Here is a 49,169-nt window from a genome sequence, read left to right as displayed (position 1 = left end):
TAAGCGTAGCGCAAGCCGGGGAAACAGCGACTTCTTAGCCCAGCACCGCGGTGCCCAGACGACAGGTGCAGCAGCGCCGCCCCTTCTCGTCATACACCACTATCTCCCAGCTCTGGCTCTGGCGGCCAAGATGCAGCGGTCGGCATTCGCCGCGCACTTTCCCGCTGGAGACCGGACGATGGTGGGTAGCGTTAAGCTCGGTGCCCACCACGCACTGCCCTTCTTCGGTCATCAGCCAACCGGCCATCGAGCCCAGCGTCTCCGCCAGCGCCGCGGAGGCGCCGCCGTGCAGCAGGCCAAACGGCTGATGGGTGCGCGCATCCACCGGCATCTCCGCCTCCAGCAGCCCCGCTTCCAGTCGGGTGTAGATGATGCCAAGATGCGCCACCATGGTGTTTTCGCTGCTGGCGTTCAGCGCCGCCAGCGTGAGCTCTCGCTTCCAGGCCATTTACGCCCCCAGCGTCGAGCCGCCATCAACCACAATATCCTGCAGCGTAATATGGCTGGCGTGAGAAGAGGCGAGGAACAAAATGGTATTGGCGATCTCCTGCGGGCGGGCGATTTTGCCCAGCGGGATGCCGAGCTTAAACTGCTCGCCGAAGCCGCGGATCCGCTGCTGCTCGGCATCGTCGCTGACCCACAGGGTGCGCTGCATATCGGTGTCGGTGGAGCCCGGCGACACGAGGTTGCAGCGCACGCCGCTGCCTGCCAGCTCAAGGCCAACGGTTAACGCCAGGCTTTTCAGCGCCGCTTTCGAGGCGCCATAGGCGCTCATGCCGATACGCGGCGTATGCGCGGCATCGGAGGCGACGGTGACGATCGCCCCGCCCCGCTGACGGCGGAACTGGGCCATCGTCTGCTGAAACAGATTAAACGCGCCGCCAACGTTGACCGCGAAGGTTTGCTGCCAGTCTTCCGCGCTCAGCTGGTCGGTGGCGCCCATGCGCAGGATCCCGGCGGCGTTCACCAGCACGTCCAGTCGTTCGATGTTGTTGAGCAGCCGCGCGCACACGTCGCGTACCTGACCGGCATCGGCGACGTCCAGCGTTTCGGTGGCAAACGGATAACCTTCGCCGTCAAAGGCAAGGTCGAAACCGGTGACGTTAGCCCCGGCCTCGACGAAAGCCAGCGCGGTGGCATAGCCAATCCCTTTACCTGCGCCGGTCACCCACACGGTCTGGCCGTGGAAATCCAGCGCCGCCATTATTTCACCTCACGGGAGAGCAGCGCCCACCAGGCGTCGATGGTCGGGTTCTTCGCCAGCATCACGAAGTCGATATCGCCGTGCACTTTGCGCCAGCGGGCGGCCAGGGCCATCATCCGCACCGAATCCAGACCGTAGTCGATCAGATTTTCATCATCCAGCGGTTCGTCGGATTCGTCGAGCAGCGGCAGGATCAGCGCGCGCAGCGCCACTTTGGAGGCCGGCAGCGGCAGCAGCTCTTCGGTCATCACCACGCGGCCGGAGCGGCCGGCGACGTATTTCAGCGCCATCAGGTGCTCTTCACGGCTGAAGTCCGCCAGGGCGTCGGCGACAAAGAACGGTTTGATATCGCGCATGAAAGCATCGGTGGCGGTGGTCATGCAGCCGATATGAGCATAAACGCCGGTGATGATCAGCTGGTCGCGGCCGGCCTCTTTCAACATCTCCTCCAGCGGCGAGCGATGAAATGCGCTGTAACGCCATTTCACCAGCACGGTATCGTCTTCATCCGGCGCCAGCGCGGCAATCACCTGCTGCTGCTCCGGCGAGCGGGTCAGGCCCGGCCCCCACATATCATTCAGCAACGCCCGATCTTCATCACTCTGCTCTTTCGGCTGGGCGGTGTAGTACACCGGAATGCCGTTCTGTTTGCAGAAGTCGCGCAGGGCGGCGATATTGGCCACCACTTTCTCCATCATCGCGCTGTTTTCGCCCCAGAAGTTGAGGAAATACTCCTGCATATCGTGGATCAGCAGCGCGGCGCGCGACGGCTCAAAGGCCCAGTTGACTTTGTTCGCCGGGATATCGCTGGCTTCCGGCAGCGCATATGCCTGTAATTTAGGGATTGCCATTCTCTGTTCTCCTTCAGCCCAGCTTGCCTTCGGCCAGCCACTGACGTAATTGTTTTTTATCGACTTTGCCCACCGGCGTCAGCGGCAGCGCGGCAACGCACTCCACGCGATCCGGCAGTTTAAATTCAGCCACCCCCTGCTCGCGCAGGAAGCGGCGCACCGCGACGGCGCGCAGCGGCGAGGTCACCACCAGATAAGCGCAGCTTTTCTCGCCCAGCAGGTTGTCTTCGATGCTGACCAGCGCGGCGTGGATCACCGCCTCATGGCGCAGCAGCAGGTTTTCGATCTCTTCAGCGGCGATCTTCTCGCCGCCGCGGTTGATCTGATCTTTTTCCCGGCCCTGGACGGTGATATACCCGTCTTCATCGATCGAAATCAGATCGCCGGAGCAGTAAAACCCGTCAGCGTCAAAGGCTTCTGCGTTATGCTGCGGGCTGTTGTAGTAGCCGCGGAAGGTGTACGGCCCGCGGGTCATCAGGCGGCCCACTTCGCCGCGCGGCAGCGGGTTGCCGTCGGCATCCGCTACCCACACTTCATCGTCCGGGCACATCGGGCAGCCCTGGGTATGGATGATCCGCTCCGGGCTGTCGTTAAGGCGGGTGTAATTCACCAGCCCCTCCGCCATGCCGAACACCTGCTGCAGCTGGCAGCCGATTTCCGCCGGAATGCGCGCGGCGAGGGTCGCCGACAGGCGCGCGCCGCCGACCTGCAGCAGCTCCAGCGATTGCAGTTGCGCATTGCTGCCCCATTCATGGATCGCCTGCAGCCACAGGCTGACCGCCGGCGGCACCAGCGAGGCAACGTTAATCTGATGTTGTTCAATCAGCGGGAAACAGAGGGTGGCGCTCGGGTCGGCAGCGAGGATCACCCGCCCGCCGGCGAGGAAGACGCCGAGCGAACCCGGGGAACTCATCGCATAGTTATGCGCCGCCGGCAGCGCGTTGAGGTAGCGCGTCTCAGCGTTGATCCCGCAGATCTCGTTGCTGCGGCGGATGCTGTAGTCGTAATCGTTATGGGTGCGCGGGATCAGCTTCGGCGTCCCGGTGCTGCCGCCGGAGAGCTGGAAAAAGGCCACTTCGTCGGCAGGGGTTGGATTGGCGACAAAGTTATCCGCCGGGCGGTTAATCTCCGTCGCCAGATCGCGCTCGCCGCCGTCGTTACGCAACAGTGCGACGCGCAGGGAAGGATGCTCAGCGATAAACGCATGGAGGAAGCTATCGTCAGCAAACAGCGCGTGCTCGCGATCGGCAATCAGCAGCGCCGGTTTAATCTGCGCGGCGTAGGCGTTAAGCTCGTTGCGCTGATGGCTGAACAGCGCGTTCACTGGCGCGACGCCGATGCGCAGCAGCGCAAAGAAGGTGATGTAAAACTCGGCGACGTTGCCCAACTGCACCAGCGCGGTTTCCCCGCGCTTCAGTCCCTGGCGCTGCAGCGAGCAGGCAAGGTTGTCCACCAGCTGATTAAACTGGCGGTAGCTAATCTGCCGTTCGCCATCGATAATCGCCACGGCGTCGTTTTCCGCGTGACGGGTGATCAGATTGGTTAACGGCAGATCCTGCCAGTAGCCTTTTTGACGATAGCGGGCCGCAAACTCTTCCGGCCAACGGGTAAATGCAATCATCCTTGCCTCTTAATTCAAGCCAAATACGTTAAGCATGGTGGTCAGTTTGACGCCGGTTTCGCGCCATTCGCCCAGCGGCGAGGAGGCCGGAACGATTCCCGCGCCGGCAAACAGGCGCAGCGTACGCTGCTGCAGACGCGCGCAGCGGATGGTCACCACCCATTCGCCGTTGCCTTCATCGTCACACCAGCCGACGATTCCGCCGAACAGCTGACGGTCGAAGGGTTCCAGTTCGGCAATCAGGCGCTTCGCCACCTGGTGTGGGAAGCCGCTCAGCGCCGGGGTCGGGTGCAGCAGACAGGCCAGCGACATGGCGTTTTCTTGCGCCAGCGCGGTGCCTTCGATTGGCGTTGCCAGGTGCCAGAGCGTTGGGGTGGTAATCAACTGCGGCGATGCCGGCAGCGACAGCTGGCTGCTGCGCGGGCCCAGCACGCTCTTCATCGCCTGGGTCACCAGCTCGTGCTCGTGGCGATCTTTGCCGGATGCCAGCAGCCTGTTGCCCGCTTCCCGATCCAGCACATCGTCCGGTTGACGACGGGCGGAGCCAGCCAGCGGCAATGAGCTGAAGCGCGGCCCGTCTTTACGCAGCAGCAGCTCCGGGCTGGCGCCCAGCAGCACGCCGCCGTCGGAGAGCGGCACATGGAAGTTAAAGCTCGCCGGGTTCTGGGCGATCAGTCGCTCCATCAACGCGCCGCTATCGACGCGGTCGCGGGTGGTAATATCGATAAGCCTTGAGAGCACCACCTTGTCCACTTCCGGGGTGGCGGTCAGCGCGGCAGCGCGTTCCACCATGGCTAAAAACGCGTCCTGCTCCGGGATCTCCCGGCGCTCCACCACTTCCATTGTCTCCAGCGGCGCGGCGTAGCGGGCGGAACGCTGTTTTTCCGGGCGGGAGAACGCTTCCCAGCGCTCGGGGATATAGAGCTCGGAAGGCTGACAGGTGTCGAACGGGATAGCCCCCACCATCACCGGCTTGCGGATCCCCGCCGCGCGGGCGTCGGCAAAAGCGGCGGCCAGCTGCTGCTGGAACTCGCCGTTCAGCGCATCGCCGCCGACAGCGGGCTGTGAGAAGCGGCGGAAGCAGCCGGAGGTGCTAAAACTGCGGTACGGCGACATAAAGAAGAAGCTGTCCGGAGACAGGGTCTGGGTGTGTTTCTGTACATCCTCAGCCAGTGACGTTTCCATATCATCCTCCAAAAACGATAAATATATTACGAATAATTATCATTTGTATTTTGGTTGGCTAACCTAAAAGGTATTGCCCGCCATGTCAACCGCGTTACGTCATTGCGCGCCACTTTGGCTTGCATCCTGCTGACGCAAAGTTGAAAATGAGACGCATTTATTACCTTTCGAATCAGGATGCGATGACGTGAACTTCTTTTCTTTCTGCCGCCGCGGTGCGCTGACCGGCATGCTGTTGCTTTTAGGAATTACCTCAGCCCAGGCGGCGGACTGGCCGCGCCAGGTCACCGACAGCTACGGGACACACACCCTGCCGAGCCAGCCGCTGCGCATTGTCTCCACCAGCGTGACCCTCACCGGCTCGCTGCTGGCGATTGACGCCCCGGTGGTCGCCAGCGGCGCGACCACGCCGAACAACCGCGTCGCCGATAGTCAGGGCTTTCTGCGTCAGTGGAGCGAGGTCGCCAAAGCCCGCAAGCTGGCACGGCTGTACATCGGCGAACCAAGCGCGGAAGCGGTGGCCGCCCAGATGCCGGATCTGATCCTGGTGAGCGCCACCGGCGGCGACTCTGCCCTGCCGCTGTACGATCAGCTCAAAACGATCGCCCCGACGCTGGTCATCAACTATGACGATAAAAGCTGGCAAACCTTGCTCACCCAACTGGGGCAGATCACCGGCCATGAGCAGCAGGCCAGCGCGCGCATTGCCGACTTCAATAAACAGCTCGTTTCGTTAAAAGAAAAAATGAAACTGCCGCCGCAGCCGGTGACCGCCCTGGTCTATACCGCCGCCGCGCACAGCGCCAATATCTGGACGCCGGCATCGGCCCAGGGGCAGATGCTCGAACAGCTGGGCTTTAGCCTGGCGACGCTGCCGGGCGGCCTGCCCGCCAGCCATAGCCAGGGTAAACGCCACGATATCGTGCAGCTGGGCGGGGAGAACCTCGCGGCCGGTCTGAACGGCCAGAGCCTGTTCCTGTTCGCCGGCGACCAGAAAGATGCGGATGCCATCTACGCCAACCCGCTGCTGGCGCATCTCCCGGCGGTCGCAGGCAAACGCGTCTACCCGCTGGGCACCGAGACCTTCCGTCTTGACTACTACAGCGCCCTGCTGGTGCTCCAGCGTCTCTCCAGACTGTTCGGCTAACGCGGGCCGTGCCATCAGGACGGGTACGTAACCTGAACTCTTTGCCGGGCGGCGCTCCGCTTGCCCGGCCTACAATACCCGAGACCGTAGGCCCGGTAAGGCGCAGCCGCCACCGGGCATCAGGACGGGAACGCGGCCTGAACTCTTTGCCGGGCGGCGCTCCGCTTGCCCGGCCTACAATACCCGAGACCGTAGGCCCGGTAAGGCGTAGCCGCCACCGGGCAAGTGCACCCTACTTAACTTTCGTTGACGATTTCCGGGCGCTGGAAACGGCGCAGCTCGCGTAGCAGCCCCACCAACAGCACGCCGACGAGCGCCAGCGCCCAGCCGCTGGCGCTGGCGGATGCCGCCGGGGTCATCACCGCCCCTAATCCGCCGAGCAGCGCCGCGCCGATGGCGTCGCCGGTGACGTTTTGCGCGGTCCACAGACCATTAATCCGCCCAAGCATATTTTCCGGCGTCTGGGTCTGGATCAGGGTGTACTGCAGCAGCGAGCTAATAGCGCTCAGCCAGCCAAACAGCGCCAGGCACAGCGCGCCCAACGCCCAGTGCGGCATCAGGCTGAACAGCGCAATGGCGACAAACGATCCCACCGTGGTCGCCAGCATCAGCGCACCCGGCCGCACCGTCTGGGCCAGTTGGCCGCTGGTCAACGCCCCCAGCGCCGCACCGAGCGGAATAGCGGCATACAGCAGGCCAATCTGTCCGGCCGACATCTGCCAGCTCCCGGCCAGCGCCGGATAGAGCACCCGCACCGCGCTGGCCATGGTCAGCAGACCGCCAAGCAGCGCAATCCCGCCGATAAGCGGGCTCTGACAGAGGAAGGTCAGCCCCGCCAGCAGAGATCGCAGCGGATGCTCGCGCGGCTGCGGAGGCGGCGGCAGCTGCGGCAGACGCAGCAGGGTTAAGGTGGTGATAAAGGTCCCCGCCGCCGCCAGGCCGAAGTTCCAGGCCACGCCGCCGGTGGCCAGCAGCAGGCCGCCGATCATCGGCGAAATCACCGAGCCAAGGCGCACCGTCAACATGGTGATGGCCCCGGCCTGCATCAGGTTTTCCCGCCCCACCAGCGCCGGGGTCGCCGCCAGCAGCGCGGTCACCCCCAACGAGGCGAAGAACCCGTCCCAGATCCCCAGCAGGTAGATCGCCGCCAGCGACGGCTCCGGCAGCAGGGCGTTCAGACACAGACCGACAAAGCCCACGCCGCAGGTGCCGCGCGCCAGCAGGATCAGGCGTTTACGTTCATAGCGGTCAGCCAGCACGCCCCCCACCATCAAGCCAACAAACATCGACGCACCGGTCAGCGTCACCGACAGCCCGACCTGCCAGGTCGAATGGGTCATCATCTGGATCTGGACCGGAATGGCCACGCCCAGCAGGCCAAGCGATAGAATAGAGATAAAGCGAGCGATAAAAACGGCGCGAAACGCCGGGTGAGTTTTCAGCAGGCTGAGATTGAGCAGCCAGGATTGTCGGTTCATTACAGCGCCTTGTCGTTATTTTTAATACCCTTTTTACTGTGGGTCATGCTACCATAGCTGAATAAAATCGATAACGATAATTACTATCATTATCATATCAGGGATGTCAGTTATGTCGTTTTCTACGACCGCGGTACGCTCTGTCGCCGTGCCCGGATTGTTGCTGTTACTCGCCTTAGCCGCCGCGCTTAGCCTGACCATCGGCGCCAAATCGTTGCCGATCGGCACGGTATTCACCGCCTTCAGCGGAACCTGTCAAAGCGCCGACTGCACCATCGTGCTGGACGCGCGCCTGCCGCGTACCCTGGCCGGTCTCCTGGCCGGCGTCGCCCTCGGTCTCGCCGGCGCGCTGATGCAAACGCTCACCCGCAACCCGCTGGCCGACCCCGGCCTGCTGGGGGTCAACTCCGGCGCCAGCTTCGCCATCGTCCTCGGCGCGGCGCTGTTCGGGATCACCTCCCCGCAGGAGCAACTGCTGCTGGCGTTTTGCGGCGCGCTCTGCGCCTCGCTGCTGGTGGCCTTTACCGGCAGTCAGGGCGGCGGCCAGCTGAGCCCGGTGCGCCTCACCCTCGCCGGGGTCGCCCTTGCGGCGGTGCTGGAGGGGCTGTCCAACGGCATCGCCCTGCTCAACCCGGACGTCTACGATCAGCTGCGCTTCTGGCAGGCCGGTTCGCTGGATATCCGCACCCTGCAGACGCTGAAAATTGTCCTGCTGCCGGTGGTGATAGCGGGGATCGCCGCCCTGCTGCTGAGCCGGGCGCTTAACAGCCTGAGCCTCGGCAACGATACCGCCACCGCCCTCGGCAGCCGCGTCGCCCGCACCCAGCTGATCGGCCTGATCGTCATCACCGTCCTGTGCGGCAGCGCCACCGCCGTCGTCGGCCCCATCGCCTTTATCGGCCTGATGATGCCGCATATGGCGCGCTGGCTGGTGGGGGCCGATCATCGCTGGTCGCTGCCGGTCACCCTGCTCGCCACCCCGGCCCTGCTGCTGTTTGCCGACGTGATTGGCCGCCTGCTGGTGCCCGGCGAACTGCGGGTATCGGTGGTGAGCGCCTTTCTCGGCGCGCCGGTGCTGATCTGGCTGGTGCGCCGCCAGCCGCGGGGAGGTGGCCTGTGATTGCCCCGTCCCGCCGCCTGATAGCCAGTTGCCTGGTGCTGATGGCCGCCAGCCTGCTGATTTCCCTGCTCGGGCTGGCGCAAGGCCCGGTGCCCCTGACGATTGACCAGGTGTTCTCGGCGCTGTTCGGCGATGCGCCGCGCAACGTCGCGATGGTGGTGAACGAATGGCGGCTGCCGCGGGTGTTAATGGCGCTGCTCATCGGCGCCGCGCTCGGCGTCAGCGGCGCCATTTTCCAGTCGCTGACCCGCAACCCGCTCGGCAGCCCGGACGTGATGGGCTTTAACACCGGCGCCTGGAGCGGCGTGCTGGTGGCGATGGTCCTCTTCGGCCAGAACCTGACGGCGATTGCCCTGGCGGCGATGGCCGGCGGGGTGTTGACCTCGCTGGTGGTCTGGCTGCTGGCCTGGCGCAACGGGATCGAGACCTTCCGCCTGATCATTATCGGCATCGGCGTGCGCGCCATGCTGGTGGCATTCAACACCTGGCTGCTGCTGCGCGCCTCGCTGGAGACCGCCCTTTCTGCGGGCCTGTGGAACGCCGGATCGCTTAACGGCCTGACCTGGGGTAAAACCTGGCCGTCGGCGCCGCTGATCCTGTTGATGCTGGTGGGCAGCGCCCTGCTGGTTCGCCGGATGCGACTGCTGGAGATGGGCGACGATACCGCCTGCGCGCTGGGTGTGCAGGTCGAGCGTTCGCGCCTGCTGCTGATGCTGGTGGCGGTGGTGCTCACCGCCGCCTCGACGGCGCTGGCCGGGCCGATCTCATTTATTGCGCTGGTGGCACCGCATATCGCCCGCCGCCTGAGCGGCACGGCCCGCTGGGGACTGACCCAATCGGCCCTGTGCGGCGCGCTGCTGCTGGCGCTGGCCGATTACGGCGCCCAGCGGCTGTTTATGCCGTGGCAGCTGCCGGTTGGCGTGTTAACCGTCAGCCTCGGCGGTATTTACCTTATTGCATTGTTGATTCAGGAGTCCCGCAAAAAATGAGTGCTGTCCCCTCCCGTTTGCGCGGCGAGCAGTTAACCCTGGCCTACGGTAACAAGACCATCGCCGAGTCGCTGAACGTGACCATCCCTGACGGCCACTTCACCGCCATTATCGGCCCCAACGGCTGCGGCAAGTCGACGCTGTTGCGCACCCTCAGTCGCCTGATGACGCCGGCCAGCGGCCACGTCTGGCTCGACGGCGCGCAGATCCAGCAGTACGCCAGTAAAGAGGTTGCCCGCCGCATCGGGCTGCTGGCGCAGAATGCCACCACTCCTGGCGATATCACGGTGCAGGAGCTGGTGGCCCGCGGGCGCTATCCGCACCAGCCGCTGTTTACCCGCTGGCGCAAAGAAGATGAAGAGGCGGTGAACAAGGCGATGCGGGCGACCGGGATCAGCGATCTGGCGCTGCAGAGCGTCGACACGCTTTCCGGCGGCCAGCGGCAGCGGGCGTGGATTGCGATGGTGCTGGCCCAGGAGACGGCGATTATGCTGCTGGATGAGCCAACCACCTGGCTGGACATCAGCCATCAGATCGACCTGCTGGAGCTATTGAGTGAGCTGAATCGCGAGAAGGGCTATACCCTGGCGGCGGTGCTGCACGATCTTAATCAGGCCTGCCGCTACGCCACCCACCTGATCGCCCTGCGCGACGGCAAGATCGTCGCCGAGGGGGCGCCGAAGGAGATCGTCACCGCCGATCTGATTGAACGGATTTACGGCCTGCGCTGCACGATCATTGAGGATCCGGTGGCGCATACGCCGCTGGTGGTCCCGCTGGGCCGCCGGTAATCTCCTCTTTCGCCGGCTTGCGCTACGCTGAGCCGGGCTACCTGCTGTAGCCCGAACTCAACCGTTACCCCAGAATCTCCCTGACCACCGGGCCGATGGCTTCAAAGGCCTGCGGGGAGATAATGTCGACGTGGGCGCAGTTCTGGCTGAACACCTCCAGTTCCGCCACCCACGGGCCCCATACGACCTGCGGATCCATCCCCGCCTGCCGCGTCTTCTCCGCCACGAAAAGCGTCGCCTTGCCGTCAAACTTCGCGCTGTGGGCGGTGGTTAACAGCCGCACCGCATCGGCATAGTTACCTTCGATAGCGCTGAACAGCTCGCCGGAGGCTTGCCCCTGCTGGGCAGCGAGGAACGCTTCGCGCTCGCGGTCGATCTCCGCCAGTACCTCGGGATCCAGCCCGTTGGCCTCTTTCTCCGCCCAGTTTTGCGTCTCCGGCGGCCAGGTATCCAGCAGGCCGAGGAAGGCCACCGCTTCGCCGCGCTGGCGCAAGCGGGCGGCAATCCCCTGGGCTAAGGTGCCGCCCAGCGAATACCCAAACAGGTAATAAGGGCCGTGCGGCTGCTGCGCCAGCAGCGTGCGCAGATGGTGCTCGCACACCTCGTCGAGGCTGGCGGCGCTGGCCATCGGCCCCTGCGGGCGCGGCGACTGAATACCGGTTATTGACCAGCGCGGGCTGAGATAGCGCGCCAGCACGCTGAACTGCCAGGCGAAGCCGGAGGCCGGATGGAAGCAGAACAGCGTCGGGCCGTCGCTCTCGCGCAGCGGCAGAAGCGTATCCAGCCCCAGGCGCCGGGCCTGCTCATCGCTGAGATCGGCAGCCAGCAGCGCGCTCAGTTTGCCCACCGTCGAGGCCACCATCACCTGCCCCGGGGTCACCTGCCGCGCCAGCTGGCGGCTGAGCTGTGCCGCCAGACGCATCGCCAGCAGAGAATGACCGCCGAGGGCGAAGAAATCGGCGTCGATATCGTTCACCTCGCAGCCCAGCAGCTGGCTGAAGGCCGTGGCGACAAGGGTTTCCATCCCGGGCTCCGGCGGCCGGCCGCTGCGCTCCCCGCCGAGGGTCGGCAGCGGCAGCGCTTTGCGGTCCAGTTTGCCGTTGGCGCTAAGCGGCAGCTCAGCGAGCTGCATCAGCACCACCGGCACCATATGCGGCGGCAGCTGTTCCGCCAGCCGCGCTTTCAGCGCCGCGGTATCCAGCGGCAGGCCGGAGTCAGAGACCAGATAGCCCACCAGCTGTCGGGCATCGCCGCCGGTCGCCGCCGCCTGGTTGAAGACGCAGGCGTGACTCACCGCCTGCGCCACGTCCGGCAGGCCCGACATCACCCGGTCAATCTCGCCAAGCTCGATGCGCTGCCCGCGGATCTTCAGCTGGTCGTCGCTGCGGCCAAGATACTCCACCGCGCCGTTCGTCAGCCAGCGCGCCACGTCGCCGGTGCGATACATCCGCTCACCGGGGGCAAACGGGTCGGCGATAAAGCGGCTGGCGGTGAGGTCCGGACGTCCCAGATAGCCCTGCGCCAGCTGGATGCCGGTGAGATAAAGATCCCCCGCCACCCCCGGCGGCACCGGGCGCATCGCGGCATCGAGAATGCGCAGCCCGGTGTTCCACACCGGCCAGCCAATCGGCACGCTGCTGCCGGTCACCGCCGCCAGCTCAGGCCCGCAGGCCGGATACCAGCTGACGTCCACCGCCGCCTCCGTCGGGCCGTACAGGTTATGCAGCGGCGCGCCGGTTAAGCGCTCCCACTCGCGGCACAATTCCGTCGGCAGCGCTTCGCCGCTGCAGAATACCCGCCGCAGCGTGCGGCAGGCAGCGACGCTGTCGGCATCCAGCGAGGCGACAAACGCCGCCAGCATCGACGGCACAAAGTGGGTGGTGGTCACGCCGTAGCGGGCGAAGAACTGCTGCATCGCCTGCGGGTCGCGGTGCGCCTCCGGCTCGGCCATCACCAGCTGCGCGCCGGCGATAAACGGCCACCAGAACTCCCACACCGACACGTCGAAACTGCACGGCGTTTTCTGCGCCACCACGTCCTGGGCAGATAACGGATAGCGATCCTGCATCCACAGCAGGCGGTTGACGATGGCGGTCTGGCCGACCATCACCCCTTTAGGCCGCCCGGTGGAGCCGGAGGTAAAGATGATGTAGGCGGTATGGTCCGGTTTTGACAGCGCCAGCGGCGCGTCATCCCCGGCGGCCAGCGGCTGCTGATAGCAGAGGCTTTCCAGCCCCGGAATATCGCTGAAGCGGGCCAGTTGATCCTCCGAGGTGATCAGCAGCGACGGCCGGGCGTCTTCCAGCATCATCCGCAGGCGGTCGTCCGGGTAGCCGGTGTCCAGCGGCAGCCAGGCGGCCCCCGCTTCGACAATGCCATGCAGCGCCAGGGTCAGGAACACCGAGCGCGGCAGGGCCACCGCCACGCTGTCGCCCGGCTTCACGCCGCGCTGACGCAGCAGTTGCGCGAGCGCCACCACCTGCTGACGCATCTCGCGATAGCTGAACTGCCAGCGGGCGTCCGCCAGCGCCGGGGCATCCGGGGTCTTCCGCGCCTGGTCGGCCACCAGCGCGCTGAGGGTGGTGGCAGGCAGCGGCACAACGGTATCGTTGACCGCCGCCAGCCGGGCCAGCTCGTTGGCGGAGAGCATCTCTGCTTCGCCGCAGCGCAGCGCCGGATCGGCGGCGAACTGCGCCAGCAGCGCGGTCAGTCTCGCCACATGGCGACGGAGCTCGGCTTCGTCGTACCGGGCCTTGTTGGCGAGGATCTCCAGCGACAGCCCGCCGGTCTCATCCGGGAACAGCGCCAGCTCGAGATCGTTGACCGGGCCGGTGGCGAGGGTGTGGGTCACTGCCTGCACACCATCGATATCCAGCTGGTAATCAAAGACTTTGACGTTCAGCACCGGGCCGAACAGCGGTTCGTCCCCTGCCGCTTTACCGCTGTCGCGAACGATCTGTTCGGCGTCATAGCGCTGATGGCGGCGCATCTTTTTCAACTGAGCGGCGAGGCGCATCGCCAGGTCTGCCAGCGTCTCCTGGGCGTCAATATGCACCGCCAGAGGCAGGACATTGAGCACCGGCCCCGTCGAGGTCAGCGCGGCTGAACCCATCCGGCGCATAAAGATAAAGCCCGCCGCGTAGTCCATCCGGTTGCACAGGCGGCCCAGCCACAGCGTGGTGAGCGCCAGCGCCAGGTCAGCGGGCTGACACTGCGGCGCATGGCCAGCCAGACGGCGGAAGGCGTCGGCGTTCATCTCCAGCTTCATCCGCCAGATATCGCTCCCGGCGGCGCGTCCGCCCAGCGGCGCGGCAGAGAGTGAGGCAGGCGACGGTAACGCCTGGCGCTGAGCCTGCCAGAAGGCTTTATCCCGCTGCCAGGCCTCGCTGCCGGCGTAGCGCTGGTACTCGTCCACCACCTCGGCGAAGGGGGTGAAAGGCGACTCAGGAGTGGCTTCCCCCCGCTGCCAGGCGCGGTAAATGGCGGCGATCTGCCGGGTTATCGCCGGGAAGCTGAAGCCATCCACCAGCAAGTGGTGATAACGCTGATACCAGTACCAGCGGTCGTCGCCGACGCGCAGCAGCTGATGGCACACCAGCGGGTTGCCGCCGTCGACACGCAGATCCTGCGCCAGGTCCGCCTGCATCCGCTCCGTGGCGGCGCGATGCGGATCCGGCGCCGTACGCAGGTCAATGATCGACGGTTCGCCAAAGGTGCGGTCGGCCGCCACCCACTGCCAGACTTCCCCCTCCTCTTCCTCAAAGCGCAGGCTGAGGGTGTCCGCCTGCTGCAGACCGGCGACAATCGCTTTTCCCAGCAGCGTCGGGTCGAGCGCGCCGCGCAGTTCAACATAGTGGGCCACGCTCCAGGCGCCTGGCAGAGTGGAGAGGCGCTCGGCCATCCAGATCCCCGGCTGCGCGGCAACCAGCGGTAAACGAGTGGTCATTGTCAGCTCCTTATGACGCATGATGGGCGGGGGTCAGGGTTGACCAGTTGGCCGCCAGCCAGGCGTTGCAGGCCTCGGCCGACTGCGGGGGGCACACCACCGCCCAGCCGGCAGGCAGGTCGCAGTGCGCCGGCCACAGGCTGTACTGCTGCTGATCATTGCGCAGAATGTAAAACTGCCCTTGCGGATTGTCGAAGGGGTTACTGAATTGCATATCAAACTCCTGTCGTAAAGCGCGGTGCTAAGGGTGCGACAGCAGAGGCTGCCAGAGCTGGATAAGCCCTGCCGTCAGCCCGCCGCGCCAGCAAAGCGCATCATGCCCGCCGTCAACCTGACGCCAGAAAATCGTCTGCTGTGTCGTAGTGAGTTGCGCCAACAGCGCCTGGTTGGCGCGAAAAATAATCGGTTCACGCTGGCCCGCTTCCAGCCAGATGCGCAGCCCGGCCGCGGACACCTCACCCTGGCGAAGCTGTTCGCCGATAAAGCCCGTCCCGCAGCCATCGCGATGCGGCCACCAGTAGGAGCCTGACTGGCTGAGTACGCAGCCAAAGCGCTGCGGCCAGTTGAGGGCGGCGAACATCGCCGCCAGGCCGCCGAAGCTTTGCCCGGCCACCACTGTCCGCTCCGGGCGGTCGCTGAACGGGGCATGGCCGCGGATCAGCGGCAGGAGCTCCTCCTGCACCGCCAGCCAGAAATCGCGGTGACAGGGCAGCTCAACCCCGCGGCGCTGGTTGTCGATCGCATCGATCAGCAGGTAGACCGCCGGCGGCAGACTCCCCTCGTTGGTCAGCGCGGCCAGCGGCGACCACACCGGCATGCTCTCGGCCCAGAACTGGCCGTCGAGCAGGATCGCAAGGGGCCGCGTTTGCGGGTCGACGGCCTCGCCGGTGGTGTAGATCCAGACCCGGCGATGGTTGCCCAGACGCGCGCTGCGCCACTCAAGGCATCGGGCGGGAGGATGCGCCTCATTAAACTGGTCCCAGCCGGGCTGCGCGGGCGCCTGCGGCATCTCCAGGGCCGACACGCCATGGCCGCGTCCGCCCTGCCAGCTGTGCGGGTTCAGCGGATCGGCTATCGCCCGCGGCAGCAGTTTGCGCCAGCCTTCGCGCAGCAGCGCGCGGTCGGGCGCGTCAGCGCTGAACACCTCAGGGGAAAAATCATCGTCACGGTCGGAGGGAATAAAACAGTAGCTACCGCGCCAGGTCGGCGACAGGGTGGTTCGCCAGGACCAGGCGTCGGTCCCGGGCAGACGCGTCAGCGATTGCGGCCGCGCATTCTGATGGTGGTCGGTCACCCCGGTGATATAGAGCCATACCCGACGGCGCGGAGAGTGCGTTTCATCCCCCGCCGGATCCCGCCACCAGAACGTCACCTCGATGGCGTCATCCACTGCGCGGCACTGCGGCCCCTGCAGGGTTTGCCACCACTCCTCGCTTCCTGTCCTTAACATTCTGTCATTAACCCTATGTATATCGTGACTTTTTTAATTAATTGTAATTCTTTATTGATAATATTATTGATAACTATTTGCATTTGCAATAGCGTATTAGCGCGCCGTGGGAAGCGCGTCTTTCACAAAACATGTCGAAGAGAGCTTATTCAGCTAGCGACGGAGTGCCTTTGCCCTCTTCCGGCAACATTTATGCCGCCTCCCCTCCCGGTGGGAAGGGGCGTTTGGGGAACGTGGCGACTAAAGAGCAGGAATAACAATGAATAACAGGATCAAATCCCTGGCCTTGCTGGTCAATCTGGGAATTTACGGGGTTGCTTTTCCGTTAAGCGCAGCGGAAACCGCCACCGACGATAAAAACAGCGCTGCTGAAGAGACCATGGTGGTCACCGCCGCCGAGCAGAATCTGCAGGCGCCGGGCGTCTCCACCATCACCGCCGATGAGATCCGCAAACGCCCGCCGGCGCGCGACGTCTCGGAGATCATTCGCACCATGCCGGGGGTCAACCTGACCGGCAACTCCACCAGCGGCCAGCGCGGCAATAACCGCCAGATTGATATCCGCGGCATGGGTCCGGAAAACACCCTGATCCTGATCGATGGCAAGCCGGTCACCAGCCGCAATTCCGTGCGCCTTGGCTGGCGCGGCGAGCGCGACACCCGCGGCGACACCAGCTGGGTGCCGCCGGAGATGATCGAACGCATCGAAGTGATCCGCGGCCCGGCCGCCGCCCGCTACGGCAACGGCGCCGCCGGCGGGGTGGTGAATATCATCACCAAAAAAACCGGCGATGAGTGGCACGGCTCATGGAACACCTATATGAACGCCCCGGAGCACAAGGATGAAGGCTCCACCAAACGCACTAACTTCAGCCTCAGCGGCCCGCTGGGCGGCGATTTCAGCTTCCGTCTGTTCGGTAACCTCGACAAAACGCAGGCCGACGCCTGGGATATCAACCAAGGTCATCAGTCCGAACGTACCGGGATCTATGCCGACACCCTGCCTGCCGGGCGCGAAGGGGTACAAAATAAAAACATCGATGGTCTGGTGCGCTGGGAATTCGCCCCGATGCAGTCGCTGGAGTTTGAAGCCGGCTACAGCCGCCAGGGCAACCTCTACGCCGGCGACACTCAGAACACCAACACCAACGACCTGGTGAAAGAGAACTACGGTAAAGAGACCAACCGTCTGTATCGCAACACCTACTCGGTCACCTGGAACGGCGCCTGGGACAACGGGGTGACCACCAGCAACTGGGCGCAGTACGAGCGCACCCGCAACTCGCGCAAAGGCGAAGGCCTGGCCGGGGGCACCGAGGGGATCTTTAACAGTAATCAGTTCTCGGATATCGATCTGTCGGATGTGATGCTGCACAGTGAAGTCAGCATCCCGTTCGACTATCTGGTTAATCAGAACCTGACGCTGGGCAGCGAGTGGAACCAGCAGCGGATGAAGGATAACGCCTCCAACACCCAGGCGCTGTCGGGCGGCAGCATCCCGGGCTACGACAGCACTGGCCGCAGCCCGTACTCGCAGGCGGAAATCTTCTCGCTGTTCGCTGAGAACAACATGGAGCTGACCGACACCACCATGCTAACCCCGGCGCTGCGTTTCGATCATCACAGCATCGTCGGCAACAACTGGAGCCCGTCCCTCAACCTGTCGCAGGGCCTGTGGGACGACTTCACGCTGAAGATGGGTATCGCTCGCGCCTATAAAGCGCCGAGCCTGTATCAGACCAACCCGAACTACATTCTCTACAGCAAAGGCCAGGGTTGCTACGCCAGTAAATCCGGCTGCTATCTGCAGGGTAACGACGACTTAAAAGCCGAGACCAGCATCAACAAAGAGATTGGCCTCGAGTTTAAACGCGACGGTTGGCTGGCGGGCGTCACCTGGTTCCGCAACGACTACCGCAACAAGATTGAAGCGGGCTATGCCCCGGTCTATACCAACGGCAGCGGCACCGACCTCTACCAATGGGAAAACGTACCAAAAGCGGTGGTGGAAGGCCTGGAAGGGACGTTGAACGTGCCGGTGAGCGAGACCGTCAACTGGACCAACAACATCACCTATATGCTGCAGAGTAAGAACAAAGAGACCGGCGATCGTCTGTCGATTATCCCGGAATATACGCTGAACTCTACGCTGAGCTGGCAGGTACGCGATGACGTTTCGCTGCAGTCGACCTTCACCTGGTACGGCAAGCAGGAGCCGAAGAAGTACAACTACAAGGGTCAACCGGTTACCGGCAGCGAGAAGAACGAGGTCAGCCCCTACAGCATCCTCGGCCTGAGCGCGACCTGGGACGTCACCAAATACGTCAGTCTGACCGGCGGCGTGGATAACGTCTTCGACAAGCGTCACTGGCGCGCGGGCAACGCCCAGACCACCGGGGGCACCACCGGCTATATGTATGGCGCCGGTGCCGAGACCTATAACGAATCGGGCCGCACCTGGTATATGAGCGTCAACACCCACTTCTGATAGCGGCTTCTCCCTCCCCCGCCCTTGCAGGATAAAGGGCGGGGACAACCGCGGTAACCTTGTCCTATGCGCATCCATCACGCCACGCTGCCGCTGGCCGGCTATACGCTGCAGCAGATCGACTTCGACCCGGCGACTTTCCAGCCTGAAGATCTGTTCTGGCTGCCCTATCACGCCAGTCTGAGCGGCTGGGGCCGCAAGCGGCAGGCGGAGCACCTGGCCGGACGCATCGCCGCGGTATACGCCCTGCGCGAGGTGGGGGAGAAACAGCCTCCCGCCATCAGCGACCAGCGCCAGCCGCTGTGGCCCACGCCCTGGTTCGGTAGCATCAGCCACTGCGCCCAGCGCGCGCTGGCGGTGATCGCCGATCGGCCGGTGGGCGTCGATATTGAGCGCCGGTTTACCCCCCAGATGGCGGCGGAGCTGGAGGACAGCATTATCAGTCCGACGGAAAAAACAGCGCTGCTGCGCAGCGGCCTGCCCTTCCCGCTGGCGCTGACGCTGGCGTTTTCGGCAAAAGAGAGTGGGTTTAAGGCGACGCCTGCGGCAAATCAGCGCGCGCTGGGGTTCGCCGATTTTCAGATCGTGGACATAACGGCAAGCACCTTAGCGCTTGAGTTTGCGGAGCAACGCTATCCCTTGCACTGGATAGCGTCGGAGGAGCAGGTCATCACGCTTTGCGCATTGCAGCAGTAAACGCCCGCGCTTCACGCGACGGGCGTTCAGTCCATCAGCCCCGTTTTTGCACCAGGGCAACGATGGCGGCGGCATCAAACCCGTGGTACTGGCGCATCCAGCCGCGATCGGCGGCGGCGGCGTACTCCCCGTCCGGGATCCCCAACCGCTGCAGGGCAATGCCCACCCCCGCTTCCGCCAGCACCTCCGCCACCAGGCTACCCAACCCGCCGTTGACGTTATGCTCTTCGACGGTGATCACTGAGCCACACGGCCGGAGCGCCGCCAGCAGCGCCGCGGTATCGCAGGGGCGGATCGACGGCACGTTGACCACTTTCGCCTGGATACCGAGGTCGGCAAGCTGCTGCGCCGCCTCCACCACTTCATGCACCGTCGAACCGGTGGCCACCAGCGCGACGTCCTCGCCTTCGCGCAGGGTCAACACGGCGCCGGGAACAAAGCGATACGACTCGTCAAGCAGCTCCGGCAGCGCCTTGCCATCGAGACGAATATAGACCGGGCCCTGATAAGCAAGAGCATAGTCGATGATCTGCCGACATTCGCGCGGCGTGGAGGGGGCGAAGATCTGGATATTGCCAAAGCCGCGCATCACCGCCAGATCGTCAATGGCATGGTGGGTGCTGGCCAGCGGGCCGTAGCTGGCTCCGGCGTTAAGGCCGAACAGCTTGACGTTGGTGTTGTTGTAGCAGACATCCACTTTGATTTGCTCATTGGCCCGCGAGATAAGAAACGGCGCGGCGTTACAGGTCACCGCCACTTTGCCGCCCAGCGCCAGACCGGCGGCGGTGCCGACCATGCTCTGCTCAGCGATGCCGACGTTCACCAGCCGACCGGGAAACTGCTTAATAAAGGGGGCGATTTTAGCCGTCGACGTGGAGTCGGCCACCACCGGCACCAGATCGACACCGCTTTCCACGGCGGCGATAAAGGCCTCGACCATGACGTTAGCCAGGTGTTCTGTATTACTCATCTTTCAGTTCCTCCAGCGCCAGAGCGATCTCTTCGCCTTTCGGCACCCGGTGGTGCCACTCCGGGCGCCCCTGGATAAAGGAGATCCCCGCGCCTTTCGTGGTGTTGGCAATAATAACGTTCGGTTTACCGTTCTGCTGTAGCCCCTCGATGGCCGCGACCACCGAGGCCATGTCGTTACCCTGGCATTCGCTGACTTCCATACCGAAGGCGCGCCATTTATCGGCCAGCGGATCGGTATTCATGATTTCGCGCGTCGGCCCGGCCAGCTGGAGGTTGTTCTTATCATTAATAATGACCAGGTTATCCAGACCGTAGTGCGCCGCCGCCAGGGCGGCTTCCCAGTTGCTCCCCTCCGCCAGCTCGCCGTCGCCAGTGATCAAAAAAATGCGGCGGGTGCTGTTGCTTTTCTTCGCGGCCAGCGCCAGCCCCACCGCAACAGGCAAACCGTGACCCAGCGCGCCGGTGTTGAGCTCGATGCCCGGCGTTTTCTGCCGCACCGGGTGGCCAGGGAGATGGGAGTTGGCATGCTGGTAGGTCTCCAGCCACTCAACCGGGAAGAATCCCGCTTCCGCCAGGACGCAGTAGTAGCAGCCCACCGCGTGGCCTTTCGACTGGATGTAGATATCGCGCTGCGGGTCGTCGAGCCGGTCCGGCGCGACGTTAAGGACGCGGAAATAGAGCGCGGTTAACAGTTCGACCTGCGAAAGGTCTGCCCCGGTGTGGCCGCCGGCCGGACTATTGGCGTTTAAGCGCACAATATGGCGCCGCACCGCGCGGGCTTTACGCTCCAGCGTCTGAATATCATATCTGTAGGGATTCATTTCACACCTCTGAATTTATTTTCAGCATGGAATATTTATTCCAGCAAGGACTAAAAAAACCAGATATCCCCATGCCGGGTGGTAAGCCTTCTGCCACAGCGCCCTACTCAGGAACATTCTGCCTCCCGCTCCAGGCGAAGCCCGGATAAACACATTGACTCGAAATCGCCTTGAATATATATTCAATAATGATTCTTTATTCGATTATGGCCTGGCTGTTTTGTTTTTGTCCATAGTCGATTTTGAGGATTGGCAAAAGTTAGACGCCTGTCACACTTAAGTCTGATTTTTTTTCGCGTATGATAAAAGTCACTACGATAATGGCTGCAGCTAACCGCCTGAAGAAAGGCGATAAATGATTTTCGAGGATTAATATGGCTAAGCAGGATGAACAACGGCTATTGGTTAAGATTGCCACGCTTTACTATCTGGAAGGACGAAAGCAGTCTGATATCGCCCAACTTCTCTCGCTGTCTCAGTCATTTGTCTCCCGCGCCATTACCCGCTGCCAGAAAGAAGGCGTCGTCAAGATCAGCGTCGTTCAGCCGTCCAACATCTTTCTGAAGCTCGAAAAAGGGCTTGAGGATCGCTACGGCCTTAAGCAGGCGGTGGTGGTGGATACCGAGGAAGAGGCCAGCGATCATACCATCAAGCGGGCGATTGGCTCCGCTGCCGCCCACTATCTGGAAACCCGGCTGCGGCCAAAAGATCTGATTGGCGTCTCCTCGTGGAGCTCAACCATTCGCGCGATGGTCGATGAAGTTCATGCGCAAAACCTGAAAGCCAGCGGCGTGATCCAGCTGCTGGGCGGCGTCGGGCCAAACGGTAACGTGCAGGCGACGATTCTTACCCAGACCCTCGCCCAGCGCCTGAATTGCGACGCCTGGCTGCTGCCGTCACAGAGCATCGAGGGATCCATGGAGGAGCGCAACCGGCTGCTGGCCAGCAAAGATGTCGCTGACGTGGTGTCGCGCTTTGATGAAGTGGATATCGCCATCGTCGGCATCGGCATTCTCGAACCCTCCCAACTGCTGAAAACCTCCGGTAACTACTATCACGAAGATATGCTGCAGGTGCTGGCGGCGCGCGGCGCGGTGGGTGATATCTGCCTGCACTACTACGACAAAAACGGCCATCCGGTGTTACGCGATGATGAAGATCCGGTGATCGGTATGGCGCTGGAGAAGGTCAAAAAATGCCCGAACGTGGTCGCGCTGGCCGGCGGTACCGATAAAGTCGCGGCCATCAAAGGCGCCCTCACCGGCGGCTACATTGATGTTTTAATCACCGATTATCCTACCGCTCGCATGCTGGTTAGCGACTAACCTGCCGCGCTGCTTTTCCTCACTGCCGCCCTGACGTGCTTTTTTAACTTCAGGGCTGACTCTATTAATACATTTAAATTCAATCAGTTAATCAGCCACTCCAGCCGCCAACTGCCGCTTTCGCCGATCGGCGAAATGTGATTGCCAGCACAATTGATGATTTTTCCGGTAGCCCGTCACCGGGTTTGTGGCTTAAGGTATCAAATAAATAATCACTATCGAATATATATTCAGTGATTAAAAAGATGATAACGAAATGTCACAACATGGCCTGCACAGACGCAGGAGACGGTGGGAGATATTCCTCGTCTTCGCGGTTCCAGGACACCGAGTGACCGAGGAGAGCACGATGCAGGCGACAGCAAAAGAGTTCATCATTGCCCTGGATGAAGGCACCACCAACGCCAAAGCGGTGGTGCTGGATAGCCGGGGCAAAGTTATCGTCAAATTCTCGCAGCCGCTGGCGATCCAAACGCCGCGCGACGGCTGGGTGGAGCAATCGGGCGAAGCGCTGGTGACCGCCTCACTGACGGTGATCGCCAGCGCGGTGGCCCACGTTGGCGCGGAAAACGTCGCCGCGCTGGCCATCAGCAACCAGCGGGAAACCGCCATCGGCTGGTATCGCGACAGCGGTGAACCGATTAACGCGGCGATCACCTGGCAATGCACCCGCAGCGCCGCGTTCTGCGATAAGCTGCGTCACGATCGTCAGGAACAGCACATTAAGCGTGCCACCGGCCTGCCAATCGCCCCGCTGTTCTCGGCCTCCAAAATGCGCTGGCTGCTGGATGCGACTGTCGATGGCCACCTGCGTGCCGAACGCGGTGAGATTTGCCTCGGCACCATCGACAGCTGGCTGCTGTGGAATCTGACCGCTGGAGAAGCCTTCTGCTGCGACTACTCCAATGCCGCCCGCACCCAGCTGCTGAACCTGCACCGCGGCGAGTGGGATGACGAGATGCTGGCATTGTTCGGCATTCCGCGCGCGGCGTTGCCGGACATTAAACCGTCGAGCGGCCTCTTCGGCCATACCAAAGGACTGGCCGCCATTCCGGACGGTATTCCGATCATGGCGATGATCGGCGACTCCCACGCGGCACTGTTCGGCCACGCGCTCGGCGAGGCAGGCTGCGTCAAAGCCACCTACGGCACCGGCTCTTCGGTCATGGCCCCGGTCAAATCGGCGAAGTGCGATATCGACGCGCTGGCGACCACTGTCGCCTGGCACGATGGCGACCAGCTGGTGTGGGGCCTGGAAGGGAATATTCCTCACACCGGCGATGCCGTCGCCTGGATGGCGGACAGCACCGGCCTGAGCGAACTCTCTGCCGCCGAGCTGGCCCATGAGCTGAATACCCTCCCCGCCTCCGTCGACTCAACCCTCGGGGTCTACTTCGTGCCGGCGCTGACCGGTCTTGGCGCCCCCTGGTGGGACGACAGCGCCCGCGGCGTGATTTGCGGCCTGAGTCGCGGGGTGAAGCGCGCGCATCTGATCCGTGCGGCGCTGGAGTCCATCACCTATCAGATAGCCGACGTGGTGGTAGCGATGCGTCAGCATGAGGAGTTCACCCTGACGGCGTTGATGGTGGACGGCGGGCCGACCAACAATGACTGGCTGATGCAATACCAGGCCGATCTGCTCGGCTGCCCGGTGATGCGCAGCGACGTGCCGGAGCTGTCCGCCATCGGCGCGGCGTTGCTGGCGCGCAAAGCGCTCCATCCGGGGTCGACCGCCGATCTGCAGGCCTTCTTAACCGAACACAGCACCTTTCAGCCCGACATGGCCCGCCACCAGCGTTTACAAACGCGCTGGCAGGAGTGGCGCCATGCGGTCGACCGAACATTATGGAAACCGGACTCGCCAGCCTGACCGCCAGACTGCGCGACGACACGCATTCACTTATCACAGGAGAAACCCGGCCCATAACGATATCGCTATCCCCGAATACATCAGGGGAAATTTCAGACCGTAAAAGCCTGCCCGCTCAGGGGCTCATTTGTTCGAATATAAAAATACAGGAACAGAGTCATGAAATTACGTATAACCCTTTTAACCGCTGCTACCCTGACCGCCTTCTCCTTTGCCGCGCACGCCGCGGAGAAAGGCACCATTATGATCATGGTCAACTCGCTGGATAACCCGTATTACGCCTCGGAAGCCAAAGGCGCCAGCGAAAAAGCCCAGGCGCTCGGCTATAAAACCACCGTGCTGTCCCATGGCGAAGATGTCAAAAAGCAGAATGAGCTTATCGACACCGCGATTGGTAAAAAAGTGCAGGGCATTATTCTCGATAACGCTGATTCCACCGCCAGCGTCGCCGCCATTGAAAAAGCCAAAAAAGCCGGCATTCCGGTGGTCTTAATTAACCGCGAAATTCCGGTTGATGATGTGGCGCTGGAACAAATTACCCACAATAACTTCCAGGCCGGCTCTGAGGTCGCCAACGTCTTCGTGGAAAAAATGGCGGAGAAAGGCAAATACGCCGAGCTGACCTGCAACCTCGCCGATAATAACTGCGTCACCCGTTCTAAATCTTTCCATCAGGTCATTGACCAGTATCCGGATATGGTCAGCGTGGCGAAACAGGATGCCAAAGGCACCCTGATCGACGGCAAACGCATCATGGACAGCATCCTGCAGGCTCACCCCGACGTGAAAGGCGTCATCTGTGGCAACGGGCCGGTAGCCCTCGGCGCGATTGCGGCGCTGAAAGCAGCCAACCGTAGCGATGTGATCGTCGTCGGCATCGACGGCAGCAACGATGAGCGCGACGCCGTGAAAGCCGGCACCCTGCAGGCAACCGTGATGCTGCAGGCGCAGGCCATCGCCGCTCAGGGCGTCACCGATCTGGATAACTACCTGCAAAAAGGCGAGAAGCCGGCGAAGCAGCGCGTGATGTTCCGCGGCATTCTGATTACCCAGGATAACGCCGATAAAGTCCAGGATTTCAACATTAAGTCCTGAGTTCGGGTGGTTGCGCCCCTGCGGGGGCGCAGAGGAGAGCATTATGTTTAAGAAAACCTGTCTGACGCTGGCCGTACTGGCGCTAGGGGGCTGTCGCATCGTCTCGCAGCAGGAGCTGGCAGACCTGAAATCCCCGCCCAACCCGCATATGGCGAATATGGATAAAACCTGGCAGCAGAGCATCGTACCGCAGGTGGTGACGAAAGCGCGTCCGGCGGCGGAACTGATGAGCGCGCTCAAGGCGGCAAAAGACATTGATAGCGCCTGTAAAACCCTCGGCTACCGTGCGCAGGATGAAAACCCCTGCATCTTCTACGTCAAGGTTTCAGGCACCGTCAGCAAACTCGATACCGCCTCGCGCAGCGGCAAAATGACCCTGTCCGACGCCAGCGTCGGCAAGGTGACGGTGCAGATTGGCCCTACCCTGCGCGGCACCCAGCTGCGCGACGGCTACAGCGGCGCCAGCTATCAGGACTTTAATGACCAGGTGCTGTTCGGCGAGTACAGCAAGAATATCAACAGTCAGGCGGTCAAAATGATTCAGACAGCCAACGTCAAAACCGGCGATAGCGTGGAGGTGTACGGCGTCTTCTCGGCCTGGGATATTCCGCAAACTCTCCCGGAAATTACCCCGGCGAAAATCATTCATGCGGGGGGACAATAATATGGCGCCGCACGATCTCGTCGCTCTCCAGCCCGTTGAGTCCGAAGTGATTATCGAAACCCGCGGCCTTTCGCGCGTCTATCCCGGCGTGACCGCCCTGGATAATGTCAATTACCGGGTCTATCGAAATAAGGTCAACGTGCTGATCGGAGAAAATGGTGCGGGTAAATCCACCATGATGAAAATGCTTGCCGGTGTGGAAACGCCCTCTTCCGGGCAAATTATTCTCGATGGCGAAGCGGTTTCATTACAGTCGACGCATCAGGCAGAAAAACTGGGCATCAGTATTATTTTTCAGGAACTGAATTTATTCCCCAATATGAATGTGATGGACAACATCTTCATGGCGAATGAATTCTTTCAGAAAGGACGCATTAACGAAAAATACCAGTACGCGCTGGCCAAATCGCTGCTGGAACGGCTGGAGCTGGATGTCGATCCTTATGCTCCGCTGGGTGAACTCGGTATCGGCCACCAGCAGTTAGTCGAGATTGCCCGCGCCCTGTCGAAAGACACCCGGGTGCTGATCATGGACGAGCCCACCTCGGCGCTCAGCCAGTCTGAGGTCAAAGTGCTGTTCAAGGTGATCGCGCAGCTTAAACGCCGCGGCGTGACCATCATCTATATCTCGCATCGCCTCGAAGAGCTGATGGAGATTGGCGACAACATCACCATTTTCCGCGACGGTCGTTTTATCAGCGAGCGTCACGTCAGCGACGCCAGCGTTCCGTGGATCATCGAGCAGATGGTCGGTGATAAGAAAAAACACTTTGATTATCAACCGGCGCCGAAAGGCGACGCAGTGCTTGACGTCAAAGGGCTGACCGCGCTGCATCCGAGCGGCGGCTACAAACTTAATGACGTCACCTTCACCCTCAGCAAAGGCGAAGTGATCGGTATTTACGGCCTGCTGGGCGCCGGGCGCACCGAGCTGTTTAAAGGCCTGGTGGGCTTGATGCCCTGCCAGCGCGGCGAGGTGCATCTTAACGGCGAAAGCATCGGCAAATCTCGCTTTCAACAGCGCCTGAAAAAGGGGCTGGCGCTGGTGCCGGAGGACCGTCAGGGCGAAGGCGTGGTGCAGATGATGTCGATTCAGGCCAACATGACGCTCTCTGATTTCAGCCTGCAGGGGTTCCGCCGCGCCTGGCGCTGGTTGAATCCGCAGAAAGAAGAGTCCTGCGTGAAAGAGATGATCCAGCAGCTGGCGATCAAGGTCAGCGACGCCACATTGCCCATCACCTCGCTGAGCGGCGGCAATCAACAAAAAGTGGTGCTGGGTAAAGCGCTGATGACCCAGCCGCAGGTGGTGTTCCTCGACGAACCGACGCGCGGCATCGACGTCGGCGCGAAAACCGACGTCTATCACCTGATCGGCAAAATGGCCCAGCAGGGGCTGGCGGTGATGTTCTCATCTTCGGAGCTGGATGAGGTGATGGCCCTTGCCGACCGCATCCTGGTGATGGCCGATGGCCGCATTACCGCCGATCTACCGCGTCACGCGGTGACCCGCGAACAGTTAATCGCGGCTTCAACACCTCAAGATTAATCAGGCTGGAATCCATCATGAACCAGAAATATATGATTTATATGTACCTGCTGAAGGCCCGCACCTTTATCGCCCTCCTGCTGGTGATCGCGTTCTTCAGCGTGATGGTACCCAACTTCCTGACCGCCTCTAACCTGCTGATCATGACCCAGCACGTGGCGATCACCGGCCTGCTGGCCATCGGCATGACGCTGGTCATTCTCACCGGCGGCATTGACCTGTCCGTCGGCGCGGTGGCGGGGATCTGCGGCATGGTGGCGGGCGCGCTGCTGACCAACGGCCTGCCGCTGTGGAACGGCGATATCCTCTTCTTTAATGTCCCGGAGGTGATCCTCTGCGTGGCGATCTTCGGCGTGCTGGTCGGTCTGGTCAACGGCGCGGTGATCACCCGCTTCGGCGTGGCGCCGTTTATCTGCACCTTAGGCATGATGTACGTCGCCCGCGGCTCCGCGCTGCTGTTTAACGACGGGAGCACCTACCCGAATCTCAATGGCATGGAAGCGCTGGGCAACACCGGTTTCGCCACCCTCGGCTCCGGCACCCTGCTCGGCGTCTATCTGCCGATCTGGCTGATGATCGGCTTCCTCGTGCTGGGCTACTGGCTGACCACCAAAACGCCGCTTGGCCGCTACATCTACGCCATCGGCGGCAATGAGTCTGCCGCCCGCCTCGCCGGCGTGCCGATCGTGAAAGCGAAAATATTCGTCTATGCCTTCTCCGGCCTGTGCGCGGCGTTTGTCGGCCTGATCGTCGCATCACAGCTGCAAACCGCGCACCCGATGACCGGCAACATGTTTGAGATGGACGCCATCGGCGCCACCGTGCTCGGCGGTACCGCGCTGGCCGGCGGCCGTGGTCGGGTGACCGGGTCCATTATCGGCGCCTTCGTCATCGTCTTCCTTGCCGACGGCATGGTGATGATGGGCGTTAGCGACTTCTGGCAGATGGTGATTAAAGGCGTGGTGATCGTCACCGCTGTGGTCGTCGACCAGTTCCAGCAGAAGTTGCAGAGCAAGGTCATCCTGATGCGCCGCCACGAGGAGAAACTGGCCGCCATCCCCCCCAACGGCGCCACCTCCAGCTAACCGGCAACGATTCACATCTTCCGCCGGGCCTGGTGCCCGGCTCAGCGAAAGGGAAAAAATATGCAACGAGATTTCCAGAACAAAACGGTGGTGATCACCGGCGCCTGCCGCGGCATCGGCGCAGGTATTGCGGAGCGCTTTGCCCGCGACGGCGCGAATCTGGTGATGGTCTCCAACGCCGAGCGCGTTCACGAGACCGCCGAAACCCTGCGTCAGCGCTATCAGGCGGATATTTTATCGCTGCAGGTCGATGTCACCGATGAAGCCCAGGTGCAGTCGCTGTATGAGCAGGCCGCCGCGCGCTTCGGCACCATTGACGTCTCCATTCAGAACGCCGGAGTGATCACCATCGATTACTACGACCGGATGCCAAAAGCCGATTTCGAAAAAGTGCTGGCGGTCAACACCACCGGCGTGTGGCTGTGCTGCCGCGAGGCGGCCAAATATATGGTGAAACAGAATCACGGCAGCCTGATCAATACCTCTTCCGGCCAGGGGCGACAGGGCTTTATCTACACGCCGCATTATGCCGCCAGCAAAATGGGCGTGATCGGCATTACCCAAAGCCTGGCTCACGAGCTGGCGCCGTGGAATATCACCGTCAACGCCTTCTGCCCGGGCATTATTGAAAGCGAAATGTGGGATTACAACGATCGCGTGTGGGGCGAAATTCTCAGCACCGAGCAGAAGCGCTACGGCAAGGGCGAACTGATGGCCGAGTGGGTCGAGGGCATTCCGATGAAACGCGCCGGTAAACCGGAAGACGTGGCCGGGCTGGTGGCCTTCCTCGCCTCCGACGACGCACGCTACCTCACCGGGCAGACCATCAATATCGATGGCGGTTTGATTATGTCGTAATTCCCCGCGGGTTAGCGGGCCCCATCGCCCGAATAAGGCGTCCCGCATTGGCGCCACCACGCCGGGACGGCCCCCCGGTGGCGTTACGCTTACCGGGGCTACGTAACACCGCCGAAAGGTTGCCCGGATAAGGCGCTACGCGCCGCCATTCGGGAAAAAGGGCTCCCGACGTTCGACACTATATTGAAGAGAGTAAACATTATGATCGGTAAAGATTTTGCACAGCAGCTGTTTAACCTGCAGGGGCGCGTCGCCTTCGTCACCGGCGCCGGCAGCGGTATCGGCCAGACCATCGCCTGCAGCCTCGCCAGCGCGGGTGCGCGGGTAGTCTGTTTTGATCTTCGCGACGACGGCGGGCTGGCGGAAACGGTCAGCCATATTGAATCCATCGGCGGTCAGGCTTGTTCTTATACCGGCGATGTCCGCCAGATTGCCGACCTGCGCGCCGCCGTCGCGCTGGCCAAAAACCGCTTTGGCCGCCTCGACATCGCCGTCAACGCCGCCGGGATCGCCAACGCCAATCCGGCGCTGGAGATGGAGAGCGAGCAATGGCAGCGGGTGATCGATATCAATCTCACCGGCGTATGGAACTCCTGCAAAGCTGAAGCGGAACTGATGCTGGAGTCCGGCGGCGGGTCGATTATTAATATCGCCTCGATGTCGGGGATTATCGTTAACCGCGGCCTCGACCAGGCACATTACAACTGCTCTAAAGCCGGCGTGATCCATCTGTCGAAAAGCCTGGCGATGGAGTGGGTGGGCAAAGGGATCCGCGTCAATTCCATCAGCCCGGGATATACCGCCACGCCGATGAATACCCGTCCGGAGATGGTGCACCAGACCCGCGAGTTTGAAAGCCAGACGCCGATGCAGCGAATGGCGAAGGTGGAAGAGATGGCCGGCCCGGCGCTGTTCCTCGCCAGCGACGCCGCCTCGTTCTGCACCGGCGTAGACCTGGTGGTCGACGGCGGGTTTGTCTGCTGGTGATCCTCTCCTGCTTCAGGGCGCCACGCTGCGGCGCCCCTCTCCATCCCTGCCGTTAAACCAGCGGATACTGTTGAAATACCGGCAGCGCCTCCCCCTTCTCCGCCAGCGCGCGGATATGAGGAAACGCCGCTGCCGACACCACCGCCGGGATCATCAACTGGATAAAGGACCAGACCACCGTGCTGGTGACCAGCACCTGATCCGGCTGCGCGGCGGCGGCGCGGTCTGCCAGCCGGGCGTCCCATTCCCGACAGGCGGCGAGCAGTTGGCCGGTCACCCGGGCTATCCACGGCTGATGCTGCTTCTCTTCCGGCCGCAGACGGTGCTCATAAACATGCTGGACCGCTTTTTCACTGGCGGCGAGGATCACCCCCAGCAGGTGCAGATCGCGGGCCAGCGCCTCGGGATGCGCGGGAAGCAGCCGGCGCCCGGTGGGATTGGTCGTTTCGAAATAGTGGAGGATCAGGGTGGAGTCCATCAGTTGCGTCCCGTTATCGAGCACCACCGTCGGCGCCTTGACCACCGGATTAATACGGGAAAATTCGTCAAAGCCGCTAAAGACCGAGAGCGGCAGGCTCTCGAATTCCACGCCATAGAGCGCCAGAGAAACCGCCACGCGTCTTACATAAGGTGAATCCATCATACCAATGAGTTTCATCGTCACTCCTGCCTGCGATAAAGGGGTTGCGGCTTTACCTTACTGGAAAACCGAGGCCGCGAATATCACGGGATACTTACCGCAATGGTTAGTCAAACTAACAGATTGGCGATTCGCGGTAGCCCTCCAGTTCCCCTTGTGCTATACCGACTGAGGCAGCATTTGGCTCCTTTTCAGCTTGTTTGCAGCGGCTTTAAAAGCCGCTAACCCGGTAGTAACGTTAACGTATCGACTCACTGACAGAGAAACCACCATGGCAGATTTTCCCCCTGTCGCCAGCCTGCGCAGCTTTGAGGCGGTGGCGCGCCTCGGCAGCGTGACGCAGGCCGCCCACGAGTTGAGCGTGACCCATTCGGCGGTCAGCCAGCACATCAAACAGCTGGAAGCGCTGGTCGGCGTCACGCTCTTTATCCGCCACGGCCGCGGGGTGCGCATCACGGAAGAAGGACGGCTCTATGCCCTGCAAATCCGCGAGGCGTTACAGCACATCGCCGACGCCACGCGCATGGTGCAGATCAAACCCCGCACCCTGGAAGTGACCCTGGCGACGCTCCCCTCCTTTGGCTGCCACTGGCTGCTGCCGCGGCTGGCGCGCTTTCAGGCGCGGCATCCGCAGATCGCGGTGCGCCTGCTGACCAGCCTGGCGGTGGTTAACCTGCAACAGGAGGGTATTGATCTGGCCATTCGCATGGGGCAAGGCGACTGGGAGGGGATGGAAAGCCGGCATCTGTTTGCCGATGAACAACTGGTGGTGGCCGCGCCGCACTATCGCAGCGGCGACCTGCCGACCACCCCGCAGGCGATCGCCGCCAGCGATATTATTTTTTCCATGGAGTCCTGGCATGCCTGGTGCAGCCAGGCGGGACTGGAAAAGCCGATCGTCCCCGCGGGCCTGCGTCTGAACGACTCCAATCTGGTGCTGGAGGCGGTCCGCCTGGGGGCCGGCGTAGCGCTGGAGCGGCGCTCGCTGGTGGCGGGGGCGATAGCCCGCGGCGAGCTTGTGCAGCTCACCGCCGTCACCGTCCCCTACCCCTGGCACTACTGGCTAACCGTCTCCCCGCAGGCGGAGAACCGGCCGGAAGTCGCCCGGTTCATCGCCTGGCTGGGGGAGGAGATCGCCCTCTGGCGCCAGCAAATCAGCGCTTAGCCTTCGGCCGAAGGCGGCAGGCCCGTCCGGGCGGCGTGCTCCTGGGAGAGACGCCAGAAATCGTGCCCGGCGGGATACTGATAAAGTCGCAGGGAAAACTGTCCGGCCACCGCGGTAATGTACTCAAATATCGCCGACTGGGTGTTTTCGTAGTCTTTCCACAGCGTCGAGGAGGTGAAGCAGTAAATCTCCAGCGGGATGCCCGACGGCGACGGTTTCAGCGTTCTCGCCACAATGTACATCTCCTTAATAATATCCGGTCGCTCGGCGAGATAGTGCATCAGATAGTGGCGAAACAGGGTCAGGTTGGTCAGCCCGTTATCGACAAACCAGCGGTCGGCCACGCCGCCGGGATCCCGGCCGTCAAGCAGCGTGCCCAAAGGCTCACTCACCCCGCGGATGGTTAGCATCGAGGAGAGCATCTCCTGGTCGAGAAAACGCACCGAGTGCTGATCGATGGCGATACTGCGCATGATCCGCCGCGCCCCGGAGGAGAACATCGCCTGCCAGTTGGTATAGGTCTCGGTGAGGAAATTCTTCGTCGGGATGCGGGAGATGGTATTGTCCCAGTTGCGGATGGTAATGGTGTGCAGCGCGATATCCGTCACTTCACCGCTGAGGTTCTTGTCAGGCATTTCAATCCAGTCCCCCAGCTGGAGAACGTCGTTAGACGACAACTGAACGTTCGCCACCAGCGACAGCAGGGTATGCTGGAACACGATCATCAGCACCGCCGCCACGGCCCCCAGACTGGAGATAATAATGATCGGCGATTTGTTCGACATCACGGCGAGGATCATAATCGCCGCCAGGATGTGAACTAAGATTTTGCCTATCTGGATATAGCCCTTAATGGAATGATTTTTACGTTTGGTCTTTCGCAGATAAGAGCTGTTGACAATATCCAGCATCTCGTTGAAAAACACCGACATAAAAATAAAAAACAAGATCCCGCAGATGGTATTAATCGCCGTCACCAGCGATGCCGGCATCGCCGGCATAAACTGCAGGACGTAATAGACGATAATAACCGGAATGAAATTGGACAGTTTTTCGGCGATGCGTCGATCCTTCTCCAGCGGCACATCCTGTTTGTGGCTACTAAAGAAGACCTTACGCACCACTTTAATCAGCAAGAACTTGCATAAAAGATGGGCAAATATGCCGGAGACCAGCAGCAGAATAAGATTAAACCCCACCGCCAGCGCCGGATTACTCTCAATAAACGTCAGTAGATGATTCACATACGCCATGCTATATCGCCTGAATAACTATGCCATTTCGCTGACTGCTTTATCACAAGGGCATATATTTGGAAAATAAATCAATCCGCATCATGGCATATCGCTTAGCGTAACGTCCATGCGCGCACCGCTTCTAATCATTCACAGAAAATATGTCAGAGTTTGCATTAATCATTCCCTACGCTCACTATAAAGAGGCTTGTTATGAGGACGGAATAAGTCCAGGAGGAAACATGTTTAAAGCGCTTACCGCTATCATCACCTTAGCCGCCTCCGCCAGCGTCATGGCGCAAGGCGATGTCACGTTGAACAGTCTGGCCCACGATGCCGCCACCCGGGCGTCGTTTAACCAGATGGTCAAAGGCCATCAGCTGCCCGCCTGGGTAACCACCGGCGGCACCGGTTCACCGGCGCAGACGGTGAAGCTGGGTAGCGAATCCTGGCAGGTGTTAAGCGCCTGCAAACCCCACGACTGCGGTCATGAACGTATCGCGGTGATCTGGTCCGAGAAAAGCCAACAGATGTCGGGCGTGTACTCGGTGGTCGATGAAAAAACCGACCAGGAGAAGCTGACCTGGCTTAACGTCAGCGATGCCCTGTCCATCGATGGCAAAACCGTGCTGTTTGCCGCCCTCAGCGGTAGCCTCGACAACCATCCGGACGCCTTTAACTACCCGTAACCGCCCGTCGCCCCCGTCAGCCTTTTCCCGACGGGGGATCCCCTGATTAGCCATCCGGGAACATCACGCTGTTCCCCGGCGCTTCCCTGTGCAGATGGATAAAGTTCAGGTGCCGTTCGTACTGGTCGAGAATATCGGTGATCACCTGCTCTTTGCTGTAGTCCATCAGGTCGTTACCCTGACTGCCCTCCAGCAGGAAGGTCTCCAGCCGGTAATAGGTGGATTTCCCGCTGCGCGCCCGATAGGTAAAGCCCGGCACCGAGTACTGCTGCGGCCAGATCTTGTAGATAAAGTTCTGCTCGTCGCCCATGTGCACCAGCAGATCGAGGTGGCCCAGGTTCTCGCCCTCTTCCGGCGGCAGGCTCTTCAGTTCCACCGCGGCGCCGCGCAGCCGCAGCTCCTGGGCTACCTCTTCCATCGCCGGGTAGCACACCGTCTCCATCATCTGTTTGGTATAACGCGTGCCCGGGTAATTCATCAGCCGCGACAGGCGCTTCTTCCAGCTCAGACGATCCTGGAGGCCCATCGGACGCGGGGCGGTGTCGCGACTGGCGCTGACCCGGCGGTAATCTTCCACTTTCAGGGATTTATACAGTCCGGCCATCACGAAGAAAATCACAAAGCTGAACGGCAGACCCATGATCACCGTGGTGTTCTGCAGCGCCGAGATGCCGTTGGTCATCAGCATCCCGAGGGTCAACAGACCGATGGCCACCGACCAGAAGATGCGCAGCCAGTTCGGGGCGTCGCTGTTGATGTCCTTCAGCTTCGAGGTGAAGTTCCCCAGCACCAGCGCGCCGGAGTCGGCGGAGGTGACGTAGAACAGCAGACCGGTAATGGTCGCCACCGACGCGCTAAAGGTAAACGCCGGGTACTGCGCCAGCAGGCTGTAGAATCCGCGTTCCGGGTGGACCATCGCCTCCTCGGCAAAGGCCGCGTCGCCGTGAATAATCTCATACAGCGCGCTGTTGCCGAACACCGATAGCCACAGCAGGGTAAAGGTGAAGGGAATAATCAGGGTGCCCATCACAAACTGGCGGATGGTGCGCCCGCGCGAAATGCGCGCCAGGAACAGGCCCACAAACGGCGACCAGGCCACCCACCACGCCCAGAAAAAGAGCGTCCAGTTATTCATCCATTCCACCGGCCGGTCGAAGGCGAAGCTGTTCAGCGTCATCCCCATAAAGCGATTGACGTAGTCGCCGACGTTCAGCACTAACGCATTGAGCAGGAAGGAGGTATCGCCCATGAACAGCACGAACAGGATCAGCCCCAGCGCGAGGGCGACGTTCAGCTCGGAGAGCACGCGGATGCCCTTGTCCACCCCGGAGGTGACCGAGATGGTGGCGATGATCACCGACAGCGCAATCAGGGCCGCTTTCGCCGCCAGCGAGTCCGGAATATCGAACAGCACGCTCAGACCGTAGTTGAGCTGCACGACGCCGATACCGAGGGTGGTGGCGATGCCGAAGATGGTGCCGATCACCGCCGCAATATCGACGCTGTGGCCGATGGGCCCATTGATCCGTTTGCCAAAAATCGGGTACAGCGCCGAGCGGATGGTGAGCGGCAAATTATAACGATAGCTAAAGTATCCCAGCGCCATGCCCATCAGGGCATACATTGACCAACCGGTTAAGCCATAGTGAAACAGCGTCCAGACCATCGCCTGGCGCGCCGCCTCGATGGTCTGCCCCGCCCCTTCCGGCGGCTGCATATATTGCGTCACCGGCTCGGCGACCGAGAAGAACATCAGGTCGATACCGATCCCGGCGGCAAACAGCATCGCCGCCCAGCTCAGCAAGCTGAACTCGGGCTTGGACTGCTCCGGGCCGAGCTTCACCGAGCCGAAGCGCGAGCAGGCAATGCAGACGACAAAGACGATATACAGCGTCGCCGCCAGCAGATAGTACCAGCCGAAGGTTTTCGACACCCAGTTGAGGGTGCGCCCAATCCACTCGGCAGAAAAATCGCGAAAAAAGATCGTCATCAGGGAAAACAACAAAATCAGTCCGGCCGAGGTATAAAAAACCACCGGATTGATTTTGTCCTTTTCTCTGTTTTGCGAAAGATCTGTCATCCAGTATCCCCACTGTTTTTGTAACTATTAAAATTCAATAACGTAACAATTAAGACACATTTTATATTGAACGTCCAATCAAAAACAGCTTTAATAGTTAACCAACGCTGATGAATGGAGTGGCAAAAATGCCCAAACTGGGGATGCAGCCAATCCGGCGCAGGCAACTGATCGACGCCACGCTGGACGCTATAAATGAAGTCGGAATGCATGATGCGACCATCGCGCAGATCGCCCGACGGGCGGGCGTATCGACGGGGATCATCAGTCACTATTTCAAAGATAAAAATGGTCTGCTGGAGGCGACCATGCGCGACATCACCAGCCAGCTGCGCGACGCGGTGCTCAACCGTCTGCACGCCCTGCCGGACGGCAGCGCCAGCCAGCGCCTGCAGGCGATTGTCGGCGGCAACTTTGATGAGACGCAGATCAGCAGCGCGGCGATGAAGGCCTGGCTGGCCTTCTGGGCCAGCAGCATGCACCAGCCGATGCTTTATCGGTTACAGCAGGTCAGCAGCCGTCGGCTGCTGTCGAACCTGGTGTACGAATTCCGCCGCGAGCTGCCGCGCGAGCAGGCGCAGGAGGCCGGCTACGGGCTGGCGGCGCTGATAGACGGCCTGTGGCTGCGGGCGGCGCTCAGCGGCAAACCGCTGGATAAGACGCTGGCGCAGTCGCTGACCAGCCACTTTATTCGTCAGCATTTACCGAACCCATAACCGAGGAGGCGTTATGTCCCGAATGGCAGAACAGCAGCTTTATATTAATGGTGGTTATACATCGGCCACCAGCGGTCGCACCTTCGAGACCATCAACCCTGCCACTGGCGAGGTGCTGGCGACCGTTCAGGCTGCCGGACGCGAGGATGTCGACCGCGCCGTTGAAAGCGCGCAGCGTGGGCAAAAAATCTGGGCGGCGATGACCGCCATGGAACGCTCGCGCATCCTGCGTCGCGCCGTCGACCTTCTGCGCCAGCGCAACGATGAGCTGGCGCGGCTGGAGACGCTGGATACCGGGAAACCCCTCAGCGAAACCGCCGCCGTCGATATCGTCACCGGCGCCGACGTGCTGGAGTATTACGCTGGCTTGATCCCGGCGCTGGAAGGTAGCCAGATCCCGCTGCGCGACAGTTCCTTCGTCTATACCCGTCGCGAACCGCTGGGGGTGGTAGCCGGGATCGGCGCGTGGAACTACCCGATCCAGATCGCCCTGTGGAAATCGGCGCCAGCGCTGGCCGCCGGCAATGCGATGATTTTCAAACCGAGCGAGGTCACCCCGCTCACCGCCCTCAAGCTGGCGGAAATTTACAGCGAAGCGGGCCTGCCGGACGGGGTGTTTAACGTGCTGCCGGGGATCGGCGCGGAGACCGGCCAGTATCTGACCGAACATCCGGGTATCGCCAAAATCTCCTTCACCGGCGGCGTCGCCAGCGGCAAAAAAGTGATGGCCAACTCCGCGGCCTCGTCGCTGAAAGAGGTCACCATGGAGCTGGGCGGTAAATCGCCGCTGATTATCGCCGACGATGCCGACCTCGACCTCGCCGCCGATATCGCCATGATGGCCAACTTCTACAGCTCCGGTCAGGTGTGCACCAACGGCACCCGGGTGTTTGTCCCGGCGAAACAGAAGGCGGAATTCGAGCACAAGATCCTCGAACGCGTGGGCCGCATCCGCCCCGGCGATCTGTTTGCCGATGACACCAACTTCGGCCCGCTGGTCAGCTTCCCCCATCGCGACAACGTTCTGCGCTATATCGAGAGCGGCAAACACGAAGGCGCGCGCCTGCTGTGCGGCGGCGAGGCGCTGAAAGGCGACGGTTTCGATAACGGCGCGTGGGTCGCCCCGACGGTGTTTACCGACTGTAGCGACGAGATGACTATCGTGCGCGAAGAGATCTTCGGCCCGGTGATGTCGATCCTCAGCTATACCGACGAAGCGGAGGTCATTCGCCGCGCCAACGCCACCGAATACGGCCTCGCCGCCGGCGTGGTGACGCCCAACCTCAACCGTGCCCACCGTCTTATCCACCAGCTGGAAGCCGGCATCTGCTGGATCAACAGCTGGGGTGAATCCCCGGCGGAGATGCCGGTTGGCGGCTATAAGCACTCCGGCATTGGCCGCGAGAATGGCGTCATGACGCTGCAGAGTTACACCCAGGTGAAGTCCATCCAGGTTGAGATGGGTAAATTCCAGTCCATATTTTAACCGGGAGGTTTTTTTGCAATTTGACTACATCATTATTGGTGCCGGCTCCGCCGGCAACGTTCTGGCAACACGACTGACTGAAGATCCAAACACCACCGTCCTGCTGCTGGAAGCCGGCGGCCCGGACTACCGGTTCGATTTCCGCACCCAGATGCCCGCCGCGCTGGCTTACCCGCTGCAGGGCAAGCGCTACAACTGGGCGTACGAAACCGAACCTGAGCCGTACATGAACCATCGCCGCATGGAGTGCGGACGCGGCAAAGGGCTCGGCGGCTCCTCGCTGATCAACGGCATGTGCTACATTCGCGGTAACGCGATGGATCTGGATAACTGGGCCAAAGAGCCGGGTCTGGAACACTGGAGCTATCTCGACTGCCTGCCCTACTACCGGAAAGCGGAAACCCGCGATATCGGGCCTAACGACTACCACGGCGGCGATGGCCCGGTGAGCGTGACGACACCGAAGCCGGGCAATAATCCGCTCTTCGAGGCGATGGTTGAAGCCGGGGTGCAGGCGGGCTATCCGCGTACCGACGATCTCAACGGCTACCAGCAGGAAGGCTTTGGCCCGATGGACCGCACCGTGACGCCGCAGGGCCGTCGCGCCAGTACCGCCCGCGGCTATCTCGACCAGGCGCGAGGGCGCCCGAACCTGACCATCCGCACCCATGCGCTGACCGATCACATTATTTTTGCCGGCAAGCGCGCGGTGGGCGTCGAGTGGCTGGAGGGAGAAAGCACGATCCCGTCAAAAGCGACGGCCAACAAAGAGGTGCTGCTGTGCGCCGGGGCGATTGCCTCGCCGCAGATCCTGCAGCGCTCCGGCGTGGGTAACCCGGAGCTGCTCAGGCAGTTCGATATCCCGGTGGTGCACGATCTCCCCGGCGTGGGTGAGAACCTGCAGGACCATCTGGAGATGTATCTGCAATATGAATGCAAAGAGCCGGTGTCGCTCTACCCGGCGCTACAGTGGTGGAACCAGCCGAAGATCGGCGCCGAGTGGCTGTTCGGCGGCACCGGCATCGGCGCCAGCAACCAGTTCGAAGCAGGCGGTTTTATCCGCAGCCGCGCAGAGTTCGCCTGGCCGAACATTCAGTACCACTTCCTGCCGGTGGCGATTAACTACAATGGCTCCAACGCGGTGAAAGAGCACGGCTTCCAGTGCCACGTCGGTTCAATGCGTTCGCCCAGCCGCGGCCACGTGCGCCTGAAGTCGCGCGACCCGCACGCCCATCCGGCGATCCTGTTTAACTATATGTCCCATGAGCAGGACTGGCAGGAGTTCCGCGACGCCATCCGCATTACCCGCGAAATCATGAACCAGCCGGCGCTGGATAAGTATCGCGGCCGCGAAATCAGTCCGGGAACAGAATGCCAGAGCGATGCCGAGCTGGATGAGTTTGTGCGCAACCACGCCGAGACCGCGTTCCACCCGTGCGGGACCTGTAAGATGGGTTACGACGAGATGGCGGTGGTCGATGGCGAGGGCCGCGTCCACGGTCTGGAAGGCGTGCGGGTGGTCGATGCCTCGATTATGCCGCAGATCATCACCGGCAACCTCAACGCCACCACCATTATGATCGGCGAGAAGATGGCTGACGCCATTCGCGGCCGCCAGCCGCTGCCGCGCAGCACCGCGGCGTATTATGTCGCTGGCGACGCGCCGGTTCGCCGCTAATCGTCTATGCCGCACTTGTCCTTTCCCGTGCGGAAAGGACACTCCTCACCTTTCCAGCATCCCTTAGCGCTCAAGGCACGGCTGAATAATGCTATCAACAGCAGCATTCACCTGTTTTGCACCGGATATCAGGGTGATACTTATCGTCCTCGCCCCAGCCACCTGGTACATATCGATCTGGGCGACTCGTGTGCCGTACTGCGAAATATCAAAGAAGTTTGGCGCATTCTGCTCAGGGAAGATGCGCTCAACCTCATAGCCTTGCGGCTTCAGGGCGCTGCGTATGCAGTCATAGCGCCACTGCAGCCCCGGCCGATCGGATACTGAATAGGACTGATAGACGGTTTTGTCGCCGAAGGGGTGAATGACTCCGCAGGCCACCAGCAGAACGGCAATGGCCATCACGCCGTAAATTCTCATTATATTTCCATAACATAAAGACGCACCCGACATGAGCGCTGACGCTTTCTGCAGCAAAAGGTACGCTGTCCAAACTATAAATTCAACTTTTTGTTGATAATTAAACATTATGCGTATAATTTAATCCTGTCAGCGTATCTCCCATGGTAAAATGGCGCTCCGGGATCGCTTCCTGATCACGATGCAAGCAAAGGATCATCCATGACATCAGAGTACACACAGCAGGTTGCACAGATTGCCGGGCCGCTTGAAGCAGCCATGGACGCTATGGCGGGGACATTATCAGCGAATCAGGAGGTGGTGTTGCATAATCTCACTACCCCTGAACATTCCATTATCAAAATCATTAACGGACATGTTAGCGGTAGGGGTAATGGCGATCATTTGTTAGCCGGTCCGGAAAAAGATACCGGTTTTGCGCTGCTGCTGCAGAAGACGAATAACAACAAGCCGAGAACCATAAGCGATTATAAAACCGTCACCGCTTCGGGGAAAACGCTCAATAGCGCATCGACAATTTATTACAGCGAAGAGGGATATCCGCTTATCGCCTTCTGTATTAATGTCGACCCCTCGCCTTATGAGCAAATACGCAAAAGCCTTGACGCGCTGCTGCCATCGCCGTCAGAGGCCGCTGAGGCGGTCGATCTTAATTTGGGTGGGCTGATCGATCAGTCAATTCAGGAAATCATTGATAAATATTCAGTGCCGGGTAAAAAAATACAAAAAGCGCAGCGTTTAAAAATTGTCGCTGAAATGCATACGAAAGGTATTTTCAAGATGCGCGGGGGCGTGCAGCAGGCGGCTCAGGCCCTGGGGGTAACACGATATACGGTTTATAATGACCTTGAGGTGATGAATGAAAAATAATTCACAGCAGCGCATTCGCTTTTATCAGGTCGATGCTTTTTCGAAAGGCCCCTTTACCGGCAATCCCGCCGCGGTTTGTTTGCTGGAGACGTGGCCTGAAGATAGCGTGCTGCAGCACATTGCGACGGAAAACAACCTGTCGGAAACGGCCTTTGTTGTCAGGCAGCCTGACGGTTTCGGGTTACGCTGGTTTACCCCGGCCGTCGAGGTGGATCTCTGCGGTCATGCCACGCTGGCTGCGGCCAGCGTGCTGCTCAATCAACAAGCGCGCGAGCGGGTGCGTTTTTTCACTCGCAGCGGCGCGCTGGACGTCACGCTGCATGACGGAAAATATACCCTGGATTTTCCGCTGGTTGTTCCGTCCCCCATCGCCGCGCCGCAAGGGTTGTTCAAGGCCCTGGGGCTGGCTGAAGACGCAGGTGAAACCTGGCAAGCCTCCGATATTATTGTCGTCATTGATGATGAAGCGCTGCTGGACGCGCTTAAACCCGACTTTAACGCCTTGAATGCCTTCAACACTCGTGGCGTGGTGGTCACGGCCGCATCCCGGACCTTCGATTTTCGTTCTCGCTGGTTCGGTCCGCAGGTGGGAGTCAACGAAGATCCGGTCACCGGTTCGGCACATACTTTTCTGGCGCCGCTGTGGAGTGAAAAACTGGCGAAAAAAACCCTTCATGCCCAGCAAGGTGGCAACCGTAAGGGAGAACTCTTCTGCCACATAAAAGATAACGGACGTGTTGAACTATCAGGCGAAGCCTGTCTGGTTATTGAAGGTACCTTTATTCTGTAAATCGACGAACCTATAGCATCATATTAACTTAGCGGCGAACGCCTGTTCTCATCATATTAAATACGTCTGTTTAATATTTTGGTGAGGATCATGCAATAACGTCATCCGGGGTTTGCCGTTTCCAGCCCCGGAGCATTGATAATATCAGGTATTTTTATCCGTTACAGGCGAAAAAAATAATAAGCGTGCTGCCTGCGCAACAGAGTCTGCGGCAGGCATAGCCAGCTTCAGCCATAAAATGAGATTTTTAATGTTGTGTTAGCCAAAATGCCTGAACGGGTCTTTTAATGGTTATCACTGGAATCGTTACTTTAACTCTGGGTATTAAATAACAACTAGCAAGTCGTTCATCCCGACAATATTGCCGAGAACTCACCTCTGCCGGTGTCGGAATCGGGAGCACTGACAGGGCTAACAGAGAGAATATCATGTTAACAAAACCAGATGATGAATCTAAGAAAAAGGCCACGCCCCTTGAACGTCGTATTGTGGTTATTACGTTAGTCGCCATGTTAATACTTTATTCGGTGTTAATTATGACCCACTTTCGATAACTGGTTAGTCTGTCATATTCTGCGGCCCACCGTGGCTTTCTTACAACAGGTAGCACAATGAAAAAGTTCGTTGCAGTATTCGGTTTGGCATTATTAACGTTCACCGTTGCGGGGTGTTCCAGCAATTATGTATTAGAGAAAAAAAATGGTGAGATGATTATCACCCACGGTAAACCGGAGGTCGATAACGATAATGGGTTAATCACCTATGAGGACATCGCGGGAAATGAACATGCTATTAACCGGGATCAAATTATTCAGATGATCGAGAAATAGCCTTTGTATGGGCAGTTGGCATGATGCACTCTGCCCATTCACCATACAGGCCTAACGAAATGACTCAAGGCGTTTGATCTGCTGCCCGTCGGCAGTAAAGTTCTCCGCCGCCAGCCACGCCCGCAGCGCCGCATCGCGCGCAGGCCACTCGCCGTCTATGATGGACAGCATATCGCTGTCGCGCGTCCGCCCTTTGCGCACCAGCCTCTGCCGCAGACGTCCTTCCCAGCTAAAGCCCAGCCGCTCGGCGGCCCGGCGCGAGGCGACATTCATCGAATCGCATTTCCACTCCAGCCGACGATAGCCGTGGTCAAAGCCGTTCTTCAGCAACAACCAGACCGCTTCGGTACCCAGCGGGGTGTTTTTCATCCGTCGCGACCAGGTGACATGGCCGATCTCAACCGTGCCCATTTCCCGCTCGATCGCCATATAGCTGACGATGCCCACCGCCTGCTCACTACGCAGGTCAACCACCGCATACGGCACCAGAGCATCATCATTCACCTTGCCCGCGATCCAGTGGGCGGTCGCCGCCACGCTCTCCGGCCGCGTAGACGCCAGCCACGTCCAGTCGCTGTTGTCGCCGAGCGCATAGGCGGCAAACAGATCCGCCGCATGACGGTCAACGTCCAGCGGCTCCAGTCGACAAAAACGGCCATTTAACGCCGTCCGCCGCAGGACTTGCGCCCCCTGCCAGCCAGGAACAAGGTCGTTCACCTGCTGGCCAAACTCATTGATTTCCGGCACACCCACCTCCTTGCAATAGACAATTTGTTATAGCAAGAAGCCAGAAGCGGAGAAAGACGCTTCTGCGCGGCCGGCAATAACCTGTCGTTCTTGAATATGCATTTTTAGCATAAGGATATCCTTATTTTGACTTTACGCCTTTTGGCAAGCGGCCTAACGTAGCGAGGCATAAAAAATTAAAACAACCATTTTTCAGGGATTGCACATGACCAAAAAACTGTTGCCTTTACTGGTATTGACGGCGCTCACCGCCGCCGCGCATGCCGCTACACCGCCCAACACGCTGGTGGTCGCCCAGGGTCTCGACGATATCGTCAGCCTCGACCCGGCGGAAGCGAACGAACTCTCCAGCATTCAGACGGTCCCCAGCCTCTATCAGCGTCTGGTGCAGCCGGACCGCAACAACCCTGAAAAAATCGTACCGATCCTCGCCGAAAGCTGGCAGGCCGATCCGGCGGCGAAAACCCTGACCATCAAACTGAAGCCGGATGCTAAATTCGCCTCCGGTAATCCGCTGCGCCCGGAAGATGTGATTTTCTCTTACACCCGTGCGGTGACGCTGAATAAATCGCCGGCGTTTATTCTCAACGTGCTCGGCTGGCAGCCGGACAACATCGCCAGCCAGCTGAAAAAGATTGATGACCATACCCTGACGCTGCACTGGACCGCCGACGTCAGCCCGGCGGTGGCGCTGAATATTCTCTCCACCCCTATCGCCTCCATCGTTGATGAAAAACAGGTGGCGCCGAACGCGAAAAATAATGACTTCGGCAACGACTGGCTGAAGATGCACTCGGCGGGCAGCGGGGCCTATAAAATGCGCGTCTACCAGCCGCATCAGGCCATCGTGCTGGAAGCCAACGCCAGCTCCCCCACCGGCGCGCCGAAGATCAAGAGCATCATTATTAAAAACGTCCCCGACCCGGCTTCCCGCCGCCTGCTGATCCAGCAGGGGGATGCCGACGTGGCCCGCGATCTCGGCGCTGACCAGATTGCCGCCCTGCAGGATAAACCCGGCGTGAAGGTGCTGAGCATCCCGTCCGCCGAGCAGAACTATCTGGTGTTTAATACCGCCAACAGCGCCAACCCGCTGCTGAATAATCCGGCCTTCTGGGAGGCGGCGCGCTGGCTGGTCGATTATGAGGGCATCACCAAAAACCTGCTGAAAGGCCAGTACTTTATTCACCAAAGCTTCCTGCCGGCCGGCCTGCCGGGGGCGCTGGAGACCAATCCGTTCACCTTCGACCCGCAAAAAGCTAAGGCTATCCTCGATAAAGCGGGCATTAAGGATGCCCACTTCACCCTAGACGTGGAGAACAAACCGCCGTTTATCACCATCGCCCAGTCGCTGCAGGCCAGCTTTGCCCAGGGCGGGGTGAAAGTGGATCTGCTGCCGGCCGCCGGCAGCCAGGTCTATGCCCGGGTACGCGCGAAACAGCATCAGGCGGCGATCCGCCTGTGGATCCCGGACTACTTTGATGCGCATTCCAACGCCAGCGCTTTTGCCTGGAACGATGGTAAATCCAGCACCGTGGCCGGGCTCAACGGCTGGCAGATCCCTGAGCTGAATAAAGCCACCCTCGCCGCGGTGGCGGAGCCGGACCCGGCGAAACGCCTCGATCTATACAAAACGATGCAGGAATCCCTGCTGCAGCATTCGCCATACGTCTTTATTGACCAGGGGAAAACCCAGATCGTGGTACGCGATAACGTGAAGGGCTATCAGCAGGGGCTGAACGCCGATATGGTCTGGTACGATAACGTCACCAAGTAAGCGGGTTATGTCACCGGGCACAGCGTCCTCGCCTGCCCGGATGACCGTTTCGCCACCCGGGCCCGGCGGGCGTCGCGCCGCCGGGAATCATGTTGATATACCAGGAATTTCCATTTTCCATGCCATCGTTTTCCACTCACCTTACCCGCCTGCTGCAGGGGCTGTTGACGCTGCTGCTCACGCTGTTCGGGCTGTTGCTGGTCACCTTCTCGCTCTCCGCGCTGTCGCCCGTCGACCGCGTACTGCAGATCGTCGGCGACCATGCCAGCCAGTCGACCTATGACCAGGTTCGCCATCAGCTGGGTCTCGACCAGCCGCTGCCGGTGCAGTTCTGGCACTACCTGGTCAACCTGGCTCATGGCGATCTTGGCATCGCCAGCGCCACCGGCCAGCCGGTGCTCCACGATCTGCTGGCGGTCTTCCCGGCGACCCTTGAGCTGGCGACCCTGGCGCTGATCGTCGGCGCGGTACTGGGCATCGTCGCCGGGGTGCTGTGCGCGCGTTACGCCGGTTCGCCGTGGGATCTTGCGGTGCGCACCTTTACCCTGTTGGGCAACTCGGTGCCGATATTCTGGCTCGGCCTGCTGATGCTGGCCCTGTTCTACGCCCGGCTGCAGTGGGCGCCGGGCCCGGGTCGACTCGACGATATTTATCAGTATACCGTCGAGCCGCGCAGCGGTTTTGCGCTGATCGACACCTGGCTCTCCGGCGATACCGCGGCGTTTAAAAATGCCATCGGCCATCTGGCGCTGCCGGTGCTGGTGCTGGCCTATTACTCGCTGGCGAGCATCACCCGCCTGACCCGCTCCGCCTGCCTGAGCGAGATGAACAAAGAGTACATTCTGCTGGCGCGGGCCAAAGGGGCCGGAGAGATGACGATTTTGCTGCGCCACGTCCTGCCCAATATCCGCGGCACTCTGCTGACGGTGACCGCTCTCGCCTGGACCTCCATGCTCGAAGGGGCGGTGCTCACCGAAACCGTCTTCTCGTGGCCGGGGATCGGCCGCTACCTCACCACCGCGCTGTTCGCCGGGGATACCACGGCGATCATGGGCGGCACGCTGCTGATTGGCGTGAGTTTTGTGCTGATCAATAACCTGACCGACCTGCTGGTGCGGTTAACCGATCCGAGGGTGCGCTGATGCCGACTTATCTGTTTTTACGCCGTCTGCGCCGCTCACCCGCCGCCTTCAGTGGCCTGACCCTGGTGATCCTGCTGGTACTGACGGCGCTGTTCGCCCCGTGGCTGGCGCCGCACGATCCCAACTGGCAGGATGCCGCCGCCCGCCTGCAGGGGCCGGGGGCGGGACACTGGCTCGGCACCGACAGCTACGGCCGCGACCTGCTGTCGCGCCTGCTCTACGGCACCCGCCCGGCGCTGGGTCTGGTGGCGCTGGTGACCGCCATTACCCTGCCCGTCGGGCTGCTGGTAGGTATCCTCTCCGGTTACTATGGCGGGTGGCTGGAGCGGATACTGATGCGGTTTACCGACGTGGTGATGTCGATGCCGCGGCTGATCCTCGCCTTCGCGTTCGTGGCGATGCTCGGCCCGGGGCTGGTCAACGGCGCGCTGGCGTTAGCCCTGACCACCTGGCCGGCCTACGCCCGTCAGGCGCGCAGCGAAATTCAGCGCCTGCGCCATAGCGATTACCTCGCCGCGGCGGAGATGCTGGGCATTCGCGGCTGGCGGCTGCTGATCGGCCATATTCTGCCGCTGTGTCTGCCGTCGGCGATTGTCCGGCTGGCGCTCGATCTGGCGGGCATTATCCTCGCCGCCGCCGGGCTCGGCTTTCTCGGCCTGGGCGCCCGCCCGCCGATGGCGGAGTGGGGAGCGATGATTGCCGACGGGATGCAGGTGATTTTCGACCAGTGGTGGATCGCTGCCATCCCCGGCGCGGCGATCCTGCTCGCCAGCCTGGCGTTTAACCTGCTGGGCGATGGCCTGCGCGATATTCTGGAGCCGCAACATGACTGACATCCGACTGACCGTCCAGGGACTCGCCGTCGACTACCCCACCGCCCGGGTGGTGGACAACGTCAGCTTCACCCTCGGCAACGAGCGGCTGGCGCTGGTGGGCGAATCCGGCTCCGGCAAATCGATGACCGCCCGGGCGCTGATGGGCCTGGTGCGCAAGCCCGGGGTGGTGAGCGCCGAACGGCTGGAGGTGCTGGGGCGCGATGTGCTAACCCTCAGCGCCCGCGGCTGGCGCGCGCTGCGCGGCAACGATATCGCTATGGTGCTGCAGGATCCGCGCTATGCGCTAAATCCTGTGCAGTCCATTCAGACGCAACTGGAAGAGGCGTTAACCCTGCATCAGCGTCTCAGCCGCCGTGGGCGCGCCGAGGCGGTTAAAGACGCCATCGCCGCCGTCGGTCTGGATCTGCCGGTCCTCAGCCGCTATCCCGGCGAGCTCTCCGGCGGGATGGGGCAGCGGGTGATGATCGCCCTCGCGCTGCTTAATAACCCGAAGGTGCTGATAGCCGACGAGCCAACTTCGGCCCTCGACGCCCGCCTGCGCAACCAGATCCTCGAGCTGCTGGTGGAGCAGTGCGCGCAGCGGCAGATGGCCATGCTACTGATCAGCCACGATCTGCCGCTGGTGGCCGCGCATTGCGATCGCGTGCTGGTGATGTACCGGGGGAGACAGGTCGATGAGATGCCGGCGCGGGCGCTACCGAGCGCGACGCACCCTTATACCCGCACCCTGTGGACCTGCCGGCCAAATGCGCACACCTACGGCCAGATGCTGCCGACCCTCGACAGAACCCAGGACTTTACGGAGACGGCCCATGGCGATCGTTAATCTTCAGGATTTGCAGGTAACATTCGGCGCGAAGACGGCGGTCTCTGCCGCCAGTTTCTGTGTCGACGCCGGGGAAACCTTCAGTCTGATCGGCGCCTCCGGCTGCGGTAAATCGACGATTTTGCGCGTGCTCGCCGGATTACAGCGCGAATGGCGCGGCAGCGTAGAACTGCTGGGCCAGGGCATCGCGCCGGGCGCCCGCTTTCAGGGCGCGCTGCGGCGCAACGTGCAGATGGTGTTTCAGGATCCGTACGCCTCGCTGCATCCCAACCATACTCTGTGGCGCACCCTGGCGGAGCCGCTGCAGATCCACGGCATCCGCGACGTTGCCCCCCGAGTGACCACCGCCCTTGAGCAGGTGGGTCTGGCCGCCGACGCCGTCCGCCGCTATCCACACCAGCTCTCCGGCGGGCAACGGCAGCGCGTAGCCATTGCCCGCGCCCTGCTGCTGCGCCCGCAGATCCTGCTGCTGGATGAGCCGACCTCGGCGCTGGATATGTCAGTGCAGGCGGAAATTCTCAATCTGCTTAACCGCCTGAAACAGGAGCACGGCATGACCTATCTGCTGGTGAGCCACGATGCCGACGTCATCGCCCATATGTCCGATCGGGCGGCGTTTATGGCGGAGGGTGTGATCCAGCGCTTTTTCGATCGCGAAGCGCTGGTCAACGGAGAACACCGGATGAGGTGAGGTCAGCGGATGCGCCGCTGTTTTGTCGGGTGGCGCTTCGCTTACCCGACCTGGGGTCCGTGCGACCTGTCGTTAATTTACCCACTTGCGGCGACTGAAACTGCCGGTTTCCCCCCTCTCCCTGTGTATGAAGAGCCGGAGTGAGGCTCGGTTTTCCCCCTCTCCCTGTGGGAGAGGGCCGGGGTGAGGGCAACAGAGCGCACCCTGTCCCCGCTGCCCGGCGCCTTAGCCCGATGCGCCGTTGTTTTGTCGGGTGGCGCTCCGCTTACCCGACCTGGGATTCGTGCGACCTGTCGTTAATTTATTCACCATTGTTGCTGAAACTGCCGGTGCTGGCGGCCTCAACATCGCTGAGACGTTCCCGG

The 49,169-nt window shown here is 61.2% G+C and carries 43 protein-coding genes and 1 pseudogene; 27 read left to right on the top strand and 17 right to left on the bottom strand.

The features are described 5' to 3' along the window. Positions 1-34 precede the first annotated feature (34 nt). The 5 genes from entH to entC are packed head-to-tail and all read right to left on the bottom strand — an operon-like array spanning position 35 to position 4,861. Positions 35-448 (bottom strand): proofreading thioesterase EntH, encoded by a 414-nt coding sequence (gene entH / locus N438_RS05450; RefSeq protein WP_008805589.1) that lies wholly within the window; start codon positions 446-448, stop codon positions 35-37. Then, a complete protein-coding gene (entA, locus tag N438_RS05445; RefSeq protein ID WP_012068428.1) occupies positions 449-1,204 on the bottom strand; it encodes a 2,3-dihydro-2,3-dihydroxybenzoate dehydrogenase EntA in 756 nt (251 codons plus the stop codon). Beyond that, positions 1,204-2,055, bottom strand: a complete 852-nt coding sequence (entB, locus tag N438_RS05440; protein WP_008805587.1) for an enterobactin biosynthesis bifunctional isochorismatase/aryl carrier protein EntB — start codon at positions 2,053-2,055, stop codon at positions 1,204-1,206. Before entB ends, entA begins: the two co-directional genes overlap by 1 nt. Before the next feature lie 13 nt (positions 2,056-2,068). Further along, positions 2,069-3,676: a (2,3-dihydroxybenzoyl)adenylate synthase EntE gene (gene entE, locus N438_RS05435; protein ID WP_008805586.1), complete on the bottom strand. Its 1,608-nt coding sequence runs from the start codon at positions 3,674-3,676 to the stop codon at positions 2,069-2,071. A gap of 9 nt (positions 3,677-3,685) precedes the next feature. Continuing rightward, positions 3,686-4,861 (bottom strand): isochorismate synthase EntC, encoded by a 1,176-nt coding sequence (gene entC, locus N438_RS05430; RefSeq protein WP_008805585.1) that lies wholly within the window; start codon positions 4,859-4,861, stop codon positions 3,686-3,688. Between the two features lie 229 nt (positions 4,862-5,090). Between entC and fepB the strand changes: the two genes are divergently transcribed. After that, positions 5,091-6,008, top strand: coding sequence for a Fe2+-enterobactin ABC transporter substrate-binding protein (gene fepB / locus N438_RS05425; protein ID WP_165818794.1), 918 nt, complete (start codon positions 5,091-5,093; stop codon positions 6,006-6,008). Positions 6,009-6,244: 236 nt separating this feature from the next. Here the strand turns inward: fepB and entS are convergent, their stop codons facing one another. Further along, positions 6,245-7,486: an enterobactin transporter EntS gene (gene entS, locus N438_RS05420; RefSeq protein WP_008805583.1), complete on the bottom strand. Its 1,242-nt coding sequence runs from the start codon at positions 7,484-7,486 to the stop codon at positions 6,245-6,247. Positions 7,487-7,598: 112 nt separating this feature from the next. On the opposite strand from entS, the gene fepD reads away from it, so the two are divergent. From fepD to fepC, 3 genes are read left to right on the top strand one after another with little or no spacing between them, the layout of a single operon-like run. Then, positions 7,599-8,606, top strand: coding sequence for a Fe(3+)-siderophore ABC transporter permease (gene fepD / locus N438_RS05415; RefSeq protein WP_023297205.1), 1,008 nt, complete (start codon positions 7,599-7,601; stop codon positions 8,604-8,606). Continuing rightward, positions 8,603-9,595: an iron-enterobactin ABC transporter permease gene (gene fepG, locus N438_RS05410; protein WP_012968727.1), complete on the top strand. Its 993-nt coding sequence runs from the start codon at positions 8,603-8,605 to the stop codon at positions 9,593-9,595. The genes fepD and fepG overlap by 4 nt, the downstream gene beginning before the upstream one ends. Further along, positions 9,592-10,386, top strand: a complete 795-nt coding sequence (fepC, locus tag N438_RS05405; RefSeq protein ID WP_012542491.1) for an iron-enterobactin ABC transporter ATP-binding protein — start codon at positions 9,592-9,594, stop codon at positions 10,384-10,386. The genes fepG and fepC overlap by 4 nt, the downstream gene beginning before the upstream one ends. Before the next feature lie 64 nt (positions 10,387-10,450). On the opposite strand, the gene entF is transcribed toward fepC, so the two are convergent. The 3 genes from entF to fes are packed head-to-tail and all read right to left on the bottom strand — an operon-like array spanning position 10,451 to position 15,782. Then, complete coding sequence (entF, locus tag N438_RS05400; RefSeq protein ID WP_032753855.1) at positions 10,451-14,332, bottom strand: enterobactin non-ribosomal peptide synthetase EntF; 3,882 nt, start codon at positions 14,330-14,332, stop codon at positions 10,451-10,453. A 10-nt stretch (positions 14,333-14,342) separates the two neighbouring features. Then, positions 14,343-14,546 carry an MbtH family NRPS accessory protein gene (locus tag N438_RS05395; protein ID WP_004178967.1) on the bottom strand — a complete coding sequence of 68 codons (204 nt, stop codon included), beginning with the start codon at positions 14,544-14,546 and terminating at the stop codon, positions 14,343-14,345. A gap of 27 nt (positions 14,547-14,573) precedes the next feature. Then, positions 14,574-15,782: an enterochelin esterase gene (gene fes, locus N438_RS05390; protein ID WP_032739303.1), complete on the bottom strand. Its 1,209-nt coding sequence runs from the start codon at positions 15,780-15,782 to the stop codon at positions 14,574-14,576. 259 nt (positions 15,783-16,041) lie between these two features. Here fes and fepA point away from each other — a divergent pair, with 259 nt between their 5' ends. Both fepA and entD read left to right on the top strand, forming a co-directional pair. Continuing rightward, a complete protein-coding gene (gene fepA, locus N438_RS05385; RefSeq protein WP_032729591.1) occupies positions 16,042-18,270 on the top strand; it encodes a siderophore enterobactin receptor FepA in 2,229 nt (742 codons plus the stop codon). A gap of 66 nt (positions 18,271-18,336) precedes the next feature. Continuing rightward, positions 18,337-18,966, top strand: a complete 630-nt coding sequence (gene entD / locus N438_RS05380; protein ID WP_032739299.1) for an enterobactin synthase subunit EntD — start codon at positions 18,337-18,339, stop codon at positions 18,964-18,966. Between the two features lie 34 nt (positions 18,967-19,000). Here the strand turns inward: entD and N438_RS05375 are convergent, their stop codons facing one another. Next, positions 19,001-19,936, bottom strand: a complete 936-nt coding sequence (locus N438_RS05375; RefSeq protein ID WP_064170478.1) for a transketolase C-terminal domain-containing protein — start codon at positions 19,934-19,936, stop codon at positions 19,001-19,003. Beyond that, a complete protein-coding gene (locus N438_RS05370; RefSeq protein ID WP_008805574.1) occupies positions 19,929-20,759 on the bottom strand; it encodes a transketolase in 831 nt (276 codons plus the stop codon). Before N438_RS05370 ends, N438_RS05375 begins: the two co-directional genes overlap by 8 nt. A 374-nt stretch (positions 20,760-21,133) precedes the next feature. Here N438_RS05370 and N438_RS05360 point away from each other — a divergent pair, with 374 nt between their 5' ends. From N438_RS05360 to N438_RS05325, 8 genes are all read left to right on the top strand, one after another. Beyond that, a complete protein-coding gene (locus N438_RS05360) occupies positions 21,134-22,084 on the top strand; it encodes a sugar-binding transcriptional regulator (RefSeq protein WP_002893602.1) in 951 nt (316 codons plus the stop codon). Positions 22,085-22,433: 349 nt separating this feature from the next. After that, on the top strand, positions 22,434-23,954 hold the full coding sequence (locus N438_RS05355; protein WP_110215641.1) for an FGGY-family carbohydrate kinase: 1,521 nt from the start codon (positions 22,434-22,436) through the stop codon (positions 23,952-23,954). A 159-nt stretch (positions 23,955-24,113) separates the two neighbouring features. Continuing rightward, positions 24,114-25,049, top strand: coding sequence for a D-ribose ABC transporter substrate-binding protein (locus tag N438_RS05350; RefSeq protein ID WP_004176926.1), 936 nt, complete (start codon positions 24,114-24,116; stop codon positions 25,047-25,049). Between the two features lie 43 nt (positions 25,050-25,092). Next, positions 25,093-25,713 (top strand): DUF2291 domain-containing protein, encoded by a 621-nt coding sequence (locus N438_RS05345; protein WP_004176927.1) that lies wholly within the window; start codon positions 25,093-25,095, stop codon positions 25,711-25,713. A gap of 1 nt (position 25,714) precedes the next feature. Beyond that, positions 25,715-27,259 carry a sugar ABC transporter ATP-binding protein gene (locus N438_RS05340; protein ID WP_023339764.1) on the top strand — a complete coding sequence of 515 codons (1,545 nt, stop codon included), beginning with the start codon at positions 25,715-25,717 and terminating at the stop codon, positions 27,257-27,259. A gap of 17 nt (positions 27,260-27,276) precedes the next feature. Further along, a complete protein-coding gene (locus N438_RS05335; RefSeq protein ID WP_002893591.1) occupies positions 27,277-28,344 on the top strand; it encodes an ABC transporter permease in 1,068 nt (355 codons plus the stop codon). Between the two features lie 60 nt (positions 28,345-28,404). Beyond that, positions 28,405-29,202 (top strand): SDR family oxidoreductase, encoded by a 798-nt coding sequence (locus N438_RS05330; protein ID WP_004191416.1) that lies wholly within the window; start codon positions 28,405-28,407, stop codon positions 29,200-29,202. A gap of 201 nt (positions 29,203-29,403) precedes the next feature. Beyond that, on the top strand, positions 29,404-30,189 hold the full coding sequence (locus N438_RS05325; RefSeq protein WP_023297198.1) for an SDR family oxidoreductase: 786 nt from the start codon (positions 29,404-29,406) through the stop codon (positions 30,187-30,189). A 52-nt stretch (positions 30,190-30,241) separates the two neighbouring features. Here the strand turns inward: N438_RS05325 and N438_RS05320 are convergent, their stop codons facing one another. Continuing rightward, positions 30,242-30,847 (bottom strand): glutathione S-transferase, encoded by a 606-nt coding sequence (locus N438_RS05320; protein WP_023287352.1) that lies wholly within the window; start codon positions 30,845-30,847, stop codon positions 30,242-30,244. Positions 30,848-31,100: 253 nt separating this feature from the next. On the opposite strand from N438_RS05320, the gene N438_RS05315 reads away from it, so the two are divergent. Beyond that, a complete protein-coding gene (locus N438_RS05315; protein ID WP_023322206.1) occupies positions 31,101-31,994 on the top strand; it encodes a LysR substrate-binding domain-containing protein in 894 nt (297 codons plus the stop codon). Here the strand turns inward: N438_RS05315 and N438_RS28725 are convergent. Further along, positions 31,991-32,719: a mechanosensitive ion channel domain-containing protein gene (locus N438_RS28725; RefSeq protein WP_323053535.1), complete on the bottom strand. Its 729-nt coding sequence runs from the start codon at positions 32,717-32,719 to the stop codon at positions 31,991-31,993. The two genes, N438_RS05315 and N438_RS28725, sit on opposite strands and share 4 nt — an antisense overlap. Before the next feature lie 107 nt (positions 32,720-32,826). Then, positions 32,827-33,247, bottom strand: a pseudogene (locus N438_RS28720) (hypothetical protein). 224 nt (positions 33,248-33,471) lie between these two features. Here N438_RS28720 and ivy point away from each other — a divergent pair. Continuing rightward, complete coding sequence (gene ivy / locus N438_RS05305) at positions 33,472-33,918, top strand: Ivy family C-type lysozyme inhibitor (RefSeq protein ID WP_008805565.1); 447 nt, start codon at positions 33,472-33,474, stop codon at positions 33,916-33,918. 46 nt (positions 33,919-33,964) lie between these two features. On the opposite strand, the gene betT is transcribed toward ivy, so the two are convergent. Next, complete coding sequence (gene betT, locus N438_RS05300) at positions 33,965-35,998, bottom strand: choline BCCT transporter BetT (RefSeq protein WP_008805564.1); 2,034 nt, start codon at positions 35,996-35,998, stop codon at positions 33,965-33,967. Positions 35,999-36,126: 128 nt separating this feature from the next. Between betT and betI the strand changes: the two genes are divergently transcribed. The 3 genes from betI to betA are packed head-to-tail and all read left to right on the top strand — an operon-like array spanning position 36,127 to position 39,878. Then, positions 36,127-36,714 (top strand): transcriptional regulator BetI, encoded by a 588-nt coding sequence (gene betI / locus N438_RS05290; RefSeq protein WP_004151671.1) that lies wholly within the window; start codon positions 36,127-36,129, stop codon positions 36,712-36,714. A gap of 13 nt (positions 36,715-36,727) precedes the next feature. Next, positions 36,728-38,200, top strand: a complete 1,473-nt coding sequence (gene betB, locus N438_RS05285) for a betaine-aldehyde dehydrogenase (protein WP_022064796.1) — start codon at positions 36,728-36,730, stop codon at positions 38,198-38,200. 13 nt (positions 38,201-38,213) lie between these two features. Beyond that, on the top strand, positions 38,214-39,878 hold the full coding sequence (betA, locus tag N438_RS05280) for a choline dehydrogenase (protein ID WP_022064795.1): 1,665 nt from the start codon (positions 38,214-38,216) through the stop codon (positions 39,876-39,878). Between the two features lie 63 nt (positions 39,879-39,941). Here the strand turns inward: betA and N438_RS05275 are convergent, their stop codons facing one another. After that, positions 39,942-40,298: a hypothetical protein gene (locus tag N438_RS05275; protein WP_012542503.1), complete on the bottom strand. Its 357-nt coding sequence runs from the start codon at positions 40,296-40,298 to the stop codon at positions 39,942-39,944. Positions 40,299-40,499: 201 nt separating this feature from the next. On the opposite strand from N438_RS05275, the gene N438_RS05270 reads away from it, so the two are divergent. From N438_RS05270 to N438_RS05260, 3 genes are all read left to right on the top strand, one after another. Next, complete coding sequence (locus tag N438_RS05270) at positions 40,500-41,168, top strand: PAS domain-containing protein (protein ID WP_012542504.1); 669 nt, start codon at positions 40,500-40,502, stop codon at positions 41,166-41,168. Beyond that, complete coding sequence (locus N438_RS05265; protein WP_012542505.1) at positions 41,158-41,958, top strand: PhzF family phenazine biosynthesis protein; 801 nt, start codon at positions 41,158-41,160, stop codon at positions 41,956-41,958. Before N438_RS05270 ends, N438_RS05265 begins: the two co-directional genes overlap by 11 nt. 611 nt (positions 41,959-42,569) lie before the next feature. Further along, complete coding sequence (locus tag N438_RS05260; protein ID WP_012542507.1) at positions 42,570-42,788, top strand: YgdI/YgdR family lipoprotein; 219 nt, start codon at positions 42,570-42,572, stop codon at positions 42,786-42,788. 51 nt (positions 42,789-42,839) lie between these two features. On the opposite strand, the gene N438_RS05255 is transcribed toward N438_RS05260, so the two are convergent. Beyond that, positions 42,840-43,535, bottom strand: coding sequence for a GNAT family protein (locus N438_RS05255; RefSeq protein WP_012968739.1), 696 nt, complete (start codon positions 43,533-43,535; stop codon positions 42,840-42,842). A 205-nt stretch (positions 43,536-43,740) separates the two neighbouring features. Here N438_RS05255 and N438_RS05250 point away from each other — a divergent pair, with 205 nt between their 5' ends. The 5 genes from N438_RS05250 to N438_RS05230 all read left to right on the top strand — a co-directional run bounded on the left by N438_RS05250 (position 43,741) and on the right by N438_RS05230 (position 48,804). After that, entirely contained in the window at positions 43,741-45,309 is a 1,569-nt protein-coding gene (locus N438_RS05250) for an ABC transporter substrate-binding protein (protein WP_008805560.1), read from the top strand. Between the two features lie 119 nt (positions 45,310-45,428). Further along, complete coding sequence (locus N438_RS05245) at positions 45,429-46,451, top strand: ABC transporter permease (RefSeq protein WP_008805559.1); 1,023 nt, start codon at positions 45,429-45,431, stop codon at positions 46,449-46,451. Beyond that, positions 46,451-47,284, top strand: a complete 834-nt coding sequence (locus N438_RS05240) for an ABC transporter permease (protein WP_008805558.1) — start codon at positions 46,451-46,453, stop codon at positions 47,282-47,284. The genes N438_RS05245 and N438_RS05240 overlap by 1 nt, the downstream gene beginning before the upstream one ends. Next, on the top strand, positions 47,277-48,113 hold the full coding sequence (locus N438_RS05235; protein ID WP_023297191.1) for an ABC transporter ATP-binding protein: 837 nt from the start codon (positions 47,277-47,279) through the stop codon (positions 48,111-48,113). The genes N438_RS05240 and N438_RS05235 overlap by 8 nt, the downstream gene beginning before the upstream one ends. Continuing rightward, entirely contained in the window at positions 48,100-48,804 is a 705-nt protein-coding gene (locus N438_RS05230) for an ABC transporter ATP-binding protein (protein WP_008805556.1), read from the top strand. The genes N438_RS05235 and N438_RS05230 overlap by 14 nt, the downstream gene beginning before the upstream one ends. Positions 48,805-49,169: the final 365 nt, after the last annotated feature.

This window comes from Klebsiella sp. GL120222-02 (genome assembly GCF_003097195.1).
In the GTDB taxonomy this organism is placed as follows: domain Bacteria; phylum Pseudomonadota; class Gammaproteobacteria; order Enterobacterales; family Enterobacteriaceae; genus Klebsiella; species Klebsiella variicola.
The sequence above is the reverse complement of the archived record's forward strand: the minus strand, read 5'-3'. Positions and strand labels throughout refer to the sequence as shown.

Excerpts from the sequence above, each read along its gene's own strand:
- entH (WP_008805589.1), bottom strand. The coding sequence starts at position 448 with ATGGCCTGGAAGCGAGAGCTCACGCTGGCGGCGCTGAACGCCAGCAGC.
- entA (WP_012068428.1), bottom strand. The coding sequence starts at position 1,204 with ATGGCGGCGCTGGATTTCCACGGCCAGACCGTGTGGGTGACCGGCGCA.
- entB (WP_008805587.1), bottom strand. The coding sequence starts at position 2,055 with ATGGCAATCCCTAAATTACAGGCATATGCGCTGCCGGAAGCCAGCGAT.
- entE (WP_008805586.1), bottom strand. The coding sequence starts at position 3,676 with ATGATTGCATTTACCCGTTGGCCGGAAGAGTTTGCGGCCCGCTATCGT.
- entC (WP_008805585.1), bottom strand. The coding sequence starts at position 4,861 with ATGGAAACGTCACTGGCTGAGGATGTACAGAAACACACCCAGACCCTG.
- fepB (WP_165818794.1), top strand. The coding sequence starts at position 5,091 with ATGCTGTTGCTTTTAGGAATTACCTCAGCCCAGGCGGCGGACTGGCCG.
- entS (WP_008805583.1), bottom strand. The coding sequence starts at position 7,486 with ATGAACCGACAATCCTGGCTGCTCAATCTCAGCCTGCTGAAAACTCAC.
- fepD (WP_023297205.1), top strand. The coding sequence starts at position 7,599 with ATGTCGTTTTCTACGACCGCGGTACGCTCTGTCGCCGTGCCCGGATTG.
- fepC (WP_012542491.1), top strand. The coding sequence starts at position 9,592 with ATGAGTGCTGTCCCCTCCCGTTTGCGCGGCGAGCAGTTAACCCTGGCC.
- entF (WP_032753855.1), bottom strand. The coding sequence starts at position 14,332 with ATGACCACTCGTTTACCGCTGGTTGCCGCGCAGCCGGGGATCTGGATG.
- N438_RS05395 (WP_004178967.1), bottom strand. The coding sequence starts at position 14,546 with ATGCAATTCAGTAACCCCTTCGACAATCCGCAAGGGCAGTTTTACATT.
- fes (WP_032739303.1), bottom strand. The coding sequence starts at position 15,782 with ATGTTAAGGACAGGAAGCGAGGAGTGGTGGCAAACCCTGCAGGGGCCG.
- fepA (WP_032729591.1), top strand. The coding sequence starts at position 16,042 with ATGAATAACAGGATCAAATCCCTGGCCTTGCTGGTCAATCTGGGAATT.
- entD (WP_032739299.1), top strand. The coding sequence starts at position 18,337 with ATGCGCATCCATCACGCCACGCTGCCGCTGGCCGGCTATACGCTGCAG.
- N438_RS05375 (WP_064170478.1), bottom strand. The coding sequence starts at position 19,936 with ATGAGTAATACAGAACACCTGGCTAACGTCATGGTCGAGGCCTTTATC.
- N438_RS05370 (WP_008805574.1), bottom strand. The coding sequence starts at position 20,759 with ATGAATCCCTACAGATATGATATTCAGACGCTGGAGCGTAAAGCCCGC.
- N438_RS05360 (WP_002893602.1), top strand. The coding sequence starts at position 21,134 with ATGGCTAAGCAGGATGAACAACGGCTATTGGTTAAGATTGCCACGCTT.
- N438_RS05355 (WP_110215641.1), top strand. The coding sequence starts at position 22,434 with ATGCAGGCGACAGCAAAAGAGTTCATCATTGCCCTGGATGAAGGCACC.
- N438_RS05350 (WP_004176926.1), top strand. The coding sequence starts at position 24,114 with ATGAAATTACGTATAACCCTTTTAACCGCTGCTACCCTGACCGCCTTC.
- N438_RS05345 (WP_004176927.1), top strand. The coding sequence starts at position 25,093 with ATGTTTAAGAAAACCTGTCTGACGCTGGCCGTACTGGCGCTAGGGGGC.
- N438_RS05340 (WP_023339764.1), top strand. The coding sequence starts at position 25,715 with ATGGCGCCGCACGATCTCGTCGCTCTCCAGCCCGTTGAGTCCGAAGTG.
- N438_RS05335 (WP_002893591.1), top strand. The coding sequence starts at position 27,277 with ATGAACCAGAAATATATGATTTATATGTACCTGCTGAAGGCCCGCACC.
- N438_RS05330 (WP_004191416.1), top strand. The coding sequence starts at position 28,405 with ATGCAACGAGATTTCCAGAACAAAACGGTGGTGATCACCGGCGCCTGC.
- N438_RS05325 (WP_023297198.1), top strand. The coding sequence starts at position 29,404 with ATGATCGGTAAAGATTTTGCACAGCAGCTGTTTAACCTGCAGGGGCGC.
- N438_RS05320 (WP_023287352.1), bottom strand. The coding sequence starts at position 30,847 with ATGAAACTCATTGGTATGATGGATTCACCTTATGTAAGACGCGTGGCG.
- N438_RS05315 (WP_023322206.1), top strand. The coding sequence starts at position 31,101 with ATGGCAGATTTTCCCCCTGTCGCCAGCCTGCGCAGCTTTGAGGCGGTG.
- N438_RS28725 (WP_323053535.1), bottom strand. The coding sequence starts at position 32,719 with ATGATCGTGTTCCAGCATACCCTGCTGTCGCTGGTGGCGAACGTTCAG.
- ivy (WP_008805565.1), top strand. The coding sequence starts at position 33,472 with ATGTTTAAAGCGCTTACCGCTATCATCACCTTAGCCGCCTCCGCCAGC.
- betT (WP_008805564.1), bottom strand. The coding sequence starts at position 35,998 with ATGACAGATCTTTCGCAAAACAGAGAAAAGGACAAAATCAATCCGGTG.
- betI (WP_004151671.1), top strand. The coding sequence starts at position 36,127 with ATGCCCAAACTGGGGATGCAGCCAATCCGGCGCAGGCAACTGATCGAC.
- betB (WP_022064796.1), top strand. The coding sequence starts at position 36,728 with ATGTCCCGAATGGCAGAACAGCAGCTTTATATTAATGGTGGTTATACA.
- N438_RS05275 (WP_012542503.1), bottom strand. The coding sequence starts at position 40,298 with ATGAGAATTTACGGCGTGATGGCCATTGCCGTTCTGCTGGTGGCCTGC.
- N438_RS05270 (WP_012542504.1), top strand. The coding sequence starts at position 40,500 with ATGACATCAGAGTACACACAGCAGGTTGCACAGATTGCCGGGCCGCTT.
- N438_RS05265 (WP_012542505.1), top strand. The coding sequence starts at position 41,158 with ATGAAAAATAATTCACAGCAGCGCATTCGCTTTTATCAGGTCGATGCT.
- N438_RS05260 (WP_012542507.1), top strand. The coding sequence starts at position 42,570 with ATGAAAAAGTTCGTTGCAGTATTCGGTTTGGCATTATTAACGTTCACC.
- N438_RS05250 (WP_008805560.1), top strand. The coding sequence starts at position 43,741 with ATGACCAAAAAACTGTTGCCTTTACTGGTATTGACGGCGCTCACCGCC.
- N438_RS05245 (WP_008805559.1), top strand. The coding sequence starts at position 45,429 with ATGCCATCGTTTTCCACTCACCTTACCCGCCTGCTGCAGGGGCTGTTG.
- N438_RS05240 (WP_008805558.1), top strand. The coding sequence starts at position 46,451 with ATGCCGACTTATCTGTTTTTACGCCGTCTGCGCCGCTCACCCGCCGCC.
- N438_RS05235 (WP_023297191.1), top strand. The coding sequence starts at position 47,277 with ATGACTGACATCCGACTGACCGTCCAGGGACTCGCCGTCGACTACCCC.
- N438_RS05230 (WP_008805556.1), top strand. The coding sequence starts at position 48,100 with ATGGCGATCGTTAATCTTCAGGATTTGCAGGTAACATTCGGCGCGAAG.